At 71.9% G+C, this 57,671-nt stretch carries 47 protein-coding genes (2 of these 47 only partly in view); 30 read left to right on the forward strand and 17 right to left on the reverse strand.

Annotated features, from left to right (window positions below; translation table 11 throughout):
- The 7 genes from BLU27_RS06215 to BLU27_RS06245 all read left to right on the forward strand — a co-directional run.
- Positions 1 to 741, forward strand: partial view of an ABC transporter ATP-binding protein gene (locus BLU27_RS06215; protein ID WP_241827813.1) — the final stretch only. 1,161 nt of this gene lie to the left of the window's left edge; 741 of the gene's 1,902 nt are visible here — the last part of the coding sequence; its start codon lies beyond the left edge, outside the window; it ends in the stop codon at positions 739 to 741.
- 599 nt (positions 742 to 1,340) lie between these two features.
- A complete protein-coding gene (locus BLU27_RS06220; RefSeq protein WP_092651460.1) occupies positions 1,341 to 2,714 on the forward strand; it encodes a quaternary amine ABC transporter ATP-binding protein in 1,374 nt (457 codons plus the stop codon).
- A complete protein-coding gene (locus BLU27_RS06225) occupies positions 2,711 to 3,718 on the forward strand; it encodes an ABC transporter permease (protein ID WP_241827814.1) in 1,008 nt (335 codons plus the stop codon). Before BLU27_RS06220 ends, BLU27_RS06225 begins: the two co-directional genes overlap by 4 nt.
- A 96-nt stretch (positions 3,719 to 3,814) precedes the next feature.
- A complete protein-coding gene (locus BLU27_RS06230) occupies positions 3,815 to 4,756 on the forward strand; it encodes a glycine betaine ABC transporter substrate-binding protein (RefSeq protein ID WP_206744638.1) in 942 nt (313 codons plus the stop codon).
- A gap of 656 nt (positions 4,757 to 5,412) precedes the next feature.
- Positions 5,413 to 6,102 carry a septal ring lytic transglycosylase RlpA family protein gene (locus BLU27_RS06235; RefSeq protein WP_206744639.1) on the forward strand — a complete coding sequence of 230 codons (690 nt, stop codon included), beginning with the start codon at positions 5,413 to 5,415 and terminating at the stop codon, positions 6,100 to 6,102.
- Positions 6,103 to 6,359: 257 nt separating this feature from the next.
- Positions 6,360 to 6,902, forward strand: a complete 543-nt coding sequence (locus BLU27_RS06240; protein WP_241827815.1) for an HNH endonuclease — start codon at positions 6,360 to 6,362, stop codon at positions 6,900 to 6,902.
- A gap of 277 nt (positions 6,903 to 7,179) precedes the next feature.
- Positions 7,180 to 8,190, forward strand: coding sequence for a sucrase ferredoxin (locus BLU27_RS06245; protein WP_092657260.1), 1,011 nt, complete (start codon positions 7,180 to 7,182; stop codon positions 8,188 to 8,190).
- Positions 8,191 to 8,236: 46 nt separating this feature from the next.
- On the opposite strand, the gene BLU27_RS06250 is transcribed toward BLU27_RS06245, so the two are convergent.
- Positions 8,237 to 9,022: a trifolitoxin immunity protein gene (locus BLU27_RS06250; RefSeq protein ID WP_197681703.1), complete on the reverse strand. Its 786-nt coding sequence runs from the start codon at positions 9,020 to 9,022 to the stop codon at positions 8,237 to 8,239.
- Between the two features lie 216 nt (positions 9,023 to 9,238).
- Between BLU27_RS06250 and BLU27_RS06255 the strand changes: the two genes are divergently transcribed.
- Positions 9,239 to 10,441, forward strand: coding sequence for an acetyl-CoA C-acetyltransferase (locus BLU27_RS06255; protein WP_092651466.1), 1,203 nt, complete (start codon positions 9,239 to 9,241; stop codon positions 10,439 to 10,441).
- Between the two features lie 80 nt (positions 10,442 to 10,521).
- Here BLU27_RS06255 and BLU27_RS06260 read toward each other — a convergent pair whose 3' ends face one another.
- The 3 genes from BLU27_RS06260 to BLU27_RS06270 all read right to left on the reverse strand — a co-directional run bounded on the left by BLU27_RS06260 (position 10,522) and on the right by BLU27_RS06270 (position 14,751).
- Positions 10,522 to 11,934: a sulfatase family protein gene (locus BLU27_RS06260; RefSeq protein WP_241827816.1), complete on the reverse strand. Its 1,413-nt coding sequence runs from the start codon at positions 11,932 to 11,934 to the stop codon at positions 10,522 to 10,524.
- Between the two features lie 74 nt (positions 11,935 to 12,008).
- Positions 12,009 to 12,524 (reverse strand): GNAT family N-acetyltransferase, encoded by a 516-nt coding sequence (locus BLU27_RS06265; RefSeq protein WP_197681704.1) that lies wholly within the window; start codon positions 12,522 to 12,524, stop codon positions 12,009 to 12,011.
- An 88-nt stretch (positions 12,525 to 12,612) separates the two neighbouring features.
- A complete protein-coding gene (locus BLU27_RS06270) occupies positions 12,613 to 14,751 on the reverse strand; it encodes an amylo-alpha-1,6-glucosidase (RefSeq protein ID WP_092651469.1) in 2,139 nt (712 codons plus the stop codon).
- A gap of 351 nt (positions 14,752 to 15,102) precedes the next feature.
- On the opposite strand from BLU27_RS06270, the gene BLU27_RS06275 reads away from it, so the two are divergent.
- From BLU27_RS06275 to BLU27_RS06310, 8 genes are all read left to right on the forward strand, one after another.
- A complete protein-coding gene (locus tag BLU27_RS06275; protein WP_092651472.1) occupies positions 15,103 to 17,262 on the forward strand; it encodes a 3-hydroxyacyl-CoA dehydrogenase NAD-binding domain-containing protein in 2,160 nt (719 codons plus the stop codon).
- An 81-nt stretch (positions 17,263 to 17,343) separates the two neighbouring features.
- Positions 17,344 to 17,973 carry a hypothetical protein gene (locus tag BLU27_RS06280; protein ID WP_092651475.1) on the forward strand — a complete coding sequence of 210 codons (630 nt, stop codon included), beginning with the start codon at positions 17,344 to 17,346 and terminating at the stop codon, positions 17,971 to 17,973.
- A 113-nt stretch (positions 17,974 to 18,086) separates the two neighbouring features.
- Complete coding sequence (locus tag BLU27_RS29790; protein ID WP_197681705.1) at positions 18,087 to 18,899, forward strand: hypothetical protein; 813 nt, start codon at positions 18,087 to 18,089, stop codon at positions 18,897 to 18,899.
- Positions 18,900 to 18,980: 81 nt separating this feature from the next.
- A complete protein-coding gene (locus BLU27_RS06290; protein WP_092651478.1) occupies positions 18,981 to 20,144 on the forward strand; it encodes an acyl-CoA dehydrogenase family protein in 1,164 nt (387 codons plus the stop codon).
- A gap of 49 nt (positions 20,145 to 20,193) precedes the next feature.
- Positions 20,194 to 21,342 carry a CaiB/BaiF CoA transferase family protein gene (locus BLU27_RS06295; protein WP_092651481.1) on the forward strand — a complete coding sequence of 383 codons (1,149 nt, stop codon included), beginning with the start codon at positions 20,194 to 20,196 and terminating at the stop codon, positions 21,340 to 21,342.
- 383 nt (positions 21,343 to 21,725) lie between these two features.
- Positions 21,726 to 22,877, forward strand: coding sequence for a pyruvate dehydrogenase (acetyl-transferring) E1 component subunit alpha (gene pdhA, locus BLU27_RS06300; RefSeq protein ID WP_241827817.1), 1,152 nt, complete (start codon positions 21,726 to 21,728; stop codon positions 22,875 to 22,877).
- Positions 22,874 to 23,854 (forward strand): alpha-ketoacid dehydrogenase subunit beta, encoded by a 981-nt coding sequence (locus BLU27_RS06305; RefSeq protein ID WP_092651485.1) that lies wholly within the window; start codon positions 22,874 to 22,876, stop codon positions 23,852 to 23,854. The genes pdhA and BLU27_RS06305 overlap by 4 nt, the downstream gene beginning before the upstream one ends.
- Positions 23,855 to 23,881: 27 nt before the next feature.
- On the forward strand, positions 23,882 to 25,393 hold the full coding sequence (locus BLU27_RS06310; protein WP_092651487.1) for a dihydrolipoamide acetyltransferase family protein: 1,512 nt from the start codon (positions 23,882 to 23,884) through the stop codon (positions 25,391 to 25,393).
- 23 nt (positions 25,394 to 25,416) lie between these two features.
- On the opposite strand, the gene BLU27_RS06315 is transcribed toward BLU27_RS06310, so the two are convergent.
- Entirely contained in the window at positions 25,417 to 27,078 is a 1,662-nt protein-coding gene (locus BLU27_RS06315; RefSeq protein WP_092651489.1) for an alkaline phosphatase D family protein, read from the reverse strand.
- A gap of 210 nt (positions 27,079 to 27,288) precedes the next feature.
- Here BLU27_RS06315 and BLU27_RS06320 point away from each other — a divergent pair, with 210 nt between their 5' ends.
- Positions 27,289 to 27,897: a hypothetical protein gene (locus BLU27_RS06320; protein WP_157728267.1), complete on the forward strand. Its 609-nt coding sequence runs from the start codon at positions 27,289 to 27,291 to the stop codon at positions 27,895 to 27,897.
- A 111-nt stretch (positions 27,898 to 28,008) separates the two neighbouring features.
- On the opposite strand, the gene BLU27_RS06325 is transcribed toward BLU27_RS06320, so the two are convergent.
- The 3 genes from BLU27_RS06325 to BLU27_RS06335 all read right to left on the reverse strand — a co-directional run bounded on the left by BLU27_RS06325 (position 28,009) and on the right by BLU27_RS06335 (position 30,884).
- Complete coding sequence (locus BLU27_RS06325; RefSeq protein WP_092651493.1) at positions 28,009 to 28,551, reverse strand: hypothetical protein; 543 nt, start codon at positions 28,549 to 28,551, stop codon at positions 28,009 to 28,011.
- Positions 28,548 to 29,240, reverse strand: a complete 693-nt coding sequence (locus tag BLU27_RS06330) for an RNA polymerase sigma factor (protein ID WP_241827818.1) — start codon at positions 29,238 to 29,240, stop codon at positions 28,548 to 28,550. Before BLU27_RS06330 ends, BLU27_RS06325 begins: the two co-directional genes overlap by 4 nt.
- A gap of 78 nt (positions 29,241 to 29,318) precedes the next feature.
- Positions 29,319 to 30,884, reverse strand: a complete 1,566-nt coding sequence (locus BLU27_RS06335) for a 3-hydroxyacyl-CoA dehydrogenase (RefSeq protein ID WP_092651495.1) — start codon at positions 30,882 to 30,884, stop codon at positions 29,319 to 29,321.
- A 255-nt stretch (positions 30,885 to 31,139) separates the two neighbouring features.
- On the opposite strand from BLU27_RS06335, the gene paaN reads away from it, so the two are divergent.
- Together paaN and BLU27_RS06345 are read left to right on the forward strand one after the other, a co-directional pair.
- Complete coding sequence (gene paaN / locus BLU27_RS06340) at positions 31,140 to 32,810, forward strand: phenylacetic acid degradation protein PaaN (protein ID WP_092651497.1); 1,671 nt, start codon at positions 31,140 to 31,142, stop codon at positions 32,808 to 32,810.
- Positions 32,811 to 32,967: 157 nt separating this feature from the next.
- Complete coding sequence (locus BLU27_RS06345; RefSeq protein ID WP_092651499.1) at positions 32,968 to 33,837, forward strand: aldo/keto reductase; 870 nt, start codon at positions 32,968 to 32,970, stop codon at positions 33,835 to 33,837.
- Positions 33,838 to 33,926: 89 nt separating this feature from the next.
- Here BLU27_RS06345 and BLU27_RS06350 read toward each other — a convergent pair whose 3' ends face one another.
- The gene (locus BLU27_RS06350; RefSeq protein ID WP_157728268.1) at positions 33,927 to 34,586 is read right to left on the reverse strand and encodes a hypothetical protein; all 660 of its coding nucleotides are present in this window, start codon (positions 34,584 to 34,586) and stop codon (positions 33,927 to 33,929) included.
- Positions 34,587 to 34,823: 237 nt separating this feature from the next.
- Between BLU27_RS06350 and BLU27_RS06355 the strand changes: the two genes are divergently transcribed.
- From BLU27_RS06355 to BLU27_RS06365, 3 genes are read left to right on the forward strand one after another with little or no spacing between them, the layout of a single operon-like run.
- Positions 34,824 to 35,513 carry a DNA/RNA non-specific endonuclease gene (locus BLU27_RS06355; protein WP_092651503.1) on the forward strand — a complete coding sequence of 230 codons (690 nt, stop codon included), beginning with the start codon at positions 34,824 to 34,826 and terminating at the stop codon, positions 35,511 to 35,513.
- Between the two features lie 11 nt (positions 35,514 to 35,524).
- On the forward strand, positions 35,525 to 35,935 hold the full coding sequence (locus tag BLU27_RS06360; RefSeq protein ID WP_092651505.1) for an immunity protein YezG family protein: 411 nt from the start codon (positions 35,525 to 35,527) through the stop codon (positions 35,933 to 35,935).
- A gap of 51 nt (positions 35,936 to 35,986) precedes the next feature.
- Entirely contained in the window at positions 35,987 to 37,783 is a 1,797-nt protein-coding gene (locus BLU27_RS06365) for an NHL domain-containing thioredoxin family protein (protein WP_092651507.1), read from the forward strand.
- Positions 37,784 to 37,813: 30 nt separating this feature from the next.
- Here the strand turns inward: BLU27_RS06365 and BLU27_RS06370 are convergent, their stop codons facing one another.
- Entirely contained in the window at positions 37,814 to 38,689 is an 876-nt protein-coding gene (locus tag BLU27_RS06370) for a TetR/AcrR family transcriptional regulator (RefSeq protein ID WP_157728269.1), read from the reverse strand.
- A gap of 79 nt (positions 38,690 to 38,768) precedes the next feature.
- Between BLU27_RS06370 and BLU27_RS06375 the strand changes: the two genes are divergently transcribed.
- Genes BLU27_RS06375 through BLU27_RS06390 form a run of 4 tightly spaced genes read left to right on the forward strand, consistent with a single transcriptional unit; the run spans position 38,769 to position 44,009 of the window.
- Complete coding sequence (locus BLU27_RS06375; protein WP_092651512.1) at positions 38,769 to 41,129, forward strand: MMPL family transporter; 2,361 nt, start codon at positions 38,769 to 38,771, stop codon at positions 41,127 to 41,129.
- A 53-nt stretch (positions 41,130 to 41,182) separates the two neighbouring features.
- Positions 41,183 to 41,857, forward strand: a complete 675-nt coding sequence (locus BLU27_RS28835; protein ID WP_157728270.1) for a TetR/AcrR family transcriptional regulator — start codon at positions 41,183 to 41,185, stop codon at positions 41,855 to 41,857.
- Positions 41,854 to 42,489 (forward strand): heme ABC exporter ATP-binding protein CcmA, encoded by a 636-nt coding sequence (gene ccmA, locus BLU27_RS06385; protein WP_092651514.1) that lies wholly within the window; start codon positions 41,854 to 41,856, stop codon positions 42,487 to 42,489. Before BLU27_RS28835 ends, ccmA begins: the two co-directional genes overlap by 4 nt.
- On the forward strand, positions 42,486 to 44,009 hold the full coding sequence (locus BLU27_RS06390; RefSeq protein ID WP_157728271.1) for a DUF6297 family protein: 1,524 nt from the start codon (positions 42,486 to 42,488) through the stop codon (positions 44,007 to 44,009). Before ccmA ends, BLU27_RS06390 begins: the two co-directional genes overlap by 4 nt.
- A gap of 150 nt (positions 44,010 to 44,159) precedes the next feature.
- Here the strand turns inward: BLU27_RS06390 and BLU27_RS06395 are convergent, their stop codons facing one another.
- On the reverse strand, positions 44,160 to 45,536 hold the full coding sequence (locus BLU27_RS06395) for an NADP-dependent succinic semialdehyde dehydrogenase (protein ID WP_092651519.1): 1,377 nt from the start codon (positions 45,534 to 45,536) through the stop codon (positions 44,160 to 44,162).
- Positions 45,537 to 45,786: 250 nt separating this feature from the next.
- On the opposite strand from BLU27_RS06395, the gene BLU27_RS06400 reads away from it, so the two are divergent.
- The gene (locus BLU27_RS06400) at positions 45,787 to 48,288 is read left to right on the forward strand and encodes a glycoside hydrolase family 43 protein (RefSeq protein WP_092651521.1); all 2,502 of its coding nucleotides are present in this window, start codon (positions 45,787 to 45,789) and stop codon (positions 48,286 to 48,288) included.
- Positions 48,289 to 48,321: 33 nt separating this feature from the next.
- Positions 48,322 to 49,287 carry an LLM class F420-dependent oxidoreductase gene (locus BLU27_RS06405; RefSeq protein ID WP_092651523.1) on the forward strand — a complete coding sequence of 322 codons (966 nt, stop codon included), beginning with the start codon at positions 48,322 to 48,324 and terminating at the stop codon, positions 49,285 to 49,287.
- Positions 49,288 to 49,452: 165 nt separating this feature from the next.
- Here the strand turns inward: BLU27_RS06405 and BLU27_RS06410 are convergent, their stop codons facing one another.
- On the reverse strand, positions 49,453 to 51,342 hold the full coding sequence (locus BLU27_RS06410) for an acyl-CoA dehydrogenase (protein WP_092651525.1): 1,890 nt from the start codon (positions 51,340 to 51,342) through the stop codon (positions 49,453 to 49,455).
- 497 nt (positions 51,343 to 51,839) lie between these two features.
- On the opposite strand from BLU27_RS06410, the gene BLU27_RS06415 reads away from it, so the two are divergent.
- Complete coding sequence (locus tag BLU27_RS06415) at positions 51,840 to 52,796, forward strand: ribose-phosphate diphosphokinase (RefSeq protein WP_092651527.1); 957 nt, start codon at positions 51,840 to 51,842, stop codon at positions 52,794 to 52,796.
- Entirely contained in the window at positions 52,797 to 53,471 is a 675-nt protein-coding gene (locus tag BLU27_RS06420) for a Type 1 glutamine amidotransferase-like domain-containing protein (protein WP_092651529.1), read from the forward strand.
- Between the two features lie 10 nt (positions 53,472 to 53,481).
- On the opposite strand, the gene BLU27_RS06425 is transcribed toward BLU27_RS06420, so the two are convergent.
- From BLU27_RS06425 to BLU27_RS06445, 5 genes are all read right to left on the reverse strand, one after another.
- Complete coding sequence (locus BLU27_RS06425; protein WP_092651531.1) at positions 53,482 to 54,024, reverse strand: DUF2231 domain-containing protein; 543 nt, start codon at positions 54,022 to 54,024, stop codon at positions 53,482 to 53,484.
- The gene (locus tag BLU27_RS06430; RefSeq protein ID WP_092651533.1) at positions 54,009 to 55,505 is read right to left on the reverse strand and encodes a sensor histidine kinase; all 1,497 of its coding nucleotides are present in this window, start codon (positions 55,503 to 55,505) and stop codon (positions 54,009 to 54,011) included. The genes BLU27_RS06425 and BLU27_RS06430 overlap by 16 nt, the downstream gene beginning before the upstream one ends.
- Positions 55,502 to 56,173 carry a response regulator transcription factor gene (locus BLU27_RS06435; protein ID WP_241827819.1) on the reverse strand — a complete coding sequence of 224 codons (672 nt, stop codon included), beginning with the start codon at positions 56,171 to 56,173 and terminating at the stop codon, positions 55,502 to 55,504. Before BLU27_RS06435 ends, BLU27_RS06430 begins: the two co-directional genes overlap by 4 nt.
- 157 nt (positions 56,174 to 56,330) lie before the next feature.
- Positions 56,331 to 57,236 (reverse strand): class I SAM-dependent methyltransferase, encoded by a 906-nt coding sequence (locus tag BLU27_RS06440; RefSeq protein WP_092651535.1) that lies wholly within the window; start codon positions 57,234 to 57,236, stop codon positions 56,331 to 56,333.
- Positions 57,237 to 57,300: 64 nt separating this feature from the next.
- On the reverse strand, positions 57,301 to 57,671 hold the end of the coding sequence (locus BLU27_RS06445) for an aminoglycoside phosphotransferase family protein (protein ID WP_092651537.1). It continues 439 nt past the right edge of the window; 371 of the gene's 810 nt are visible here — the last part of the coding sequence; the start codon falls outside the window, past its right edge; the stop codon is at positions 57,301 to 57,303.

A 57,671-nucleotide genomic window follows, 5' to 3' on the forward strand; every position in this document is an offset into this window, starting at 1 on the left:
AACGCCCGCGGCGAGGTGCACTTCGACCACGTGGAGTTCGGATACGTCGAGGGCCGGCCGGTGCTGCCCGAGCTGGACCTGCGGATGCCCGCGGGTCAGACGGTGGCGTTGGTGGGTGCGACCGGCGCCGGCAAGACGACGTTGGCGAAGCTGCTGGCCCGCTTCTACGACCCGGTGAAGGGGAGCGTGCGCCTGGACGGGGTCGACCTGCGCGACCTGGACGAGGCCACCCTCCGCAAGGCCGTGGTCATGGTGACGCAGGAGAACTTCCTGTTCACCGGGACGGTCGCCGACAACATCCGGTTCGGTCGGCCGGACGCCACGATGAAGGAGGTCGTGGCGGCGGCACGGGCCATCGGTGCGGACGAGTTCATCGAGGCGCTGCCGGACGCGTACGACACCCAGGTGGGCAAGCGCGGCGGCCGGCTGTCGGCCGGGCAGCGGCAGCTGATCGCGTTCGCCCGGGCGTTCCTTGCCGACCCGGCGGTGCTGATCCTCGACGAGGCGACGTCCAGCCTGGACGTGCCGAGCGAGCGACTGGTGCAGCGGGCCCTGCGGACCATCCTCGCCGACCGGACCGCGTTGATCATCGCCCACCGGCTGTCCACGGTGGAGATCGCCGACCGGGTGCTGGTGATGGAGCAGGGCCGGGTGGTCGAGGACGGGTCGCCCAGCCAGCTGATCGAGCAGACCGGGCGGTTCGCCGACCTGCACAACGCGTGGTTGGAGAGCCTGGCCTGAGCGCGGCGCCGGCCCCCGCTCGGGGTCGGCCACGTCAGACGAGAAGGAGCCGTCTCCCTGCGGGGAGGCGGCTCCTTCTCGTTGTCCGGTCACCTGCCGTCTGGGCCCCGGCCCTGGTGATCCACCGCAAACCCGACGTTGACGGTCCGAACCCTGACCAACCGGGTACCTCGAGCCGGCGACACTGTCTCCTGCTCCGGTCCGGATCCCGTCACCCTGGGTGCCCGCGTGTGACCTGTTCGGCCGCTCGTTGTGGCACAGGCGTTCCTCCCATGCACGCGACGTGACATCGGTGGGAGATTGACAACATTCCGGTCACCGGATTGGCGATCCGACGGCCGGTCCCGGTAGCGTCAAGGGCCGAACTACCCGTCAGGGGTGGACCGGCCCGCACGGGTGTCTCCGACAGACGCCGCAGGGCGAAGTTGCGCCCGTGCTGTCGATCGTCGTGATCGATTCCGGGGGTGCCGGTCGGCTGTGACCGCGTGAGCGCACGCGACCGCGTGTGCCAACCCGCGGTTGACAGACCCCGAGTGCCTCGCCGTGGCCGGCTCTACAGCCGTGTGCCACGAGGGTGCGATCGAAAAGATTGGGAGCTCGTGCACGCAGTACGTGCCGAAAAGATCTACAAGGTCTTCGGGCGTCGTGCAGACGATGCCGTACCTCTGCTGGAGCAGGGCAAGGAAGCCAAGGACGTGCGCCGGATGGGCGTCACGCCGGCCGTGATCGACGCGTCCTTCGCCGTCGACGAAGGCGAGATCTTCGTCGTCATGGGGTTGTCCGGTTCGGGAAAGTCCACGTTGATCCGGATGCTCAACGGACTCCTCACTCCTACCTCCGGCAAGGTCTATCTCGGTGACACCGAGCTGAGCGGGCTTTCCCCCAAGCGGTTGCGTGCGGTCCGGCAGGAGAAGATCAGCATGGTCTTCCAGCACTTCGCACTGCTGCCGCACCGGACCGTCCTGGAGAACGCCGCCTACGGGCTGGAGGTTCGCAAGCTCGGCAAGGCCGAGCGCAACGACCGGGCCCGCGAGGCGCTTTCCATGGTGGGACTGGAGGGCTGGGAAGACCACCTGCCGACCCAGCTTTCCGGCGGGATGCGGCAGCGGGTCGGCCTGGCGCGTGCGCTCGCCGCCGGCACGGACATCGTGTTGATGGACGAGGCGTTCAGCGCGCTCGACCCGCTGATCCGGCGGGAGATGCAGGAACAGCTGCTGGAACTCCAAGCCCGCTTGGGCAAAACCATCATCTTCATCACCCACGACCTGAACGAGGCGATGCGTCTCGGCGACCGGATCGCGATGATGCGGGATGGCCGGATCGTGCAGATCGGTACGTCGGAAGAGATTCTCCAGGACCCGGCGAACGACTACGTCGCGCAGTTCGTGCAGGACGTCGACCGCTCGCGGGTCCTCACCGCCAGCGCGGTCATGGAACCGCCGGTGGCGTTGGTGCGGGCCAAGTCCGGCCCGCGGCAGGCGCTGCGGGTGATGCGGGAGAACCAGGTCGGTGCGGCGTTCGTCGTCGACCGGGACCGCCGCCTGGTCGGCGCGGTGCGAGACAACGTGGTGGCGGAGGCGACCCGTACCGGCAGGGAGTCCCTGGACGGACTGACCAACGCCGACGACGTGGTGTCGGTCGGGCCGGACGTGATGCTCGCCGACCTGCTGACTCCCTCGGCGGAGGCACCCGTGCCGCTCGCGGTGGTCGACGAGGACCGCCGGCTGCTGGGTGTGATCCCGAGGGTGACCCTGCTCGCCGCACTGGGCAGCGGCACGCACGCCCCCGATCTCAACGGTGGGCAACCCCATTCCGCCGGCGCGCAAGCCGAACCTGACGGGCAGCAAGTCGAACCTGACGGGCAGCAAGCCGAGGTTGACGGGCAGCAAGTCGGACCTGACGGCACGCAACCCGAGGTTGACGTCAAGCTCGCCGGCAGCACCGGCACGGACACCGAGGAGGCCAGGCCGTGAGTCTGCTCGCCACGTTCTCGATTCCTCGCCTGCACGTCGGTGATCTGTTCGCCGGCGCCGTCGACTGGCTGGTGAACAACCTCAGCGCGGTGTTCGACGCGATTGGCAGCGCCGTCGGGTTCGTCGTCGACGGGCTTGCCGGGTTCTTCAACGCACCCGTGATCGTCGGCCTGGCCGTGGTCTTCGGCCTGCTCGCCCTTTCCCTGAAGGGCTGGAAGTGGGGAGCGGGCGCCTTCGTGGTGGCCATGGCACTCGGGTACGCCGCGGCGTTCGGCGGGATTCCGCCGGCGATCGTGCTGGCCGTCGCGTTCGGCATACTCGGGCTGGCCCTGCGGGGCTGGAAGTTCGGCCTGTTCGCCGTTCTCGCGTTCCTCCTCATCGACAGCATGGGGTTGTGGAAGCCGACCATGGACACGCTGGCGCTGGTCCTGGTGGCAAGTGTGGTCGCGGTGGCCTTCGCCGTCCCGATCGGTATCGCCGCGGGGCAGAGCGACACAGTGAGCCGGATCGTCAAGCCGGTGCTGGACTTCATGCAGACCATGCCCGGGTTCGTCTACCTCATCCCGGCGATCTTCCTGTTCGGCGTGGGCGTGGTGCCCGGCGTCGTCGCCACCGTCATCTTCGCGATGGCACCCGGCGTACGTCTGACCGAGCTGGGGATCCGCCAGGTCGACCGGGAGGTCGTCGAGGCCGGTGAGTCGTTCGGTGCGCCTCCGGGGCGGATCCTCGGCCGGATCCAGCTCCCGCTCGCCCTGCCGACGATCATGGCCGGCATCAACCAGGTCATCATGCTGGCCCTGTCCATGGTCGTGATCGCCGGGCTGGTAGGCGCCGGCGGTCTCGGTGGCAAGGTCTACACCTCCATCTCCACCATCGATCTGGCCGGCGGCTTCGAGGCCGGCCTGGCAGTGGTGGTGCTCGCGGTCTACCTCGACCGGCTGACGGCCTCTTTGACGAGTCGTTCGGCAGTGGTCCGTGCGCAGTCGGCCGCCGGAAACCGATGAGGTCCGGCAGCGCTGACCGACCCCCGACCAGACGGGGCAGTCGCGTGTCGTCCGGCGCGTGACATGAACTACCTGACGACGAAAGGACTGTGAACCGTGCGAACTGGAGGATTGTGGCGCCGCCTGGCGGTGGCACTGGCGGCGCTGGTCGCGACCACGCTGGTGGCCGCGGGCTGCGGCAGCATCGGCGGTGCGAACGACGCTGCCGGCGGTGGCAAGAAGGAGAAGACCTCGCAGGATGGTGGCTCCGGCAAGGGCAAGACGATCAGGATCGGCTGGATTCCCTGGGACGAGGACGTCGTCACCACCCACCTGTGGAAGCAGGAGCTGGAGAAGAAGGGCTACAAGGTCGAGATGGTCCAGCTGGACCCGGGACCGCTCTTCGCAGGCCTGGCCAAGGGTGACGTCGACGTGTTCCTGGACACCTGGCTGCCGACCACCCACAAGACGTACTGGGACCGCTACGGCAAGCAGCTCGAGGACGTCGGCGTGTGGTACGACAACGCCACGCTCGGCATCACCGTCCCCAACTATGTCAAGGACGTCAAGACGATCGGGGACCTGAAGGCCAAGTCCGGTGAGTTCGGCGGAAAGATCACCGGTATCGAGGCGGGTGCCGGGCTGACCAGCACGACCGAGAAGAAGGTCATGCCGGCGTACGGTCTGGACAACTTCCAGCTGGCCAAGTCCTCGACGCCGGCGATGCTGGCCGAGCTGCAGAAGGCCATCAAGGCCAAGAAGCCGATCGTGGTGACCCTGTGGCGTCCGCACTGGGCCTACGCCAAGCTGCCGATCCACGACCTCCAGGACCCCAAGGGCACCCTGGGCAAGGGCGAGCAGCTGCACGTGGTCGGGCGTAAGGACTTCGGCAAGGACTTCCCCGAGGTCAAGAAGTGGATGGCCGGCTTCAAGATGAACGACCAGCAGCTCGGAACCCTGGAAGACGTCGCCCTCAACAAGAACAAGGGCAACGAGGCCAAGGGCGTGGCCGACTGGTCGAAGGAGAATGCCGACTTCGTGAACGGCCTGACGAAGTAGGCCTACCGCCTCGGCGCAGGCGTACCGGCCTTCCGGTAGGAGTACGCGGCGCCCGGCCCACCGACATGGTGGGCCGGGCGCCGCTCTGCTGTCCACGCCCGTTGCCCGGGGTCGCGAGGTCGCGAAGCCGCCGGCACTTCGAGGGCTGTTTGGACATTTCTGTACATATAAAGTTAGAATTGCCCCGATAAGCGCACCGGAAAATGCTGATAATCTTTCGCCGGCCCGCAGGGCGTGCGCATATTCTTTCCGTTCTATCCGGTCTGCGCCATCACGGGGTTACTGGCCGCATTTGATGTGGTGAAGGTCACTGTTTCACGGTGCGCACCAACTTGGAATGATCTCGTCGCTCATGCGAATCTAGGCGGCGTCGTGGCGGACCCTGCACGGTTTCGCCAGTTACATTCCGGTGCTGCGCCGAGCAGTCGTGTCCAAACGCGCCGACTGCCCGCGGTTGTCCGTACATAAGTATCGAGACCTAACCACATAAAAGCGACACAACATCAGGTTTCGTGACGCCGGCGGCCCGTGAACTCGGGTCGCGCGCGGTCGGGGGAGATCATTCCGCAGCGGTGCAGAACGATTTGTCCCGATCGAAAGGTTTGCTCTTGTCTGGGCTGCAGAAATTCTCGCAGAGTGCCCGTCGAAAGATCGTCGTGGGAGTAGTGGCCGCGGCTCTCGTGGTGGCCGGAGTCGCCGCGGGTGGCCTGGTGCTGGCCAACCGGTCCGAGCCGACGCCGGCGACCGCGTCCGTCGACAAGCCGATCAAGGCCACCAAGTCCCAGGCCCCCAAGGCCGCCGCCCGTGGCGCTGACCGGAAGCCGGTGCCGACCGCGACTCCGAAGGCCACCCCGAAGGCCACCGCGACGAAGACCGCCAAGCCGAAGCCGAAGCCGACCAAGAAGGCCGTCAAGAAGGCTGAGAAGAAGGTCGTCAGGAAGGTCGAGAAGAAGGTCGTCAAGAAGACCGCCAAGCCGACGCCCAAGGCGACCAAGAAGGCGGAGAAGACCGTCAAGAAGGCTGCCGCGCCGGTGTGGAAGGTCCTGGAGACCAAGAGCGGCCCGGGCACCTTCTTCGGTGACGCCTCGGAGTACCAGCCCCTCGCCTGCGGCGGCAACAGCCGGAACATCACCAAGGGCGTGGCCCTGTGGAAGATTCCCTGCGGCACCATGGTGCGCATCACCAGCAAGCAGACCGGCAAGAGCGTGATCGCTCCGGTCGCGGACCGCGGCCCGGCCGGCTGGACCGGCGCGGTGATCGACCTGCTGCCCGACACGTGGGACGCACTGGGCGTCTCCCGTGACCAGGGGCGCCAGGAGGTCACCTACGAGGTCCTCAGCAAGTAGGCCGCAGCTCCGGCGTCCGTGTCGCGGGCCCTGGGCAGCCGAACAACAGGTGGGCGCGCAGGTCGCCTCGCCGGGCACGTTTCGACGGACCCTTCCCGTGCAGGGCAGGGTCCGTCGGCGTTTGCGGGTGCGCCGCTCAAGGCTCCGAGGGCGCGGGGTGCGGCTCGGTCCCGGCATTGAGAAGCGGGCCAACTTCATCCGTGCACAAGTTTTCGCGGCCGAGCTGGGGTGGGATACGAACGCGCGCAAAGGTGCAGTTGAACATTCCGCTGACCACGTTGATGGGGTTGTCGACCCAGCCGGGTGAGCTCGGCGGGTTCGGACCTGTCATCACCGAGGTGGCCGTCAGGATCGTGGCGAATCACCTCGACAACCCCGAGGCGAGATTCGGTGTCGGGGTCACCCACCCGGTCACCGGGCGGTTGTTGCATCTGCATCCGATACCGGCTCGGTTCCTGCGCGGGCTGCAGGCCGAACTCGTCCACGCCCGCGACCAACGCTGCGTATGGACCACCAGCCGCAGGCCCGCCGCCACCTGCCACCTCGACCACAACACCGAACACGCCCACGGCGGATCGACGTCAGTAGAGAACATCGCACCCCTGTGCCCACGCCACCACAAAACCAAAACCGACCGCGACTGGAAGCTGGAGCAGACCGGACCTGGCGAACACAGGCTCACCGACCCGTACGGCCGGCAGTACCGCAGCGGAGCGCCATCCCTCACCGACCCTTTCCCACCCGAACCGGCACCCGCCGCCGCCGCAAGGACGACCGAGGATGACCTGCCGCCGTTCTGAGGCTGATTCGCCCCGGCTCGCCCGCCGCGGCTTGCCTGGACGGGCACACCCGGACCGGGTCCGCCCCGGAGCCCGGGTCATCCGGACTGGCTGGCCGATAGTGGCGCCCCGGACCCGAGCCGCCGAGCCGGGCTGACAGAGTGGACGGAGTGCTTGGCGGCGGTGGGACATGATCCGCGGGATGCGACGGAGGAATCCGGTGACACGTGACGGTGGCGAGGCCGAAGCGAGGACGAACGCGAATCCCGACGAGCCGGCCGTCGGCCAAGGTCATCAGATGGGGCGTTCTCCTGACGCGTGCTCCATCCTGTCCGCGACGTACGACGAACCCATTGCCGGGTCGGCTGCAACCGCGACGACCTGGTTGTGCATCGAGCAGCCCGGACCATGGGGCGCGGACGCGCTGGTGGAGAGCCACCTCGACGTCGAACTCGGCGGTGAGCTCGCCGCCCGGGCCAAGGGCACCGGCGTACGCATCCAGTTGATCCGCCGGCCCGGACGGCACGCCGACGCGCATCCCCCGGCGACGTTGCCGGGCGGCCGCCGGGTGTTCGTGGCGCACACCCGTCCGGGGGCGACCTGGCTGCGGGCGGCGGTCGTGGACGATCCCCACTCGCTGCTCGACCTCGACCTCGCGGCGCTGGCCGCGGGGGAGGAGCCGCGCGAGTGGGGGGAGCGGGTGGCGGGGCCGGTCCTGCTGGTGTGCAGCAACGGCCGGCGTGACCTGTGCTGCGCGCTCGTCGGACGCCCGCTGGCCGGCGAGCTCGCCCGGCGCCACGCCGCCGACGTGACCGACCCCGCGGGCGGCGCACACACCGGTGGCACTGTCTGGGAGACCACGCATACGGGCGGCCACCGGTTCGCGCCGACCGCCGTCCTGTTGCCCACCGGCTACCTGTACGGCCGGCTGGACGTCGACTTCGCCGAGCACGTCCTCGCCGAGGCCAGGGCCGGGCGGATGGTGACCGAACGCTGCCGGGGCCGGTCCACCTGGTCAGCGCCGGGCCAGGTGGCCGAACTCGCGGTCCGCGAGCGGACGGGAGAGGCCGACCCGGACGCCGTACGAGCGGAGCCGGAGGTGCCCGAGGCCCCGGGGGCGACGGGAACCGACAACGCGAGGTGGCAGGTTCGAGTGGTCGCAGGCGACCGGGCCTGGACGGTCACCGGCCGGGAGGAGACCCTCCGGCCGGACCGCAAGACCAGTTGCGCCAAGGCGCCGTTGACACCTACCGCCCACGTGGCCAGCGAGGTCGGCGAGACCGAGCCTGCCGGCGTACGCGCCGGCTGAGTCGGCCGGGCCGCGTCGGCCGGGCCGCGTCGTACGGACCGCGAAGTCAGGCGTCGCGGGCGTGCGCGCCGGTGTTCAGTACCCGGGCAGGGGCGATCGCCGCGGCGAACTCGTCCGCGTGCTCGGCCACCCACGCGTACGACGCGCGGACGTCCTCGACCGCCGCATCCGTACCCTCGTCACCCTCGTCACCGGCTCCGGCGGCCTCGGACGCGGCCAGCCCGCGCCAGCAGCGGTCCTGCCACCACAGAATCGTCTCCACCAGCTCGGCGCGGTCCCGCGGGAGCAGGCCGTACGCGTCGGCGATCAGGGCAACCAGTCTCGCCGGGCCGGCGGCGCTCGCCCGGCGCGGACCGAGGTCGAGGAACTGCCAGCACACCAGCGCGACGTCGTGCACGCGGCGACCGGGGCCGGCGTGGTCCCAGCCGACGAACGCGTACGGCCGCAGCCCGGCCTCCTCCTCGCGGTAGACCGTGGTGCGTGGTGCCAGGTCGTTGTGGCAGGCGACCTCCTGGTCACCGGCCAGGTGGGTGCCCGCGGTCAGGTCGTGGAACTGCCGGACCAGCTTCGCCACCCTGACCAGGCTCTCCTCCGACCAGACCGGCGGCGGCTGGGCAGCCTCCCAGGCGACGTGCCCGTCGAGCCGGCCGAGAACCTCCTGGCCGTCACGGCCACGGAGGTACCGAGGCGCGCCGGGCCAGCCGTAGCGGCCGAGGTGACGGAGAAGATCGTGGACGTACGAGGGGTCGGGCGCCGGTGCCGTCGACGGGTCGGGGTCCTCGACCCGGGCGGCCTCGGCGCGGTGGCGACCAGCTGAGCTCTCGGCGACCATTCCGACAGGGTGCCCCGCCCGCGCCTTGACGCGCTACCCGGCACGTCTCCCAGGCCGCCTCGTCCCGTTCGCGCAAGGCCACGGACACTGTCCGGAAATGCCCGGAAGCCGCGAGAATCGCCCGAATCCCGCACGTAGGACGTAACCGGCACAAAGCTCGGCCGGGAAACGGGCAGTTGCGGCGCCGGCGCTCCGGTGAGGGGGCAAGCTGGGGACATGACCGATGCGTTCGTCTTCGATGCCGTCCGCACGCCCCGCGGCAGGGGGAAGCGGGGTTCGCTGCACAGCGTGAAACCGGTGACACTGGCCACGACCGTGCTCACCGCGCTGGCCAACCGTGCGGACCTGGACACCGCGCGGGTGGACGACGTGGTGTTCGGGATCGTGACGCCGGTGGGCGAGCAGGGCGCGGACCTCGCCCGGACCGCGGTGCTGGTGGCCGGTTGGGACGTCGGCGTGCCCGGCACCCAGCTCAACCGGTTCTGCGCGTCCGGACTGGAGGCGGTCAACCTCGCCGCGCAGAAGGTCGCGTCGGGCTACGACGACCTGGTGGTCGCCGGCGGTGTGGAATCGATGTCACGCGTGCCGATGGGTTCCGACGGCGGCGCGTGGTTCATCGACCCGGAGACCAACCTCAAGACGGGGTTCGTGCCGCAGGGCATCAGCGCCGACCTGCTGGCCACGCTGGAGGGCCTGGACCGCGCGGACGTCGACCGGTTCGCGGCGACGTCGCAGCAGCGGGCGACGCTGGCCCGCGACAAGGGCTACTTCGAACGCTCGCTGGTCCCCGTCGTCGACGTCAACGACGAGGTGCTGCTGGACCAGGACGAGGCGATCCGGCCGGAGACGACGCCCGCGGGACTGGCCGCGCTGCCCGCGAGCTTCGCGAAGATGGGGGCGCTGGGGTTCGACGCGGTGGCGATGGACCGCTACCCCAGTGTGGAACGCATCCGGCACGTGCACACCGCGGGCAACTCCTCCCAGATCGTCGACGGTGCCGCCGCCGTACTGATCGGCAGTGAACGCGCCGGTCGTGACCTCGGCCTGACTCCCCGTGCCCGGATCGTCAGTGCCGCCGCGGTCGGCACCGACCCCACGCTGATGCTCGTCGGGCCCGGTCCGGCGGCCCGCCGCGCTCTTGACAAGGCCGGGTTGACGCCGAGCGACATCGACCTGTACGAGGTGAACGAGGCGTTCGCCGCGGTGGTGCTGCGGTTCATGCGGGAGCTGGATCTCTCACCGGAGATCGTGAACGTCAACGGCGGCGCGATCGCGCTCGGCCACCCGCTCGGCGCGACCGGGGCGATGCTGGTCGGCACCCTGCTGGACGAGCTGGAACGCCGTGACCTGCGCCGCGGCCTGGTGACGCTCTGCGTGGGCGGTGGCATGGGCGTGGCCACGGTGATCGAACGCGTCTGAGCGGCGGCCCGGCTCAGCACACCGCGCAGGTCTCTCGAGAGCGCCGGGCAGTGACCGTGTGAGGTTGTGAGGGGCGCTCGCTACGCCGAGTCCTCACAGGGTTCGTCGGCGTACTGCGCCTGCAGGCGGGCGAGCTCGGCCCGCAGCTCCTCGCGTACGCCGGCATAGGCAGGATCCGCCCACACGTTGGTGAGCTCGGCCGGGTCGCGTTCGAGGTCGAACAGCTCCCACTCCGGCTCCATCGTCCGGTCCGACGCGCCCGGAATCCCGAACCCGCGGGCGTAGTAGTAGATCAGCTTGTACCGCTCGGTGCGCACGCCGTAGTGCGCCTCGACGTGGTGCGGGTTGTCGTCGTGTTCCCAGTAGCGGTAGTAGATCGAGTCCCGCCAGCCGTCAGGACGTTCGCCGCGCAGCAGCGGCCGCAGGCTCTCACCCTGCATGCGCGGGTGCGCCTCGATGCCCGCGTAGTCGAGGAACGTCTGCGCGAAGTCGATGTTCAGCGCCATCGCGTCGGTGGCCGACCCGGCCGGCACCTCCGGCGGGTAGCGCACCAGCAGCGGCATCCGCAGCGACTCGTCGTACATGAAGCGCTTGTCGTACCACCCGTGGTCGCCGAGGAAGAAGCCCTGGTCGGAGGAGTACGCCACGATCGTGTCGTCGCGCAGCCCCTCGTCGTCGAGCACGTCCAGCAGCCGGCCGGTGTTCTCGTCGACCGACACCACACAGCGCAGGTAGTCCTTGAGATAACGCTGGTACGCCCACCGTGTCCGCTCCGGCTCGGACAAGTCGGGTGGGAACGGCGCCTTGAGGTCGCGCTCGTTCAGGTCGCGGCCGATCCGCATCCGGGCCTCGCGGGCCGCGCGCCCGTGCCCGGCATGGTCGTCGAACAACGTGGCCGGCTCGGGCAGGTCTTCGTCGGCGAACAGCTTGGCGTGCGCGGTGTCCGGATCCCAGCTGCGGTGCGGCGCCTTGTGGTGGAGCAGCAGGCAGAACGGCCGGTCCGGGTCCCGCTGCCGGATCCGCTCGATGGCGAGATCGGTGAGGATCGTGGTGGTGTAGCCGGAGACGGTGCGCCGGCCGTGCTCGGAGATCAACTCCGGATCCCAGTACGGCCCCTGCCCGTCCAGCACTTCCCAGTAGTCGAAGCCCTGCGGGTCGTGCTCACCGCCGTGGCCGAGGTGCCACTTCCCGGCCAGCCACGTCTGGTAGCCCGCGTCGCGCAGCATCGACACGAACGTCGGCTGCGCGGCGTCGAAGTGCGTCGACAACGTGCGGACGCCGTTGACGTGGCTGTAGGTGCCGGTGAGGATCGACGCCCGGCTCGGCGCGCACAGGGCGTTGGTGCAGTACGTCGCGTCGAACCGCATACCCTCGTGCGCCAGCCGGTCGAGGTTGGGCGTCTGCAGCAGGGTGTCGTCGTACGCGGAGATCGCGTGCGCGGCGTGGTCGTCGGTGAGGACCATGACGATGTTGGGGCGCTGGCCGGTCGGCACGCGGTTCCTCCACTCGCGATCTGTCGGGCAGGCATCGCGGGTCGCCGCTGACCACGCGGGTCCGACCCTACTCGCTACGCGTCGGCGCGGAGCAGGCCGTAGATCACCCCGTCACGCCAGGCGCCGTCGCGCCAGCAGACCTCGCGAAGCACACCTTCGCGCCGGAACCCCACCTTCTCCAGGGTGCGCTCCTCGGCGAGGTTTCCCGACTCGACGCGGGCCTCGAGCCGGTGGACGGTCGTGTACCTGAACAGGTGGTCGACGAGCACCCGGTGCGCCTGTGCGCCGAGCCCGTTGCCGCGGTGCTCGGGCAGCAGCGCGACACCGACCTCGAGGCAGGTGCCTTTGGGTCCGGCGTAGTCCAGTCCGCGCCAGGACACCAGGCCGGCGACCTCCCCGTCCACTGTGACGGCCAGAGCGGTGGAGTCCTCGCCCACGTAGCTGTCCTTCTCGAAGCGACGGCGGCGAATCTTCGGATCCACGAACCCGTGCCACTCGAACGCGCCCAACGCCTCCGGGTCCGTGCACAGGCGATCCAGGACGTCCAGGTCGGCCTCGAGGAAGGCGCGCAGCGACAGTCGTTCGGCCATCGGCCGATCGTAGCCGGGCACCCGCCGCCGAGTGCCGCACGCGAGGTCGTACGGCCGTACGCGAGGTTGCGCGGCCGGACGACCCGCCCTACACGTTCCGGGTCTCGACCTTGACCGGAGCGGAGGTCTGCACCTCGACCCGGCCGGTCGCGTCCACCGCGACGGTGAGCGGATGCCCGGCAACCCGCAGCCCGCTCACCCGCAGCGGCCACCACTCGGCGAAGTCCGCCGCCGGCGCGACCCGCAGCGTCCCGCCGGGCACGTCCGGCTCCAGCCCGAGCGCGGCGGTGAGCATCACCACCGAGGCCGCCGCCGACCACGCCTGCGGCCGGCACGAGGCGGGGTAGGCGAGCACGGCGTCCCCGGCGTGTGCGTCGGTGCCGGCGAAGAGTTCCGGCAGCCGGTACGCGAAGTCCGGAGCGGTCCGCAGCAGCCCGAACGCCAGCGAGGCCGCGACCCGGTGGTGGCCCGCCCGGGACAGTCCGAGCATGCCGATCGCGGTGTCGTGCGGCCACACCGAACCCGAGTGGTAGCCGAGCGGATTGAACCCGGCCGCGTCGGCGCTCATCGTGCGCAGGCCGTAGCCGCTGTCCAGGTCGGACTCGGCCATCCGGGCCGCGACCCGGGCGGACTCCTCCGGGTTGAGCAGTCCGGTGCCGAGCAGGTGGCCGAGGTTGGAGGTGGCGGTGCCGACCGGCCGCTTCGCGCCGTCCAGTGCGATGGCGGGGAAGGAGCCGCGCCGGTCCGACACCCAGAACGTCGTACGGAAGCGCTCGCGCATCGCCTCCGCCCAGTCGCGCAGGCGGTCCGCGCCGGGTCGGCCGAACGCCTCGAGCAGTGCGGCACCGCCGATGGCCGCCTCGTGGGCGTACGCCTGCGCCTCGCTGAGCGCGATCGACGGGTCGGCGATCGTGCCGTCCGGGAACTGGATGGAGTCGTTGGAGTCCTTCCAGCCCTGGTTCGCCAGGCCGTGCCCGGACTCGTCGATGTACTCCAGGAAGCCGTCACCGTCGGCGTCGGCTTCTCCGGTCAGCCAGCCCAGCGCCGCCTCCAGCGGGTCGAGCAGCTCGGCGACCTCGGCGGCCGGCATGCCCCAGCGCCAGGCGTCGTGCAGGAGCGAGATCCACAGCGCGGTGGCGTCGATCGTCCCGAAGTACAGCGGCGGGAGCCCTCCGGGGCCGCCGACGGCCAGGGTGTCCTGGCGTACCTCGTGCAGGATCTTGCCCGGGGCCTCGGCGGTGTCCGGGTCGAACCGGGTGCCCTGGCGGCGGGCCAGGGTGTGCAGCGTGCCGCGAGCGAGGTCGGTGCCGAGCGGCAGGGTGAGCCGGGCCGCCCACAGCGAGTCCCGGCCGAACAACGTGAAGAACCACGGGCTGCCGGCGGCGAGGAACACGTCGTCCGGCGCCATCGGGTCGGCGAGCGCGAGCGCGGCCAGGTCCTCGACGCTGCGGTCGACCAGCCGGACCAGTTCGGCCGGGCCGGAGACCTCGACCTCGGACCAGCCGGGTCCGTCGGCCGCGGGCAGGAACGCACTGGTGGCGGTCACTGTGTCGGCGGAGCCGGCGGCAGACGCGACCCGCTCCACGGTGAGCCGCAGCGTGGTCGACCAGCGGGTGCGTGCGGGCAGCCGGACCCGCCAGGCGAACACCGCGTGCCCCTCGGCGTCGGTCTCGTACGTGACCGGTGTCCGCTCGCCGGCGCCGGCGCCGGGACCTGAGTCGGCCGAGTCGCCGTCCGCGGCGAGCAGCGTCACCCGGACGTCCTCGCCGGCCCAGGCGCAGGTGCCCGATCCCGCCGCGGTCAGGGGCGCCAGGCCGGGCCGGCCGCCGCGTCGTACGTCGTCCATGGCGGCGAGGTCGGAGCCGGCCCGCACCCGGACGGTGCACTCCACCGCGGTCCGGGCCGCGTTGACCAGGGTCAGGTCCTCCTCGATGCCGTCCGGCACGGCCCGGCGTTCGCGCTCGACCCGGACCGTCGAGTCGGCCCCCGGGTCGCCCAGGTCGCGCGCCACGCCCACGAACCGTGCCGTACCGGCGTCGTGGAGGGCGTGCCCGACCGGCGTCGGCTCGACGCCGTTCACGTCGACCAGCAGGGTGGACAGGGCGCGCCGGTCGTTCAGCAGAACTCCCTGGACGCCGCCGGGCCGGATCTGCCCGTCCCGGTCGGAAAGTGCGACTGCGGGGGCGTGCACGCAGCTGACCAGCTCATGCAGGAACGGTTGCGGCATCGGCGTCTCCTCACCACGGCGGCGGTCCGCGGATGCGCCGTTCCCGACCCGATCCCGATCGTTCCTCATCGTTATCGATCTGATCGTGGACGGGGACTGGCGCCCGAACCGGTTGGCGCAGGATTGTGTCCTACGTTCGGTCCGCCAGTGTGGCCGGTCCGACCGTTCGGCCCGTCGGCGGGACCGGCTCCGGCCTCGTGGGCGCGCCGGGCGTACGGACTGAACGCCGGGCCGGGCGGGTAGCGTCTCCACACAACACTGCGAGAACACACCGCGAGCTCGACACCGCGGGAACACACGCGACAACACCGCGACAACACACCGCCGTCCCCGAGCGTGGATGAGGACGTGATGACAGACGCCGTGCGGTACGACCGGGACGCCGACGGTGTCGTCACGCTGACGTTCGACCAGCCGGGCCAGTCGGCGAACGTCATGAACGCCGACTACGTGACGGCCATGGGTGTCGCGGTGGACCGGCTCGAACGCGACCGCGACGCGGGCGAGCTGCGCGGGGTGGTCCTGACCTCGGCCAAGTCGACCTTCTTCGCCGGCGGCGACCTGGAGATGCTGCGCGACGTCGACCGCGGCGATCTCGCGGAGTTCCGCGGCTTCCTCTCCCAGGCCAAGACACAGTTGCGCCGGCTCGAACGCCTCGGCCGCCCCGTGGTCGCCGCGATCAACGGGTCCGCGCTCGGTGGCGGCCTGGAGATCGCGCTGGCCTGCCACCACCGGATCGCGCTGGACGACCCGGCGGTCCGGATCGGCTTTCCCGAGGTGACGCTCGGGCTCCTGCCCGGTGGCGGCGGCATCGTCCGGTCCGTCCGGCTGATCGGCCTCACCGCCGCGTTGCCGCTGCTGGTCGAGGGCACCCAGCTCGGCGCTGGCGCGGCCGCCGGGGCGGGGCTGGTCGACGAGCTCGCCGCCACGCCCGAGGAGGTGCTCTCCCGTTCCCGCGCCTGGGTCGACGCCCGGGCCGCCGAGCCCGAAGGGCCGGTCCAGCCCTGGGACCGCAAGGGGTTCCGGGTGCCCGGCGAGCCCACCGACGCCCAGGGATACGCCGCGCTGTCCGCCGCTCCGGCGATGCTGACCAGCCGTACGCACGGCGCCTACCCCGCGCCCGAACGCATCCTGGCCGCCGCCGTCGAGGGCACGTTCGTCGACGTCGACACCGCGCTGGAGATCGAGACCAGGTACTTCCTGGAACTCGTGACCGGCCAGGTCGCGAAGAACATGATCGGCACGCTGTGGTTCGGCCGGAACGAGGTCGCTCGCGGCGCGTCCAAGCCGCCCGGCTACGAGAAGCGGCCGGTGCGCACGCTCGGCGTGCTGGGCGCGGGGATGATGGGCGCCGGGATCGCCCACGTCAGTGCGTACGCCGGCATCGACGTCGTACTCGCCGACGTGTCCGTCGACCTCGCTCGCGCGGGCCGGGACCGGATCGCCGCGCTGCTCGACGAACGCGTGGCGAAGGGCCGGCTCGCCCCCGCCCGCCGGGACGAGGTGCTGTCCCGGATCACCCTCACCGACACCGGGCCCGGGATGGCCGCGCTGGCCGACTGCGATCTCGTGGTGGAGGCGGTGTTCGAGGACCGCGGGGTGAAGAACGCCGTGCACGCCGCCGCCGAACGCGCCGCCCCCCGGGCGTTCCTCGCGTCCAACACCTCGACCCTGCCGATCACCGGCCTGGCCGCGGCGGTGCGCGCGCCGGACCGTTTCGTCGGGCTGCACTTCTTCTCGCCGGTGCACCGGATGCCGCTGGTGGAGATCATCCGCGGTGAGCAGACCTCGCCGGTGACGCTGGCCGCGGCGTTCGACTTCGTACGCCAGATCGGCAAGCTGCCGATCATCGTCAACGACGGCCGCGGCTTCTTCACCTCCCGGGTGTTCGGCACCTACGTCACCGAGGGCATCGCCATGGTGGTCGAGGGCGTACCACCCGCCGTGGTGGAGAACACCGCGAGGACGGCGGGGTTCCCGGTCGGCCCGCTGGCCGTCGCCGACGAGGTGAGCCTCACCCTGCTGGCCCGGGTCCGGGCGCAGGAGGTGGCAGACCTCGCGGCGGAGGGGCGTACGCCGGCACCGTCTCCGGCGTACGACGTGATCGACGCGATGGTGCGTGAGCTCGACCGGCCCGGCAAGGGTGGCGGCGCCGGTTTCTACGACTACGGAGGCGGCGGAGGCGACGGAGGCGACGGAGGGAAACGGCTGTGGCCCGAGCTGGCGGAGCGGTTCGCCACCGGGCCGGGCGAGGTGCCGGTCGGCGACGTCGCCGACCGGTTGCTGTACGTCCAGGCGCTGGAGGCGTTGCGCTGCCTGAACGAGGGGGTCGTCCAGACCGCCCGCGACGCCAACGTCGGGACGGTCTTCGGGATCGGTTTCCCGGCCTGGACCGGCGGTGCCGCACAGTTCGTCTCGGCCTGCGGCGGGCCCGCGGTGTTCACGGCGCGTGCCAAGGAGTTGATGGCGCGTTACGGTGACCGGTTCCAGCCGCCGCCTATCAAGTGGTGAGACTTGTTTCCCCCCAATCAAGCCTCTCGCCTGGATAATGTCGCCCCCGGACCTCGGTCCCTGTGAGTACCGGAGGGAAACATGCTGGTTCTCACGCTTGATCAGCGCGGCAGCCGCAACGGCGTCGACAAGATCGACGGTTTGCTTGCCCGGTTGCACGCCAACCCGGCCTCCAAGCGGTTCGTCCGCGACTTCGAACGCACGGCGGGGGACGAGGTGCAGGGGTTGCTCAACCATCCCGACGACGCGGTGGACGTCGTGCTCGACGTCGTTCGCGCCGGCGACTGGTGGGCAGGAGTGGGCGTGGGGCCGGTCCGCGAACCCATCCCGGCGAGTGTGCGCGCGGCCAACGGGCCGGCGTTCATCAACGCCCGGGAGGCGGTCGAACGGGCGAAGAACACCCCGTCCCGGCTGGCCGTGGTCGGGCCCGACCCCCGTACGGCCGCAGAGGCGGAGTCGCTGCTGGCCCTGCTGTCCGCGGTGGTGCAGCGCCGCACCGGTCCCGGCTGGGAGGTGGTCGACCTGATCAGGCAGGGCCTACCGCAGAAGGACATCGCCACCGACCTCAAGATCAGCCCGCAGGCGGTGAGCCAGCGCCTGCGCACCGCCTTGTGGCAGGAGGAACGCGGTGCCAGGCCGCTGGCCGCCCGGCTGCTCACCCAGGCCGACCAGGCGGCCGGTGCTCCGGCGTCCACCTCCGGTCGCGACTGAAAGGTACGCAGGGCACCCGGAGAGGGCGAGCACCTGTCAAAGTACGCAGAGCGGCTGTCAGAGTACGGAGAGCACCTGCCGACGGGGAGACGGGGAGGGACGGTGAGTTCCGGATGAACGTGTCGGGCGACCTTGCGCTGGTCGTCCTCGCCCTCCTCACCGTGGTGGCCGTGGGCTCGTGGGTGCCGACGGTCCACGACCGGGTCGAGCAGCTCCCCTGGTGGCTGGTGGCGTTCGTGCCCGCGGGCCTGCTCGGCCTGGCCGGCCTGTGTGCGAGCGGGATGACCGGCGCCCCCTCGCACGAGATCCGGGTTCTCGCCGCGGTGCTGAGTGTCGCGGTGGCCATCTCCGGCGGTGAGCCGGTGACCCACGCCATCCTGCGGGGCGCCGGCGAGTCCGGGATCCCCGACATCACCCGGCCGGTCGCGCCGGCGCCGACGCCGTTGCCGGCTGAGGGTACGGACGCGGGGACGTCCGGCGGTCCGGGTACGGCTGCGGGTGCACCCGAGCGGCCCGACGGGGGAGCGTTCGCGGGGACGGGCACCCGCCCGGCCGGCGGCGACCCCCTGTCCGGCATGGCCGCCGAGCGAGGCCTGCCCGGCACCGGCGGACTGCCCGCCGGTACGCCCGGCGCCGGGCGGAGCATCACCGGACCGGAGGCGCCGCGCCGGCCGGGGCGGGTGCGGACCGGCCGTCCCGTACTCCGCGGCGGCGCCTGGATCGGCGTCCTCGAACGCGCCGCGATCGCGAGCTGCCTGCTGGTGGGGTACGGCGAGGGCGTCGCGGTGGTCCTCGCGGTGAAGGGCCTGGGCCGCTACCCCGACCTGCGCGCCTCGGGCGCCGCCGAACGCTTCATCATCGGCACGTTCGCCAGCCTGCTGTGGGCCGGCGGCGCTGCGGGCATCGGCCTGCTGCTGCGGCCCTGACCCGCCGTCGGCCGGGGTCACGGCGTCGCGGACCGTCGCCGGCGGTTTACGGCGCCCGGCGGGCACGGCAGGATCGAGACCATGCGGGCCCACGGCTACTTCGACGCCGACCACGACGCGTTCCGGGAATCGTTTCGTACGTTCTGTGCCCGCGAGGTCGTGCCCCGCCAGCCTGGTTGGGACAAGGCCGGCCTGGTCGACCGGGACGTCTGGCTGGCCGCCGGGCGGCAGGGGTTCCTGGTGCCCGCCGCCGACGAGGCGTACGGCGGACTCGGCATCACCGACCTGCGCTACGAGCAGGTGATGATCGAGGAGCTCGCCGCGGTGCACGAGTCCGGCTTCGGGCTCGGCCTGCACAACGGTGTCGTCGCGCCGTACCTCCTGCACGCCGCCACCCGCAGCCAGAAGCGCAGGTTCCTCACTCGCGCTGTCACCGGCGAAGCCGTGCTCGCGATCGCGATCACCGAACCCGAGGCCGGTTCCGACGCCGCCGCGCTGCGCACCCGGGCGGTGGAGGACGGCGACCACTGGGTGCTGGACGGCGCGAAGACCTTCATCTCCAACGGCATCACCGCCGACCTCGTGCTCGTCGCCGCGCGTACCGAACCCGACCGGCGGCACGGCATCGGGCTGTTCGTCGTGGAGAGCGGGACGCCCGGCTTCACCCGGGGCCGCAAGCTCGACAAGCTGGGGTTGCGTACGCAGGACACCGCGGAGCTGTTCTTCGGCGGCTGCCGGGTGCCGAAGCAGAACGTGCTCGGCCACCCGGGCGAGGGGTTCGTCCAGCTGACCCGGCAGTTCGCCCAGGAACGCCTGGTGGTCGCGATGAGCGCGGTCGCCAGCGCGGAGGTCGCGCTGCAGGACACGATCGCCTACGTGCGGGAACGCCAGGCGTTCGGCCGGCCGCTGTCGGCGTTCCAGGACACGAGGTTCCGGGTCGCCTCGCTGCGGACCGAGGTGGACGTGGCGCAGGCGTACGTCGACCAGTGCGTGCTCGCCGCCAACGCCGGTGCGCTGGATGCGCCGTCGGCCGCGCAGGCGAAGCTGTTCGCGACCGAGATGCTCGGCCGGGTCGTCGACGACTGCGTGCAGATGCACGGCGGGTACGGCTACATGTGGGAGTACCCCATCTGCCGGGCGTACGCCGACGCGCGGGTGCAGCGCATCTACGCCGGCACCTCCGAGATCATGAAGGACATCATCAGCCGCGCCATGCTGGGGCCTGTCTCGAAGGGGGACGCCTGACTCGTGTCCGCCGGGGGAGTAAGGCGCGCCGCACGGGAATGATGGCCGGATGAGTGGCCCGCTGACCGGCGTACGCGTCCTGGAGTTCACCAACCTCGCCCCGGTGCCGTTCGCGGCGACGATGCTGTCCGACCTCGGCGCCGACGTGGTGCGGGTGGACCGCCACGACGCGGTGACGGGCGGCCCGGCGCGACCAGGCGACCCGCTCGCGCGCGGCCGGCGGTCGATCGCCCTCGACCTCAAGCACCCGGAGGCGGTCGCCGTCGCGCTCCGGCTGGTGGAGTCCGCGGACGTGCTGGTCGAGGGCTTCCGGCCGGGCGTGTGCGAGCGCCTCGGCATCGGACCGGACGCCTGCCTGGCCGTCAATCCGCGGCTGGTCTACGCCCGGATCAGCGGGTGGGGCCAGGACGGTCCCGGCGCGAAGGAAGCCGGGCACGACCTGGACTACCTCGCGGCGTCCGGGGCGCTGGCGCCGATCGGCCCGTCCGGCGCGCCACCCACCCCGCCGCTGAACTACGTCGCCGACTTCGCCGGCGGAGGGATGCTCGCGGTCGTCGGCATCCTCGCCGCGCTGTGCGAACGTGAGCGCTCCGGCCGCGGCCAGGTCGTGGACGCGGCGATGGTCGAGGGCGCCGCCTTGTTGTCGGCGCAACTGCGCGGGCTCCTCGCCGACGGCATGTGGACCGGGCCGCGCGGCGGCAACCTGCTCGACGGCGGCGCGCCGTTCTACCGCTGTTACACCTGTGCGGACGGCCGCTTCGTCGCGGTGGCCGCGCTGGAACCCCGCTTCTACGCAGCGCTCCTCGCCGGGCTGGGGCTGGTCGAGGAGGACCTGCCCGGACAGTACGACGAGGCGGGCTGGCCGTTGCTGCACGAGACGTTCGCGGCGGTGCTGGCCACCGGCACCAGGGACGAGTGGGCCGAACGCTTCGCCGGTACCGACGCCTGTGTGACTCCGGTGCTCGACCCGGCCGAGGCACCGCACCATCCGCAGGCGGCCGCCCGGCGGTCGTTCGTGGATGTCGGCGGACAGGTCCAGCCTGCCCCCGCGCCCCGGCTGTCGCGGACGCCGAGCGGTGTGCCGGGCCCGGCCCCGGTGCCGGGTGCCCACACCCGGGAGGTGCTGGCAGCCGCGGGGTTCGGCGAGGCCGAGGTTCGCGAGCTGGTCCGCTCCGGCGCGGTCGCCGCCGACCGGTGACAGTGCGCGACCAACCTGCGGCCAACCCTGTGACCAGCGCGGATAGTCGGGCGCCCGACCATCCGTTCGGACGTCCGACAAACTGTGGGAGCCGAACGACTTCGGTTGCGGCTAACCGTGGAATCCGACATGGTGCGGTCTGGTCAGAAGGGCAGATCCTGGACGGACAACCCAGGCGGTCACGCTTGGGACGACCTGGCGCACCGGGGTTCGGGTGCGTCGAGCGGGCGCTGTCGGTACGTTAGGTGGCACGACTGTGGGATCGGTCACAGCCGTGCGTGTCGGACGTAGGTCGCGCCCACCGGTGGCGACGAGTCCGACGCGACTTGAGCTCCGGCCCGGTGGCGGCGACCCCGCACACCGATGGACTGAAGGAGTGCACGGTGACGCAAGGCACGTTCGGGGCCCCGGCGGGTGAGCCCGACCTCGTCCAGCTGCTCACGCCCGAGGGCGAGCGGTGCGAGCATCCCGACTACGCGTTCGACCTGGACGACGAGGCCGTCAGAGGCTTCTACCGTGACATGGTGCTGACCCGGCGCATCGACGCCGAGGCGATCGCCCTCCAGCGTCAGGGCGAGCTGGGCATCTGGGCGTCGCTGCTCGGCCAGGAGGCGGCACAGATCGGCTCCGGCCGCGCGGTCCGGCAGCAGGACTTCATCTTCCCCACCTACCGCGAGCACGGCGTCGCGTGGTGCCGCGGCATCGACCCGCTGGCGCTGATCAGCCTGTTCCGTGGCGTCGACCACGGCGGGTGGGACCCGGCCGACGTCAACTTCCACCTCTACACGATCGTCATCGGCGCGCAGACCCTGCACGCGACCGGCTACGCCATGGGCATGCAGCGCGACGGCTGCGTCGGCACCGGCGACCCGGAGCGGGACGCGGCCGTGCTCGCCTACTTCGGCGACGGGGCCAGCGCCCAGGGCGACGTCAACGAGTCGTTCATCTGGTCCGCGGTGTTCAACACCCCGACCGTCTACTTCCTGCAGAACAACCAGTGGGCCATCTCCGCCCCGCAGGAGAGGCAGTCCCGGATCCCGCTCTACCGCCGGGCCGCGGGGTTCGGCTTCCCCGGCGTACGCGTCGACGGCAACGACGTCCTCGCCTGCTACGCCGTCACCAAGGCGGCGCTGCAGCAGGCCCGCGACGGCGGCGGCCCGACGCTGATCGAGGCGTTCACCTACCGCATGGGCGCGCACACCACCACCGACGACCCGACGCGTTACCGCCTGCAGGACGAGCTGGAGCACTGGAAACTCAAGGACCCGCTGGCCCGGGTCAAGGCGTACCTCACCCGCAACGCCCTGGTCGACGACGCGTTCCTCTCCGACCTGGACGCCGAGGCCGACGACCTCGCCGCCCACGTCCGGGCCGGCACCCTCTCCATGCCCGAGCCCGACTTCGCGGCGACCTTCGACCGGGTGTACGCCGAGATGACCCCCGAGCTGCGCGCCCAGCAGGAGTGGTTCCGCGAATATCACGCGTCCTTCCAGGCGGCCGACGGCGGCGCCCCCCACGCGGAGGTGACCCGATGACCGCGCTCACTCTGGCCAAGAGCCTGAACGCCGGCCTGCGCCGCGCCATGGAGGACGACCCGAAGGTCGTCATCATGGGCGAGGACATCGGCCGCCTCGGCGGCGTCTTCCGGGTCACCGACGGACTCCAGAAGGACTTCGGCGAGGACCGTGTCATCGACACGCCGCTGGCGGAGTCCGGCATCGTCGGCACCGCCATCGGCCTCGCGCTGCGCGGCTACCGGCCGATCTGCGAGATCCAGTTCGACGGCTTCGTCTACCCCGCGTACGACCAGATCGTCAGCCAGGTCGCCAAGATGCGGTTCCGCTCCCAGGGCCGGCTGGCGGTCCCGATGGTGATCCGGATCCCGTTCGGCGGCGGCATCGGCGCGGTCGAGCACCACTCGGAGTCCCCCGAGGCCTACTTCGTCCACACCGCCGGGCTGAAGGTCGTCGCCTGCGCCAGCCCCGGTGACGCGTACTGGATGATCCAGCAGTGCGTGGCCAGCGACGACCCGGTGATCTTCCTCGAACCCAAGCGCCGCTACTACGAGAAGGCCGAGGTCGACACCGAGGCCACCGAGGCGCCGTATCCGCTGTACGCGTCCAGGGTCGTCCGCGACGGCACCGACGCGGTGTTGCTGGCGTACGGGCCGATGGTGAAGACCTGCCTGGAGGCCGCGCAGGCCGCCGCCGAGGAGGGCAAGGACCTCGCCGTGGTCGACCTGCGCACGCTCTCGCCGCTCGACCTCGACCCCGTGTACGAGCTGGTACGCCGGACCGGCCGCGTCGTCACCGTGCACGAGGCGCCGATCACCGGTGGCCTGGGCGCCGAGCTCGCCACCCGGATCACCGAGGAGTGCTTCTACTCCCTGCAGGCACCGGTGCGGCGGGTGGGCGGGTTCGACACGCCGTACCCCCCGGCCCGGGCGGAGGAGAACTTCCTGCCCGACCTGGACCGCATCCTCGACGCGGTCGACCGCGTACTCGCCTACTGAGGGACCGAACGTACGAAGGGATGGTCCATGACCGAAGCGCGCGAGTTCCGGCTCCCTGACGTCGGCGAGGGGCTGGTCGAGGCCGAGATCGTGTCCTGGCGGGTCAAGCCGGGTGACGAGGTGAAGGTCAACGACGTCGTGGTCGAGATCGAGACCGCGAAGTCGCTGGTCGAGTTGCCGTGCCCGTACGCAGGGACGATCGCCGAACTGCTGGTGCCCGAGGGGCAAGTCGTCCCCGTCGGTACGCCGATCATCCGGGTGGCCGCGCCCGGCACCGCCGTGCCACCCGCCCCGGCCGCTACTGCTCCGGCGTCCGCCGCTCCGGCGTCCTCTGCTCCCCAGGCCGCCGAGGCGGCCGTCGCCGGCTCCTTCGACGTCGCCGCCGGGACCTCGTCCGCGACCACCGAGAAGGCCGCGGCTGCCGACGAGCAGAAGACCAGCATGCTCGTCGGGTACGGCCCGCGGACGACCTCCGCCCGCCGTCGCCCGCGTACCGGCGCGCCCGTGCCCGCTCCGGCGAGCGCGACTCCCGCCGCCCCCTCCGTCCCCGCAACGCCCACGACTCCCGCGCCGCCGCTACCCGTGACACCCGTGCCGGCTTCTCCCGCACCCGCAACCGCCGGCCCCGGTGTGCTAGCCAAGCCGCCGGTCCGCAAGCTGGCCAAGGACCTGGGCGTCGACCTCACCCAGGTGCCGCCGACCGGCCCGAACGGCACCGTCAGCCGGGCCGACGTGGAGGCCTTCGCCGCCGGTACGACAGCCGGTACGACAGCCGGTACGACAGCCGGTACGACGGCCGAGCCCGACCAGGCCGCGACCGCAACCGCCGTACCCACCGCCGGTGAGACCCGGATCCCGGTCCGCGGAGTACGCCGCTCCACTGCGCAGGCGGTCACCCAGAGCGCGTTCACCGCCCCGCACGTGACCGAGTGGGTCAGTGTCGACGCCACCGCGACGATGGAACTGCTGGACCGGCTCCGCGCCCGCCGCGACTTCGCCGACGTCCGGCTGTCCCCGCTGGTGGTGGTCGCCAAGGCCTGCCTGCTCGCGCTGCGGCGTACGCCCGAACTCAACGCGACCTGGGACGAGCCGGCCGGCGAGATCGTCCTCAAGCGCGACGTCAACCTCGGCATCGCGGCCGCCACGCCGCGCGGACTGATGGTGCCGCACATCAAGCGCGCCGACCGGATGCCGCTGGCCGAACTGGCCCGGTCGCTGACCGAGCTGACCCAGACCGCCCGCGCCGGCAAGACGCCGCCCGCGGACATGCTGGGTACGACGTTCACGATCACCAACGTCGGTGTGTTCGGCGTCGACGGCGGCACCCCGATCCTGAACCCCGGCGAGTCCGGCATCCTCGCCGTCGGCGCGATCCGCAAGCAACCCTGGGTGGTCGACGACGAGGTGGTCCCGCGCTGGGTGGCCACGCTGTCGTTGTCGTTCGACCACCGCATCGTCGACGGCGAACAGGGCTCGCGCTTCCTGATGGACGTCGCGAGCGTGCTGGAGGACCCCGCCTCCGCGTTGCTGCTCGCGTAGGGCGGGGTCCACCCGGGACAGGATCAGCGGCGGCCGGGGGTGAGGGTCCGCGCGTACAGCACGTTCGCCTCCTGGTCGCGCAGCCGGACGGTCAGCTCCCCGCTGTCCCCGGCGATCTCCACCTCGCCGAAGTGCTGCCAGCCCTCCATCGGCGAGGCGCCCTGACGCGGCGGGGCGTGCACGTACACCGCTTCCGGTCCGAAGGTCGCGTCCAGCCTGTTCGGCCCGAACGCGCCGGCGTTGAGCGGGCCGGACACGAACTCCCAGAACGGCGAGAAGTCGGTGAAGGTCGCCCGGTCCGGTGAGTAGTGGTGCGCGGCCGTGTAGTGGACGTCGGCGGTCAGCCAGACGACGTTGTCCACCTGTTGGCGGCGCAGGGCCGACAGCAGGGTGGCGATCTCGAGCTCGCGTCCCTTCGGTGCACCGGGGTCGCCCTGGGCGACGCCCTCGATCGCGGTCGCGCCGTCGGGGACGACCAGGCCGAGCGGCAGGTCGTTGGCCACGACCTTCCAGGTGGCGCGCGACCCGAGCAGCCCGTCGGTCAGCCAGCGCAACTGCCGCCAACCAAGTACGCCGCCGTCCGGGACGGTCTCCAGCCCGGGCGTGTTCGGGTCCTTGTAGGTCCGCATGTCCAGCACGAACACGTCCAGCAGCGGTCCGTACGACACCTTCCGGTAGACCCGGCCCTCGGGGTCGCGGTGCGACGTCCGGATCGGCATCCACTCGAAGAACGCCCGGCGCGCCCGCGCGGCCAGGACGTCCACCCGCTTCTCGGTGTAGCGGTCGTCCTCCAGGATCTGGCCGGGGTACCAGTTGTTGTGCACCTCGTGGTCGTCCCACTGGTTGACCTGCGGCACCTCCGCGGCGAAGGCACGCACGTTGCGGTCCAGCAGGTTGTACGCCCACTGGCCGCGGTACTCGTCGAGGGTCTGCGCGACCCGGCTCTTCTCCTCCGTCACGACATTGCGGTAGACCCGCCCGTCGGGCAGCGTGACGGCCTCGGTCAGCGGGCCGTCGGCGTAGACCGAGTCGCCGGAGTGCAGGAAGAAGTCCGGGGCGAGCGCGCGCATCCGGTCGAAGATGGTGATGCCGCCGAGGTCGGGGTTGGAGCCGAAGCCCTGGCCCACCATGTCGCCCGACCACAGGAACCGTATGTCCCTCCGGTCCCGGGGCGCGGTGACCAACCGGCCGGACAGCGCCTCGCCCCGGACCCCGTAGCGGTCGGGGTCCTCGAGGTGGACGCGGTAGAACAACTCCTGGCCGGACGGCAGGCCGTGCAGGTCCACCCGTCCGGTGTGGTTGGTCTGCGCGGTGAGCACCGGCCCGGGCACGGTGACCGCCCGGCGGAAGTCCGGCGTCCGGCTGACCTCGACCCACATCCGGGCGGTGCGGTCGGCGCGGGCCCACACCACCGCACCGTTCGCGGTCGGGTCACCGCTGGCGACGCCGTGGGTCAGCCGGGGCCGGCCGGAGCGGAGCGCGGCGGGTGCCGTGAGAGGCCTATCGGCGGACGCGGTGGAGGCGCCGGCGACGGGCGCGTGGACGAGGCCGGCGAGCCCGGCGGTGGCGAACCCTGCCGAGGTGAGTCCCGCGCGCAACAGGGTGCGGCGCGGCAGGGCGGACGGCTGACGGGGCGACGACTGGGACGAGAGCTGGGATGACTGGGGGACGCGGGGTGCGGACATGATCGTTTGTGTACGCCGCAGCGGTGACCGCCGGCGCAACAGCCGGTGACGTGCCGGTGATGATCAGCGAACCGCCGAACATTCCCCTCCGCCGAGGCCGCCGCCGCCGTAAGACCGCGGGTACGTTGGGTGATTACCGGACAAACGTACGTGACCGTGATCAGCCGCACATGTCATGATCGGTTGCTCGCTTCTCGGGAGGTACTCATCGTGCGTCGACATCGAAATACCTGGCTGGCCGTGCTGGCCACGTTGGTTCTCGTGTCCTGGCAGGCCCAGGCCGCCCAGGCGGCCACCGGAGTTCCCGACCGTTCCCGGCACTGTGCGGTCGGCATGCCGGCCATGCGGGCCGGGCAGCCGGGCACCGGCGCCCACTTCGCCAAGCCGAGCAGGATCTCCTGCTTCGGCTCGTTCGCGGAGTCCGTTTCCTACGCCACGGCAGGCCGGGTCCGGCTGGCTCCCGACGCCCGCTCGGTGAGCACCCGGCAGCTGCAGGCCGCGGGCGTCGTCTCCACCCCCTCCGCGCTCGCCTCCCAGCCACTGGTGGGGATCGAGTACGAAGACTCCAACTACGGCGGTGACTCGCTGGTCCTCTACGGCTCCAGCGGCTCCGGCTGTTACTCCGGGACGTGGTACGGCTTCCCCAACCTGTCCAGTCTCGGTTTCGACAACCGCATCTCCTCCGCCCGCACGTACTCCAACTGCCTCGGCCGGCACCACGACGGCACCAGCTACACCGGCAGTTACCGCTACTGCGACGGGAGTTGCTCGACGTTCGGCACGATGAACGACCGGACGTCGTCGATCAAGTTCTTCTGAGCCTCCTGGCCATCCCGACATCCCGGGGGGCCGACCGGGCCGGGCGGGTCCCGCCCGGCCCGGTCGAGGGGCTCGCCGGCCGCGCTGCCGCCCGGGGGCAGCGCGGCCGGCTCATCTTGTGGCGCTTGGCAGGCCGAGGCGTTCACAGGTGGAGGGAGGTCCTGGAAACACCCCCGCCACGCCTTTGTCGAGGGTGCACGCCACAAGAGGGGGGACGCGGGCCGTACGGCCCTGCGCTGCGGTGGGGCTTCGGTGGCCGGCGGAGACGAGACCGGTGCGCCACGCCTGCCCGCACGCGGCGACCGGATCGTGGATGGCAACGGTGCCGCTGGCCGAGGCGGAACTTCCCGCGGGCATCTCCCGGGCGACCGCGACCCGGGCGACGTCGACGTGTGCCGACTCGACCCTCGGCGCGGAGTAGCACAGGACGCTGCTGGTGTCGCTCGGTGGTTTGAACGCGACGTAGGCGGTGGCGGCACCACCGGCCAGCACCATCGCGAAGGCACTTCCTCCGACGGCCGCGCCCTTCCAGGTGCGCCGCCACCAGGGGCGGCTGGTGCCGCTCACCTCGGCGACGAGCGCGGTGCGGAGCGCGTCCCGGCGTTCCCGCGGCATCGTTCGTGGGGGTGGAAGGTGGAAGTCGTCGTCGGTCATGGCAGGAGTTCCCCGTTCACGTTGTTCGAGCGGCGCGCCGAGAAGGCCCTTCCCGGGGCCCTTTCCTGGGTACTTCCCGGGCTCGAGGTGGGCGCGGGACCCCCCGTTCGTCCCGCGCCCGCCTCGAGCCCGGCAAGCCGGCGTAGGTGTTCGCGGGCGCGGGAGAGCCGGGAGCGGACCGTGCCGACGGGAATCCCGAGGGCCACGGCGGCGTCGGTGTAGCTGAGTCCGGCCCAGACGCACAACGCGAGCACGTCCTGCTCGTCTGGTAAGAGACGGGTGAAGACCTCGAGCACCCGTTGCATGGCGCGCTCGTCGTCGACTCGGGAGACCGCGTCGTCGGCGGGGTCGGGGGCGACCACCGCCGGTGGCAGTTTCGCGAGCAGGCGCCGATGACGCCGCAGGCTGCGGTCGCGGTTGCGGACGACGTTGTTGGCCACCGCGAGCAGCCAGGGGAGGATCGACTCTCCGCTGAGCGAGACGTCGTGCCGACGCCGCCATGCCTCCAGGAACACCACCGAGGCGAGGTCCTCCGCTGCTTCCCACGATCCGGTACGGCGGAAGCAGTGGTTGTAGACGGCGTCGATGTGGCGCTCGAAGAGCCCACCGAACGCCGACGGGTCGTCGCCCTTGGCGGCCTTACGCCAGAGCTCCCCGTCGGAGTCGCCGGTGGGCCGGAGTTGATCCACATCCCCTCTATGTCCGCACCGCGAGGAGGGTTCGCGACTTTCTCGGGGAAAGTTCCCGGACACGGGCTTACCCGGGAGCTAGAGGCTGCGCAGCGAGCGCCCGGTCCGGGCGGCCCGGACCAGCAGAGGGCTCGGGCGATACCTACCGCCGGGGTAGGCGCGGGCGAGCGTGCCGAGGACGTCCGCGACGACCTCCGGGCCCACCTGGTCACCCCAGGCCAGCGGACCGCGCGGATAGCCGGTGCCCAGCCGCATCGCCACGTCGACGTCGGGGGCGCTCGCCTCCCGGCGGGCCACCAGGTCGACGGCCTCGTTGACCAGCATGCAGACGGTGCGGGCGACGATCAGACCGGGCACGTCGTCGATGACGCTGACCGCGAGGCCGGCAGCCTGGAACAAGCCGATCGCGTGGTCGAGGGTGCCCGGCTCGCAGGCGTCGCCGGGGGCCAGGCACACGCGCGTGGCCGTCGCCGCGTCACCCACCCAGTCGAGGGTCACCGCGTCGCCGTCGAAGGTGGCGGGTTCGCCGGTCGTCTCCAGGACCAGGCCGCCGCCGGGGAGTTCGATGCCGTACGCCGACTCACCCGGCTCGAACTCGCCCGGTCCGGAACGCTGGGCAGCCGGCCCGGTGTCGTACCGCTCCATGCTCACCCCGGCCGCGGCGATCCGGTCGAGCAGGCCGAAGCAGGCGGTGAACCCGCCGTGGTAGGTCACCTGGTCCGGAGGCGTTCGCGGCTGCGCCGTCCGCGGCCGGGGCGGCCCCGAACTCCCGGCGTCCCCGCCGTATTCGTACCACCCGCGGCCGGTCTTCCGCCCCAGCCAGCCGGCGTCGACGACCTGCTGCTGGGCGACGAACGGCGCATAGCGGGGGTCGCCGAACGTCTGCTCCCACACCGACCGGCCGACGGCGAGGTTGACGTCGTTGCCCACCAGGTCGGCGAGGGTGAACGGGCCCATCGGGAACCCGGCCGCCTCGGTGAGTACGGCGTCGATGGTGGCGCAGTCGGCGCCGCCCTCCTCCAGCACCTGCATCGCCTCGCCGTAGAACGGCCGGGCCACGCGGTTGGCGACGAAGCCGGGTGTCGACGCGCACCGCACCGGCGTCTTGCCCCAGGCGGTGGCGGTGTCGGCGACTGTCTGTGCCACCTGCGGGTCGGTCGCCGCGCCCGCGGGCACCTCCACCAGAGCCATCAGCGGGGCGGGATTGAAGAAGTGCATGCCGCTGACCCGGTCCGGACGCCGCAGGCCGGCGGCGATGGCTGTCACCGACAGGGTGGACGTGTTGGTGGCCAGGATCGCGTCGTCGGCGCAGACCTTCTCCAGGGTGCCGAACACCTCCCGCTTGACCGGCAGCTGCTCGACCACGGCCTCGATCACCAGGCCGCTCGGCGCGAGGTCGGCCAGCGAGGCGGCGGCGGTCAGCCGGCCCCGCGCCGCATCGGCGGCGGACCTCTCGAGCCGGCCCTTCTCGACCAGCCGGTCCAGCCGGGCCAGGATCTGGGCGACGCCGCGGTCGGCAGCGCCGTCCTGCGCGTCGTACAACCGCACCTCGTGGCCTGCGACCAGGGCGACCTGGGCGATGCCGGCGCCCATCGTCCCGGCGCCCACGACACCGACCGGAGTGGAAACAGGAAGTACCGCCATGGCCCCATCCTGGCGTACGTGCGAGCGCGCGTGCACTCGTACTGTGGACCACCCGTGGCGCCACGTGCGTGGCCTGCCCTCCGCCCGGTTGTCGTCCACAGACCGTGCGGTGGGGACGTCCTGGCACTGCTCGGCCCCAAGATCCGCTCGGTGCGGCAGCGCATACACGAGGGACAGCGGTCGGGTCCCAGCCGGCGCCGGAACGCGTCCGTGCAATGCACGCCGGGGAGGCCGCCGAACGCCTACGCTGACGCCGTGGATGCCGACACTCTCGACCAGGCCGTCGCCGCAATCCGTTCCCGCGGCTACTACTCCGCGTTCCCCGAGTCCCCGAGCCCACGTGTCTACGGACCCGACGCGGCCGCGGAGGGGCAGCGGGCGTTCGAGGCGTGGGAGGGACGGGCCTTTCCGGTCAGCGTCCCGGGCGCGGACGGCGCCGTGGCCACCGAGAAGTCGCCGTTCGGCATCCCGCTCGGCGTGCGCTATCCACAGGTCGGCGCCGGGGGCCTGGACGACCTGCTCACCGCCGCCCGGGCCGGCATGGCCCGGTGGCGGGACGCCGGACCCGACACCCGGGTCGAGGTGACGCTGGAGATCCTGCAGCGGCTGCACGGACGCGTCTTCGAGCTCGCGAACGCGGTGATGGCGACCACCGGCCAGGCGTTCGTGATGGCCTTCCAGGCCGGTGGGACGCACGCGCTGGACCGGGCGCTGGAGGCGGTGGCGTTCGCCCACACCGAGATGACCCGGCACCCGGCGACGATGGTGTGGGAGCGCCCGGCCAAGGGCGACCCCGTGCGGGTGGAGAAGACGTTCACCGTCGTCCCCCGCGGGGTCGCGGTGGTGATCGGGTGTACGACGTTCCCCACCTGGAACTCCTACCCCGGCCTGTTCGCGTCCCTGGTCACCGGCAACCCGGTCGTGGTGAAGCCGCACCCGCGGGCGGTGCTCCCCCTGGCCATCACCGTCCAGACCTGCCAGGAGGTCCTGGCCGAGCGCGGCTTCGACCCGCACCTCGTCACCCTCGCCGCCGAGGCCGAAGACGCCGGCCTGGCGAAGGACCTCGCCACCCGTCCGGAGGTGCGGATCGTCGACTTCACCGGGTCGGGGGAGTTCGGCGGCTGGCTGGAGTCACACGCCACCCAGGCACTCGTCCACACCGAGAAGTCCGGCGTCAACCCGGTCGTGATCGACTCCACCGGCTCCTTCCGCGGCCTCACGGCCAACCTCGCGTTCACGCTGTCGCTGTACTCCGGGCAGATGTGCACGACCTCGCAGAACATCTACGTGCCGGCCGGCGGGATCGAGACCGACGAGGGTCACAAGAGCTTCGCCGACGTCGGCGCGGGACTCGCCGCGGCAGTCGACAAGCTGCTCGCCGACGAGGCCCGGGCGGTCGAGTTGCTCGGCGCGATCGTGAACGACGACGTGCTCGGCCGGGTGGAGCGAGCCGCGGACCTCGGTGAGATGGTGCTGGAGTCGCGCTCGCTGGACCACCCCACGCACCCGGACGCGGTGGTCCGCACCCCCGCGATCGTGGCGGTCGACGCGGGTGGTCCGGGCGACCCCGGGGACCGGCCGTACGCCCGGGAGTGCTTCGGCCCGGTGACGTTCCTCGTCCGGACGGCCGACACCAGCGAGTCGCTGGACCTGGTGCGCCGGCTCGGCCACGAGCGCGGCGCGATGACCGCGGCGGTGTACTCCACCTCCGAGCCGGTCCTGGACGCCGCCCGGGAGGTCGCGCTGGACGTGGGCGTCGCCTTGTCGGAGAACCTCACCGGCGGGGTGTACGTCAACCAGTCGGCGGCGTTCAGCGACTACCACGGCACGGGCGCCAACCCGGCCGCCAACGCCGCCTACGTCGACGCGGCCTACGTGACCGGCCGGTTCCGGATCGTGCAGAGCCGCCGGCCGGCCCCGGCCTGACGCCGGATTCGCCGGAATGGTCCGGCCGCTCGGCGTTCGATTGGCCAGGCGTGGCCACACCGTATGGCGCCCCGTCGCCGTAGAGTGAACGCCGTGCCCGGGCACGCAGGTCGCGCGGGCGCACGATCGTGTCCAGACTCGTGGAGCGGAGTTCACCATGGAAAAGCGGCGGCTAGGACGGCTCGAGCACCAGAGCAGCGTCCTCATCTACGGCGCGGCAGCGCTCGCCGAGGTGACCCAGGACGTCGCCGACGCGTCGATCCAGGAGGCGCTGGACGCGGGCATCAACCACTTCGACACGGCCGCGAGCTACGGCGACGCCGAACTGCGGCTGGGCCCGTGGATGCCGCGCATCCGTGACCAGATCTTCCTCGCCACCAAGACCGGTGAGCGGGAGCGTGAGGCGGCCTGGGCGCAGATCAACGCCTCCCTGGAACGCCTGCAGACCGACCGGCTCGACCTGATCCAGCTGCACGCGGTCGGTGACCGTGAGGAGCTGGACAAGGCGACCGGCACCGGTGGCGCGCTGGAGGCGGCGATCCGGGCGCGCGACGAGGGCCTGGTGTCCCACATCGGGATCACCGGCCACGGCCACGAGGCGCCGGCCACCCACCGCGAGGCGCTGCGCAGGTTCCCGTTCGACACCGTGCTCACCCCGCTCAACTACGCCCTCGGCCGCGACGAGACCTACTACAACGCGTGGCAGGAGCTGGCGGCCGAGACGCAGCGGGTGGACGCCGGTCTGATGATCATCAAGACGGTTGCCCGGCGCACCTGGACCGAGGACGACCACCGTTACACGACGTGGTACGAGCCGCTGGACGACCAGGACAACATCACCGCCGCGCTGGCGTGGGTGCTCTCCCACCCGCAGATCACCGGCATCGCCACCGCCGGCGAGGTGCGGTTGCTGTCCAAGCTCATCCAGGGTGAAAAGGACCGTGCCTCGCTGAGCGCCGAGCAGATCGCCGGGCGACTGGACAAGGTCGACGCGTACGCCTCGCCGTTCGTGTCGATGCCCATCTGAGGACCGAGCCGGATCCAAGCGCGTGACTGCGGGGCGGACTCTTCGGGTCCGCCCCGTGGCCGCCGCGGCCGGACCCTGCAGGACAGGCTCTAACCGGCCTGGTCACAGGTGCCGGGGTCGGTGATCTCCAGCTTCCCGACGGCGTTCTGCACCAGGTCGGTCGTCTCGCTGACTGCCGAGTCGGAGGCGTCGTCCGCCGGGGTGTAGGTGATCTTGACGACCTCGCTCCGGTCGTCGGGGAAGGCCTGCGCAAAACGCCATTCGGTGCCGCGCTGCACGCTCAGCTTCCCGACGACCTGGTTGTCGGTGTCGCGCTGCAGCGTCACCCCGTCGGTTCCGCGTACGACCGCGCGCAGATCCGCCTGTGACCGCTGTGCCCGCTCCCCCGTGTAGTACCGCCCGGACACGCTCACCTGACCGCCGCCGTCGTCGCCGGACACGGTGTAGGTCGCGCCGTCCGTCGTCTCCTTCGCCGTCCACGACGACGGCATGGCGAACTCGAGCGTCGCGCAGGTCACCCGCACGGTGCCGGCAGTGGGTGACTCCTGCTTCACCGTGGCCGTGGGCTTCGGCGTGGGGCCGGAGGTCGAGGTGTCGCCGGGTTGGGGCGAGCGGCTCGGCGGGGCCTTCGGCGGGCGTTCGGCGAGACTCACCGGCTGCACCGCGGGTACTCCGCATCCGGCGACCAGCGCTCCGGCGGCGACCAGCACGAACCATCCGGCTTTACCGGCTCGCCCTGCTCGCGACATCGGCGCACACCTCTTCCCACTCGTTCCCGCTCTGACCGGCACCCGAAGACCGAGCCGGTGTCGTACCCGACCGGCTCGGCAGGACCACCCGGCACTGTAGTCCGCCGCGCCTTCTGGCCGAGGACGCGCGGGCGCCGAACTGTGGACAACGACCCCCTGTGGAAAACGGTCGCCTACCCGAACGGTCCGCCCTCTATCGTGAGAGCTCGCTGACGAGGTGGCCGGGGAGAACGCGACATGGCACGACGTGGTGTGGCGGGGGAGTCGAGCACGCGCGTGGCGCGCGCGATCGTCAGGCGGCTGGAGAAGATGTCCGGCCGGCGGGTCCGCGTTCATCACGTCGACCCCTCCGACGCCCGGGTCAACCGCCACCACCTGCCTGGCCACACGCCGTCGGGGCACACAACCGCCCGGGACGCGCCCAACTCCAGGCGCGGGTGGGAACCGGACACGATCTACCGCGTCCACGACCGGGACACCGGGCTCAGCGCGGTCTACCAGACCGACAGGCACGGCCGGGTCTCCCGGGTGGAGGGCCGGCTGGTGCGGAACAAGAACGTCCGCGACCCCGACCAGCAGGTCCTGTCCGGAGGCGCCGACCGCCGCCAGTCCGGAAACCCGCAGGGCTACGACACCGACGCCGGCGGCCACATCATCGCCCGCGAGCTGGGCGGATCGGGAGCGGGGATCAACACGCTGCCGCAGAGCTGGCGGGAGAACAGCTACGGGCAGTGGCGCAACATGGAGCGGCGGCTGAAGGACCTGGTCGACGCCGACAACGACGTCGACCTGAAGGTCGTACCGAAGTACCGCGGTGAAGGAGAACGGCCGGACTGGTTCAAGGTGGAATACACCGTGACGCCGAGGGACGGCAGCCCGCCCTATACGGTCACGGAAGTAATCTCCAACCGCAGCAAGCCGAAGTAGGGACGCAGGCGATGGTGGACCAGGCACGCCAACAGGAGCTCCTGCAGGCGATCGGGCAGGCGCTCGTCGACGAGTTGCCGGACGACTTCACCTCCGCCCGGGTGGTCTGCTCGATGGTCGGGGACCAGGCGCGGTTCGACGTCGTCCACACCGACCGGACCGGGCGGCAGACCTCGACCGGGATGCCCGACGATCTCTATGAGCTGTTCTCGGACCTGCGGGACGCGACGTACGAGACGGGCAAGGGCGCGTGGTACACCGCCCGGTTCGAGCTCGCCTCCGACGGGCGGTTCAGCATCGACTTCGACTACGACGGCGAGCCCAGCGTGGCGTCGGCGACCGAGGACGACTTCCGCGAGGACCTCGAGCGCTACCCCCGGGAGCCGGACCTCGTTCCGGGCTGGTACGCCCGCCGCACCTGACGCGACCTCCCGGGACGGGCACGTCGCGGGCTTACAAGATAAGTTCCGCTCATGCGGATACGTGCCCCTGAGCTGGTCGGACGTGGTGGCTGGCTGAACACCGGCGGCCGGCAGTACGAGCTGGCCGACTTCCGGGGCCGCTTCCTGCTGCTGGATTTCTGGACCTTCTGCTGTGTCAACTGTCTGCACGTCCTGGACGAGCTGCGGCCTCTGGAGGAGAAGTACTCCGACGTCCTGGTCGTGGTGGGCGTGCACTCGCCGAAGTTCGCCCACGAGGCGGAGGAGGCGGCCGTCCGGTCCGCGATCGAGCGGTACGCCGTCCGCCATCCCGTTCTCGACGATCCTGACCTGACCACCTGGCAGGCCTACACCGCGCGGGCCTGGCCGACGCTCACCCTGGTCGACCCGGAGGGGTACGTCGTCGCGCAGTACTCCGGCGAGGGCCACGCGCACGCGCTGGACGCCCTGCTGGCCGAACTCGTGCCGGCCCACGACGCCCGGGCGACCCTGCGCCGGGACTCCTCGCCGTACGTCCCGCCGCCCCCGCCCGACACCGCCCTGCGTTTCCCCGCCAAGGCGGCGCCCCTGCCCGACGGCAACCTGCTGGTCGCCGACGCGGGAGCGCACAGCCTGGCCGTGCTGGCGCCCGACCTGGAGACCGTCGTCCGCCGGATCGGCACCGGCGAGCGCGGCTTCCTCGACGGCGGCCCGCACGAGGCGGCGTTCCGCGAGCCGAACGGCCTGTGTCTCCTCCCGCCCGACGTCGCCGCGTCCGCCGGCTACGACGTGGTGGTCGCCGACACCGCCAACCACGCCCTGCGCGGCGTACGCCTGTCGACCGGTCAGGTGCACACCCTCGCCGGCAACGGCCTGCAGTGGATGCGTGGTGACGGGGTCGGCGCGCTGTCCAGCCCCTGGGACGTGGCGTGGTACGCCGGCCAGGTCTGGGTGGCGATGGCGGGGATCCACCAGCTGTGGACGTTCGACCCGGCGAGCCGGGAGGCGCGTCCGGTGGCGGGTACGACCAACGAGGGCCTGGCAGACGGCCCGCTGCCGCAGGCGTGGTTCGCCCAGACGTCCGGGCTCGCGGTGTCCGCGGACGGGCGGCGGTTGTGGCTGGCCGACGCCGAGACCTCCGCACTGCGCTACGTCGAGGACGGCGAGGTGCACACGGTCGTGGGCACCGGCCTGTTCGACTTCGGCCTGCGGGACGGCCCGGCCGGCCAGGCGTTGCTGCAGCACCCGCTCGGGGTGACCGTGCTGCCCGACGACTCGGTCGCGGTCCTCGACACCTACAACGGCGCCGTCCGCCGGTACGACCCCGCGGCGGACACGGTGACGACCCTCCTCGCCGGCCTGGTCGAGCCGAGCGGCGCCGTGGTCGACGGGGACACGCTGATCGTGGTGGAGTCGGCCGCGCACCGGGTGGCGAGGTTCCCGCTCGGCGGCCAGGTACGGTCCGTCCGCGAGTTCGCCCACCAGACCCAGCGCCCGGTGACGACGGTCGCGCCCGGTGTGGTGGAGCTGGTGGTGGAGTTCGAGCCGCCGCCGGGGCAGAAGCTGGACGACTCCGCCGGTCCGGCGACCAGGTTGTTCGTGTCCGCGACCCCGCCGGCGTTGCTGCGCGAGGGTGAGGGCAGCGGCACCCACCTCACCCGGCGGCTGGTCCTGGACGCCGCCGTCGGCGATGGTGTCCTGCACGTGGCGGCCACCGCGGCGAGCTGCGACGAGGACGCCGAGCACCCGATGTGCCACATCCACCAGCAGGACTGGGGCGTGCCGGTGCGGCTGGTGGAGGGTGCCGGGGCGACCCTGTCACTCGTCCTCGGGGGCAGCGTCGAGGAGTGACTGCGGCAGGGCCAGGCCCCGGCTCCGGCCTCAGCCCCGGCCGGGAGCCGCGCCGGCGAAGCGGGTCAGCTCGTCGAGGACGGACTCGAACAACGGCTCGGGATCGCCGCCGATGTGGGTCAGGTGCCCGAACGTCTCCAACGAGATCAGGCCGTACACCCGTACCCAGCACTGCAGCAGGGTGGAGATCGCGGCCACCGGAAGCGAGTCGACTGCCACGCCTGCCGCCCGGGCGCGGGTGAGCACCTCGTCGCGGTATCCGGTGAGGCTGGTCCGCAGCGCCGCGGGCAGCGTCTCGTCGGCTGGTACGTCGAAGGACCGGGCGGCCCACAGCCGGAGCATCGTCTCCTCGAAGACCCAGGCGAGATCGTGGACGGCCTCGATCACCTCGGCCTCGACACCCTTGTCGGCGCCGGCGTCGTCGTCGGGGTCGGCGCCGGCCGGTGCTCCGGTGCGGAACGCGAGCTGGTTGAGGTGTTCCGCCGGGTGCGCGAAGAGCAGGGCGAACTCCGCGCGGTGATCCAACGACCAACGGCGGAACGCCCGGCAGATGCCGACCGCCTGGTCGAGCGGGTCAGGGCCCAGCGAGGCCCGGTAGTCGCGCAGGGCCGCGCTGACCTCGTGCGCGACGGAGGCGCAGCCCAGGTCCAGCAGGCCGGTGCGTCCCTGGGGTGCGTAGCGGTAGAGCGCGGGCGCGGTGACGCCCAGCCGGGCGGCGACCGCGGCCATGGTCACCGCGGGCTGCCCCTCGGCCACGACCAGCTCCCGGACGGCGTCGCCGATGTCGGCGAGGAACTCCCGCCGGCGCAACTCCCGGCGGCTCGGCCGGGCGTCCGAGGCAGCTGCGCTCGCAGGGTGAACGGCCGAGGACACACCGGGACCACGCGTCGATGTGGCCTCTCTCATGTCGCTGCCCACCTCGCCATTCGTTACGATCCATTAGCAAGTTTAGGATCGTCACATTTTCCGCATTCCGGAGGTCTCCATGCTCGCACGCTGGGCAGGGCTGGTCGTGCGACGTCGCTGGTGGATTCTTTCGGTGGCGGCCGCTCTCGCGGTGCTCGCCGGGGTGGCGTCGACGACACTCACCGGCCGGCTCGACCAGGGCGGGTACGAGGTGCCCGGCAGCGAGTCCGTGCGCGCGAGCGCAGCCGTGGACAAGGCGCTCGGTGACCACGGCGTGGACGCCCTGGCCGTCTACACGGTGCCCGCGGGGCAGTCGTTGCGCGACCCGGCGACCGTTCGTGCCGTCCAGCGGAAGGTCGCCGACCTGCCCGGCGCGAAGGTGGCCGGTGCGACCGGCTGGTGGCAGCAGCCGGCGCAGCTGTCCCGCGACGGGCGTACCGGCGCGGTGGGCATCCGGTTGCAGGTGACCGGCAAGGGCGACCAACTGGCCGACTGGAAGACCGTGCAGCGGGCGCTGGACGGCGAGGCCGGCGCGACGTACGGCGTACCGGGCCTGACCGTGCGGTTCAGCGGCTGGGCGGCGATGGGGGTGGCGGTCAACGCGCAGACCGAGAGCGACCTGAAGCGGGCCGAACTCGTGTCGTTCCCCGTCCTGATGGTCCTGCTCGTGGTGGTCTTCGGCGGCCTGGTCGCGGCCGGGCTGCCCCTGGTCGTGGGTGGGATCGGCATCGTCGGCGCGCTCGGCGTGCTGTGGGTGCTCTCGGCGTTCACCGACGTGTCGGTGTTCGCGATGAACATCGTGACCCTGCTGGGCCTCGGCCTGGCCATCGACTACGGGTTGTTCCTCGTCAGCCGGTTCCGGGAGGAGTTGCACACCGGAGCGGGTGCGGCTGCCGGTGGACGGAGCACCGGAAAGGATGCCGACCGGGAACGCGTCCGGGCCGCCCTGGCGGTGGCGATGCGCACCTCCGGTCGCACCGTGCTGGTCTCCGGACTCACGGTGGCTGCGGCGCTCTCCGGGCTGCTGGTGTTCCCGCAGGGCATGCTGCGCTCGATCGGCCTGGGCGGGATCGCCGCGGTCATCGTGGCCGCGCTGTCCGCCGTCACCGTGCTGCCCGCGCTGCTCGCCGTCCTGGGCCCCCGGGTCGATGCGTTCGCGGTCCCGTGGGTGCGGAGCCGACGCGCCGGTCGCCCCGGGAACACCGGCCGGCACGCTCGGCCCGCGGTCCGGGCCGAGCGCGGCTGGGGCCGGGTCGGCCGGGCGGTGATGCGGCAACCCGCGCTGGTCGCGGTGATCGTGATCGGCGCGCTGCTGCTCGCAGGTACGCCGTTCCTGCGGGCGGAGTACGCCGAGGTGGACGCCTCGGTGCTGCCCAAGGGCAACCCGGTGCGCACCGCCACCGAGCAGGTGCGCGACCGGCTGCCGGCCGCGTCCACCGACGCGGCCCAGGTAATCCTCGTCGGCGCGGACGGCCGGGCCCCGGGGCAGCGGGCGGTGCGGGAGTTCGCCGCGGACGTCTCGGCGGTGCCCGGCATGGGACAGGTCGCCCCGCTCGGCGGGAAGGGTGACCGGGTGGTACTCGCCGCGCAGGTGGACGGCGACCCGCAGGGCGATGCCGCGCAGGAGGCGATCGGAAAGGTGCGCGACCTGGCTCCACCCGCGGGGGTCGACGAGGTCCTGGTCGGCGGACCCACCGCGTCGCTGGTCGACTCGCTGCACGCCATCGGCGACCGGATCCCGTGGATGCTCGCCGTGCTCGCGGGCGCGGTCCTGGTGTTGTTGTTCCTGGCATTCGGGTCGGTCGTCGTACCGGTGAAGGCGGTGGTGCTCTCGGGATTGTCGCTCACCGCGTCGTTCGGTGCTGTGGTGTGGATCTTCCAGGAGGGGCACCTGATCGGCCTGCTCAACACCGAGGCCGGGCCGATCGACGCGTCCATCCCGGTGCTGATGCTGGCCGTGCTGTTCGGGCTGTCCACCGACTACGAACTGTTCCTGCTGTCCCGGATCGCCGAGGCCTACCGGTCGGGTGCGTCGGCGAAGGAGGCCGTGGTCATCGGCCTGGGGCGTACCGGCGGGCTGATCAGCGCCGCCGCCCTGCTGCTGGCCGTGGTGGTGGGTGCGTTCGCGCTGAGCGGGCTGAAGTTCATGAAGCTGATCGGCCTCGGCATGTTGATCGCGATCGCCGTGGACGCCACGATCGTACGAGGACTGCTGGTGCCGGCGGTGCTCGCGCTGCTCGGCGGCGCCGCCTGGTGGGCACCCCGGCCGCTGGCCCGGCTGGCTCACAAGCTGGCGCTGGAAGGTCCGTCGGAGACGGGGCCGGGTGCGGTGGAACGCGGGCCCGCACCGGCTTCGGCCGAGGCCGACCCCGGAACAGGTCCGGATTCCGGCCCGGCGACCGGCCCCGAAGCCGGTCGGGAAAGGGCTGCTACCTTCTGACCGGATAGGTTCAATCGGTCAGCCGGCGCCTCGGCCGGGTAGCAGGGAGTGGGATGGATCGGACCGAGCGGGTGCTGGCCGCTGCCGCCGAACTGTTCGTACGGTTCGGGGTGGCCAAGACCACCGTGGACGAGATCGCCCGGGCCGCCGGCATCTCCAAGGGCGCGATCTACCTGGAGTTCCAGAGCAAGGACGCCCTGGTCGAGGCCCTGGTCAGGCACGAGTTGCGGGCGTACCTCCGGGCCGCCGCCGCCCGCGTCCTGGCCGATGAGCAGGGCGGCCGGCTGTCCCGGATCTACCACCACTGCACCGCCGAACTCCTCGACCGGCCCTTCCTGCGCGCGCTCTACACCCGTGACGTCGAGGTGCTGGGCACGCGGCTGCGCCGCAACCCGCCCAGCGCGAGCGGCCCGCGGCTGGCGCTCAGCGAGGGGTTCGTGGATCGCCTGCGGTCGGCCGGCCTGGTCCGCGCCGAGGTCGACCCGGCGGTACTCGGCCACCTGATGGGCGTGGTCTCGCTGGGCATGATCATGATCGGCCCTGTCCGAGCCGGGGACGAGACCGGTCCCGCGCTCCTCGGCCAGACCCTCGACCTGGTCGCCGACATGTTCGCCGCGACCGTCGACACCCCGACCGGTGAGGGCGACGTGGCGGCGGGCAAGCAGGCGTTCCTCGATCTGCTCGGCCAGATCGACGGCAGCCTGGACATGCAGGCGGTGACCGCATGAGCGCGCCGCTGCTCGCCGTCGACGGCCTCCGTCACGCGTACGGCGCCCACGTCGTCCTGGACGCGGTGTCGTTCCAGGTGAACGCCGGCACCGCGCTGGCCGTGGTGGGCCGCAACGGCACCGGCAAGAGCACCCTGCTGCGCTGTCTCACCGGGGCGGAGAAGCCCACCGGCGGCACGGTGACCTTCGACGGCAGGACGTACGAGGAGACCTCGGCCGACATCCGCCGCGACGTGGCCACCGTCTTCGACGACATCGACTTCTTCCCCGACCTCACCGTCGCCGAGCACCTCGACCTGCTGGCCCGCGCACATGGCGTACCCGATCCCGAGGTCGCGGTCGACGACACGCTGCGCGAACTCGGGATCGACGGCACCACCCGCCAGTTCCCCAGCACGCTGTCGTCGGGGCAGCGGCACCGGCTCGCGCTGGCCACTGCGTTCGTCCGGCCGCGCCGGCTCCTGGTGCTCGACGAGCCCGAGCAGCGCCTGGACGTCGAGGGTCGGCAGTGGCTCGCCGAGAAGCTGCGCGCCGACCTGGCCGACGGGGTGGCGGTGGTGTTCGCGAGCCACTCGCCGGACCTGATCGAGGCGGTCGCCACCGACACCCTGCGCGTCGGCGGCGACGCATGACCGCCCGAGTGGGCGCACCGTCGACTCCGGGCCGGCCGGCCGCCGTACCGACACCGCGGAGCCTGCGGCGGGAGCTGCGGCAACGCCGCCGCGACCACTCCAACCGCACGTTGGGGCAGGCGCTGGACGACCTCTACCTGTGGCTGTTCGCGGTGCTCATGGTGGGCTCGATGGCCGGTACGACACTGTCGCGGGCCTGGCTGGAGATTGCCCGCTGCTCCGGGCCGGGCTGTGTGGACGCCCGGCTGGTGCTGCCGCTGCCGCTCGGGGCGGCGGTGCTGGCCCTCGCGGTGCGGACGCTGGTCGCGCTGGGGCCGCTGGTGGCCAGCCGGGCGTCCGGAACCTTCCTGCTCGGTACGCCGGTCGACCGGCGCGGGCTGCTGCTCCGGCCGGCGGCCGCGTTGCTGGCAGGCGCGACCGTCCTCGGCGCCGCGCTGGTGTCCGTTCTCGTGCTGCTCACCTCCAGCCACCCGGTCGCGGTGGGTGCGGGGGCGCTGGCCGGTGCGGGTGTCGGCGTGGTGGCGGTCGCGGCGTCGATCCTCGCCCAGGGCGCGCCGAAGGTACGCCGGGCGCTGGGCATCGCATGTGACGTGGTGGTGGTCGCCACCCTCGCCGCCGTACCCCTGCTTCTGCTCGACCGGGCGGTGTGGTCGACGGCGTGGGCACAGCCGGCTCCGCTGGTCGCGTGCGCGGTGGTGGCGGCGGTCGCGGCCGTCGCCCTGGTGGTCACCGTCGTCCACCGGGTCGGCCGGCTGCCGCGCCGCGAACTCGTCGCCGGGGGCGAACTCCTGTCCGGGCTGGCCGGCGCGGCGGCCTCCCTGGACACCTCGATGGTCTCCGACCTGCTGGTCGCCCGGAGGTTCCGGCAGCGGGGCGCCGGGCGCACCCTGCGCGGGCACGGGAGCGGCCTGGTCGGGGTCGCCGTACGGGAGGCGCAGCGGTCGCTGCGGTCGCCCCAGCGGCTGGCGCTCGCCGTCGGCCTGCTGGCGGTGCCGTACGCCGTCGACCGGGTCGGCGTACCCACACTGACCCCGCTCCTCGCCGTGGTGGTCGGCTATCTCGCGCTACGTCCACTGGGCGGCGGCCTGCACGTCGTCGCGCGTTCGGCCGGGCTGCGGCGCGCCTTCCCGGTCGCCGACCGGCCGCTGCGGCTCGCGTTCGCGGCGCCCCTGCTGGCGGCCGCCGTCCTGTGGGCGCTGGCCGCACTGCCCGCCGTCGCCGGAAACTCGATGCTCGTCTTCGGATTCTCCGCACCCGAACCCGCCGCTGTCACCTGGCTCGCGCTCGCCGCGACGATCGCCGCCGGCGGGATCCGTTCGGTGACCCGGCAGCGGGTCAGCTACGACGGTCCGCTCATCTCCACCCCGGCCGGTGCGCTACCGGCGGGCTTCGTGGCGCAGATCTTCCGTGGGCCGGACTTCGCCCTCGTCGGCGTCGTGCCGCTCGTCTTCGGACTGCCGTGGGTTCTGGCCCTCGGCCTGCCGCTTGCCCTGCTGGCGTTCGCGGCGTACCGCGGCTGACCGGCGTACCACGCCGACCCACCCGCTCGAGCGGCCACCCAGCCGTGACCGCGGCCTGGTGGCGGGCGGGAGCCCCTCCCAGCCCTTTCGTGTCGGGCTCAGCCGGCGTCAGGAACCGCAGTGCCCCACACGGGGCTGAGGGTCGGCTCCTCAGGAAATCCAGACTGTCTTGGCGTTGCAGAACTCCTTCGGCCCCGGGGCGCCCAGCTCCCGGCCGTAGCCGGAGTTCTTCACCCCGCCGAACGGCAGCTCGGGGTAGGAGGTGACCATGCCGTTGATCGTCACCATCCCGGCCTCCAGATCGCGGACGAACGCCGCCTGCTCGTCGCCGTCGCGGGTCCAGGCGTTCGCGCCGAGACCGAACGTCGTGACGTTCGCCAGCTCGACCGCCTCGGCGAGCGACCCGACGCGGTAGAGCTGGGCGACCGGCCCGAACACCTCCTCGGCGTACATCCGCATCGACGGGGTGATGTCGGCGAGCACCGTCGGCGGGTACCACCAGCCCGGGCGGTCGGGGGTGTCGCCGCCGCAGAGCACCTTCGCGCCCTTGCCCACGGCGTCCGCGACGAGTTGCTCGACGTCGTCGCGGCCGGACTCGGTGGCCAGCGGGCCCACGTCGGTCTCCTCGTCCATCGGGTCGCCGACCTTCAGGGCGGTCATCGCGGCGACGAAGCGTTCCGCGAACTCGTCGTAGCAGTCCTCGTGCACGATGAACCGCTTCGCCGCGATGCAGCTCTGCCCGTTGTTCTGGCAGCGTGCGGTGGTGGCGACCTTCGCCGCCTTGTCCAGATCGGCCGAGGGCATCACCACGAACGGGTCGGAGCCGCCCAGCTCCAGCACGGTCTTCTTGATGTGCCGGCCGGCGATCTCGGCGACCGAGCGACCGGCCGGCTCGCTGCCGGTGAGTGTCGCCGCCCGGATCCGCGGGTCGGTCAGCACCTGCTCGACGTCGGACGAGCCGATCAGCAGGGTGGCGAAGCTGCCCTCGGGGAAGCCGCCGCGGGTGAACAGCGTGTCGAGGTACAACGCGGTGCGCGGGACGTTCGACGCGTGCTTGAGCAGCCCGGTGTTTCCCACCATCAGCGCCGGCGCGGCGAACCGCACCACCTGCCACAGCGGGAAGTTCCACGGCATCACGGCGAGGATCGGCCCCAGCGGCTGGTACGTGACGTACGCGCTGGAGGCGCCGACCTTGTCCGGGTGGGCGTACGGCTCGTCGGCCAGCAGGCGCTCGGCGTTGTCGGCGTAGTAGCGCATGCCGCGTACGCACTTGGTCGCCTCGGCCTTCGCCGCGCCGATCGTCTTGCCCATCTCGATGGTCATGGTGGCGGCGATCCGGTCGGTCTCGTGTTCGAGGATGTCGGCGGTCGCCCGCATCCACTCCGCGCGGGTCTCGAACGTCGTCCGCCGCAACGCCCGGAACGCCTCCGCAGCGCCCGCGATCCGGCGGTCGACCTCGTCCGGTGACTGGGCGGTGAACTCCTCCAGGGTCTCGCCGGTGGCGGGATTGACGGTGGCGATCGGCATGGGGACTCCTTCGCAGAACGCTTGACGTCGCGCTGGGTCGCGCAGGCTTCGCGCCGGCCGGGCGGCCGACCACGTCTCCATCCTGGCGCGGTCGGCGACCGGTGCCGAGCGGCCGGACCCGGCCAGCCGGGGTTTACAACGTTGGTCGGCGCGCCTAGACACGTCGGAACGGACACATCGGGCATGTCGTACCCCGATGTGGCCCACGCAGCCGTGGTGTTTGCGATCCCGCGGAACCCGAAGGAGCCCGATGAAGCCGTTCCGTCAGTTCCGCCAGTCCCGTCAGTTCTGTCAGGTCCGACTCGCCCGCCCGGCCCGACTCGCCCGCCCGGCCCGACTCGCCCGTCCCGGCCGTGCTCCGCGTGCTGCCGTGGCCGGTGTGCTCGGCGGGGCCCTCGCGGCACTGGCCCTCGCCGCCGCGCCGATGCCGGCGAACGCCGACCGACCCGCGGACGCCGAGCGGTCCACGTACACCAACTACGTGACCCGCGGGTACTCCATCGACTTTCCCGACCCGGCGGTGATGCGGGGCAAGGACGGCCAGTGGTACGCCTACGCCACCGGCGGTCCGTACGACGAGACCGGCCAAACGGGGTCGTCGTACAAGATCGCCACCTCGCCGGACCTCGTGCACTGGCGCAAGGTCGGCGACGTGTTCCCCGAGGGCCGGCGGCCGACCTGGGCCACGGCGACCACCGGCTTCTGGGCACCCGACATCCGCTACCTCAACGGGAAGTACCTGCTCTACTTCACCGTCCCCGACACCACGACGAGCACGCAGGGGTTCGACCCGGCGATCGGCGTGGCGACCGCGCCCACCCCAGCCGGGCCGTGGACGCCGTCCGACCAGCCACTGATCCCGGCCAGGCCGGTGGGCGGCGGGTACGACACGGTGATCGACCCGGCGATGTTCACCGACAGCACGGGTACCCACTACCTCTACTACGGCGGGTTCGGCACCGGGATCTGGGTGGTGCAGCTGTCCGCGGACGGGCGGCGCGCGGTGAGCGAACCGGTGCACGTCGCGGCGTCCCGCTACGAGGGACCGAACGTCCTGGAACGCGACGGGTGGTACTACCTGTTCGGCTCGTCCGCCAACTGCTGCGCCGGTCCCACCACCGGCTACTCGGTGTTCGCCGGCCGCTCCCGCAGCCCGCTGGGTCCGTTCGTCGACAGGCTGGGCAAGCCGCTGCTGGCGAGCAGGGCGGGCGGCACCCCCGTCATCGCACCCAACGGCAACAAGTGGATCGGCACCGGGCACCACTCCGCCGCGCTGGACGTGAGCGGGCAGACGTACATGGCCTACCATGCGATCGACCGCAACGACCCGTGGCTGGACGTCTCACCCGGCTTCACCATGCGGCCGATGAACCTCGACCGGATGGACTGGATCGACGGCTGGCCGATCGTCCGCGCCGGGCTGGGCGCGTCGCAGGAGCCGCAGCCCGCGCCGGTGGTGCTCGGTGAGGTGGACGACCGGTTCGAGGACCCGGCGGCGACCGGCTCGGCGTTCACCGTGCCCGACGGCGCGATGAACGTCGCCGGCCCCGACCAGGCCTCCGACTCGGGCCGGTTCGCCCGGCTCTCCGGCACTACGACAGCGCTGACCCGGCGGTCGATCTCCCGCGCCGACGTACGCGTCGAGGCAGATCTGAGGGTGCCCGGTGACGGTGCAGACGGCCCCGACGGCTCGGTCGGTGTGGTCGCCCGGGCGGCCCCCGACGGTTCCGGGGTGCGCGCGGTGCTGGACGCGGGTGCTCGGCAGGTACGGATCGAGGCGCGGCTCGGCGGTCAGGTGCAGCGCGCGTCCGTCTCCCTGCCGCCCGGGTTCGACACCTCCGCGTGGCACGTCCTCGCTCTGGAGGTACGCGGGACCACCGCGACCGCCGACCTCACCGACGCCCGCCTCGGCGACCCGTGGGCGACCGTGCGGCTGACCCTTCCGCCCGGCCTGGACCGGCCCGGACGCGCCGGCCTGGTGTCCGAGGGCTCGGGCAAGGGCTCTGGCAAGGGCTCGGGTGAGAGCACGGGTGAGAGCACGGGTGAGAGCACGGGTGAGGCGGACAACTTCGCGGCCAACCAGCTGTACACGCCGGTGACCCGCGCCGTCCCCACGCCGAAGCCGGGCCCGGTCGACCCGGCGTACTCCGACGAGTTCGACGGCGCGCTCGGTGACGGCTGGACGTGGGTACGGCCGGACCCGAAGGCGCAGGTGAGCGACGGCGCGCTGCGCTGGCCGACGCAGACCGGCGACCTGGTGGGCGACGGCACGCCCGGCCTGTTGCTGCGCACGATGCCCGACGGCGACTACACCGTGCAGACGAAGCTGAACATCGACCTGGGCGAGGACGTCGAACGCAACTTCCAGCAGGGCGGCCTGATCGTGTACGCCGGGGACGACGAGTTCCTGCGGCTGGACGTGGTGGCCGTCGGCCCGACCCGGATCGTGGAGTTCGGCAAGGAGACGGTGTTCCAGGGCCGACGGTCCTGGGGCGGCGGGCTGATCGGCGCGCCGGCCGACACGACGTGGCTGCGGCTGGTCCACACCCGTGACCCGCGTACCGGCGAACACCGCTACCGCGCGGCGTCCAGCACCGACGGCAGCCACTGGACGTGGGGACTGACGTGGACGCTGCCGGCCGACGCCAGTCCGCGGGTCGGCCTGGTGTCGCAGGCGTCGACGCCTGCGACGACCCAGAAGTACGGCCCGGCCACGTCGGTGTTCGACTACTTCCGGGTGTCGCGTCCGTAGGCTGGACCGAAGGCACAGGAAGGAGACCAGCCGGTGGCTGTCACCCGTTTCGGTTTGCAGATCCCACGTTTCACCTATCCCGGCGTACCCGACGCGGAGTTGTTCGAGCGGGTCGCCGACATCGCCACCACCGCGGAGGAGTCCGGCGGCTTCGACTCGGTGTGGGTGATGGACCACTTCTACCAACTGCCCGGACTCGGCACCGAGGACGAGCCGATGTTCGAGGCGTACAGCCTGCTGTCGGCACTCGCCGCGCGGACGTCCCGGGTCAGGCTCGGCACCATGGTCACCGGCGTGACCTACCGCAACCCCGCCCTGCTCGCCAAGACGGTCACCACGCTGGACGTCATCTCCGCGGGGCGGGCGATCCTCGGCATCGGTGCCGCCTGGAACGAGAGCGAGCACCGAGGCTACGGCTTCGAGTTCCCGTCCACTCGCGAGCGGATGGACCGGCTGGAGGAGGCGCTGCAGATCTGCCGGGCGATGTTCACCGAGGACACGCCGAGCTTCTCCGGGAAGTACTACCAGATCAACGAGGCGCTGAACGTTCCCCGGCCGGTGACGCCGGGCGGCCCGCCGGTGATGATCGGCGGCAGCGGGGAGAAGCGCACGTTGCGACTGGTCGCGGAGTACGGCGACGCGTCCAACATCTTCGGTGACCTGGCCACCGTCCGGCACAAGCTCGACGTGCTGGAGCGCCACTGCGCCGACGTCGGCCGCGACCCGGCCGAGATCACCAAGACCAAGCTGTGCTCGATGGTGATCGCGCCGACCGCAGAGGAGGCGAACCACAAGGTCGAGCAGATCCGCGCCGCCACCGGCTTCCCCGAGGAGCAGGTGCGGGCGATGCTCGTGGCCGGCAGTCCCGACCAGGTGCTGGAGCAGGTGCAGGCGCACGTCGACGCCGGGCTGGACGGGTTGTTGTTCAACATGCTGGACGCACACGAGGTGGACAACGTCCGCCTCGCCGGTGAGACGCTGGCCCGCTTCAGCTTCTGACCGCGGTTCGCCCTGCGGATCAGGGCCGGAACGCGACACCGGGGGAACGCCAACTCGGGCCGGGTCGACGGTTGGGGGGTAGCCGTCGAACCCGGCCCGAGGCATCTGCGGCGGACACCTCGCGGTGTGCGTCGGTCTGGCCAGAGTAGGGCGACAGAGGCCGGTCTAGAAGGCCGACTCGGACAGCTCCATCAGATCGTTGTCTGTGGCCTCGGCGATCGCCCGCTCGGCGGTCAGCTTCGGCAGCACCTGTGCGCAGAACCACCGGGCGGCCGCGACCTTGCCCTCGTAGAACGCCCGGTCCTCCGGACGGACCTCGCCGCCGTGCGCACCGGCCTCACCGCCCAGCCGGGTCAGGGCGACCTCGGCCTTGCGCAGCAGGAGCCATCCGCACACCAGGTCACCGACGGCCAGCAACAGCCGGGTGGTGTTCTGGCCGATCTTGTAGAGGTTGGCCGGGTCGCCTCCGGGCACCTGCGGCTGGGAGCTGTGGAGGTAGCCCACCATCGCGGTGAGGATGCCCTGCACGTCCTCGAGTGCCCTGCCGAGCAGGGCCCGCTCGGCGTCGAGTGCGCCGTTGCCCGCACCAGACTTCACGAATGCCTGGATCTCCCCGGCGAGCCGGCCCCACGCCTGGCCCTGGTCGCGGACGATCTTGCGGAAGAACAGGTCCTGGCCCTGGATCGCGGTCGTGCCCTCGTACAACGTGTCGATCTTGGCGTCGCGGACGTACTGCTCGATCGGGTAGTCCTGCAGGAAGCCGGAGCCGCCGTACGTCTGCAGCGACTCAGAGCCGAGCAGCGTCCACGCGCGTTCGGAGCCGTAGCCCTTGACCACCGGCAGCAACAGGTCGTTCAGCCCGGCCGCGGCCCGCTCCTCGTCCCCGTGCCGCCCGGCGAACTCGCCCGCCTCCACGACGTCCTGCACCGAGGCGGTGTAGAGCAGCAGCGCACGCATCCCCTCGGCGTACGCCTTCTGGGTGAGCAGCGACCTGCGTACGTCCGGGTGGTGGGTGATGGTCACCCGGGGCGCGGTCTTGTCGGCCATCCGGGTGAGGTCGGCGCCCTGGACGCGTTCCTTGGCGTACTCCAGCGCGTTCAGGTAACCCGTCGACAGGGTGGCGATCGCCTTGGTGCCGACCAGCATCCGGGCGTACTCGATCACCTGGAACATCTGCCGGATTCCGTCGTGCACGTCGCCGAGCAGGTAGCCGACCGCCGGCTCGCCCTCGCCGAAGGTGAGCTCGCAGGTGGTGGACACCTTCAGGCCCATCTTGTGCTCGACGTTGGTGGCGTGTACGCCGTTGCGGCCGCGGAGCTCGCCGGTCTCCAGGTCGACGTGGAACTTGGGTACGAGGAACAGCGACAGGCCCTTGGTACCCGGGCCGCCGGCGCCCTCGACGCCCACCGGGCGGGCGAGCACGAAGTGGACGATGTTCTCGGTCAGGTCGTGTTCGCCGCTGGTGATGAACCGCTTCACGCCCTCCAGGTGCCAGGTCCCGTCGGGCTGCGGGAGCGCGCGGGTGCGGCCGGCGCCGACGTCGGACCCCGCGTCCGGCTCGGTGAGCACCATGGTGGCCGCCCACCGGCGTTCGATCATCAGCTCGGCCAGCCGCTGCTGGGACGGTGTGCCGTTACGGGTGATGACGCCGGCGAAGCGGGGGCCGCTGCAGTACATGAACAGTGCGGGGTTGGCGCCGAGGACCAGCTCTGACACCGCCCAGCGCAGGGAGGGCGGGCAGGGCTGCCCGCCGAGCTCCGGGGGAATCTCCAGCCGCCACCACTCCGCGTCCATCCAGGCACGGAAGCTGTCCTTGAGCGGCTCGCCCACCCGCACGGTGCGCGCGTCGCGGTCGTAGACCGGCGGGTTGCGGTCGCCGTCGACGAACGAAGCGGCCACCTCCTCGCGGGCCAGCCGGTCGACCTCGCCGAGGATGCTGTGCGCTGTGTCGACGTCGATCTCGGCGTACGGGCCGGAGCCGAGCGCCTCGTCGCGGCCGAGCACGTCGAAGAGACTGAACTCGAGGTCGCGGAGGTTGCTCCTGTAGTGGCTCATCGGGCGCGCTCCTTCGGGCGGGGGCCGGGTGCTACCGGACGCGGGTGAGGCCAGGGACGGCCGCGGACGGGGTCGGCCACGGCCGCCAGAGCTGATGCTACCTACCGGTAACTTCGGTGGCTACCTGCCAGTAACTTCAGTTCGACCATGGTGCGCCGAGGCGTGTGCGATCCACAAGCCGGACGAAGACGTGACGCGGGTCACTTCCGCGCCGCCGCCGGCGGCGTGCTACGCAGACCCGCTCGTGAACTGTGGAGACTTACGGGGGTTGTAGCCCCCGTAAGACTCCACGCTTCGCCGCGACTCCGGCGGTTGTACTGGACCCTGGCGTCTGCCACCGACACTCGTCGCCGTGGTTTTCGCGGCGTCGTCCGCGAAGCGCGTGACGAACTCCCGTACGACCCGGCGCGTGGGCGTACGTCGACATCCGCGGGCTACCCTGAGGTCCGTCGTCACCGCCCGCCCCCTGCCCACCGGTCACGATTGGCTCACCGACCATGCCCCAGATCGGCGTCTTCAGCGGAAGCGCGCACCCCAGGCTCGCCGAGGAGATCTGCGCCGAACTCGGCGTCGAGCTGTCCGAGGCCCACATCCAGCGGTTCAGCAACGACTGCCTGCAGGTCCAGCTGCGGGCCAACTGCCGGCAGCGCGACATCTACCTCGTGCAGCCTCTGGTTCCTCCCGTGCAGGAGAACCTCATGGAGCTGCTGCTCATGCTGGACGCGGCGCGTGGCGCGTCGGCCGCGCAGATCACCGCCGTTATCCCGCACTACGCCTACGCGCGTTCGGACAAGAAGGACCAGCCGCGGATCTCCATCGGCGGCCGGTTGGTGGCCGACCTGCTGGCCACCGCGGGTGCGAGCCGGGTGCTGACGATGGCGCTGCACGCACCGCAGGTGCACGGCTTCTTCAACATCCCGGTCGACCATCTCAACGCCATCGCCGAACTCGCCCGGCACTTCTCCGGGCGGGACCTGAGCAACACCGTGGTTGTCTCGCCCGACCTCGGAAACGCCAAGCCCGCCACGCAGTTCGCGCGACTGCTCAACCTTCCGGTCGCCGCCGGCAGCAAGCAGCGGCTCAGCGACGACCGCGTGGTCATCGACGCGATCGTCGGCGACGTCGAGGGCAGGAACGTCATCGTGCTGGACGACGAGATCGCCACCGCCGGGTCCATCGTCGAACTCCTCGACCGCCTGCGCGAACACCGCGTACGCCGGATCGTGCTCGCCTGCACGCACGGGTTGTTCACCGGCAAGGCCGTGCAGCGGCTCGCGGTGCAGGACGACGTCGACGAAATCGTCACCACCAACACCGTCCCGCTCGCGCCGGACAACAACCTTCCCCACCTGGCCGTGCGCTCGATCGCACCGTTGTTCGCCGAGGCGATCCGCCGGATCCACCTCGGCGAGTCGGTGAGTAGTCTCTTCGACAGTCAGGCGATGGAGGTATAGGTGACCGGGCGGGTGTTCCTCGCAGGGGGTGGCGGTGCCGAGGCGTCCAAGCCGCTGGACGAGCAGTTCGCGCACGCGGTCGGTGCGGGCCCGTTGGCGTACTGGCCGGTCGCGATGGAGCCGGACCGGTACGCCGACGCCGAGGCGTGGCTGCGTGACGTGTACGAGCCCCTCGGCGTACGCGACATCTCGACCTGGGACGGCGAGGCATCGCCGACGTTCACCGGCGTACGCGGCATCTACATCGGCGGCGGCAACACCTACCGCCTGCTCGCGCTCGCGCAGCGATTCGGCGTGCTGCACCGGTTGCGTGAGTACGTCGCGGCCGGCGGCATGGTCTTCGGTGGCAGCGCGGGTGCGGCGTTGCTCGGTGCCGACATCAGCACGGTCGCGCACCTGGACCGCAACGACGCCAAGGTGGTCGACACCGCGGGTGCCGACCTGGCCGCGGGCCATGCGGTGTTCGTCCATCACGCCGACGGTGATCTGCCGCGCGAGTCGGTGTGGACGGCCACGTACCGCCGGCCCGTCCTCGCGCTGAGCGAGCACGCCAACGCGATCGTGGCGGGGAACGCCGTCACCGCGGTGGGACCGGACCCGGTTCTGCTGGTGTCACCCACGGGGCGCCGCAAGCTCGCCCCTGGCAGCACCAGCTACGCCGGCAGCCCGGCGTAGCCGGTCCTGATCAGTCGCCGCCGCCGTGCGGGGCGGTGTACTGCTCGTCGCCCCAGGCGGCCCGCGAGCCCGCGTCGCCGACCCGGACGATCTGCACCGTGGAGGCCACCGCGAACCCCACGGTGACCACGATGAGCGCGAGGCTCACGAAGCGGGTCCATGCCGGCGCGCCGACCGTACGGCGTTCGGCGGTCATCGTGCCCGGCCCCTCCGCGCGGGCGTTGCGCAGCCGGTAGGTGTCCAGGGCCACCAGCGCGGCGAGTGCGATGAGCAGCGGAAGGACCAGCCAGATCATCGCGTCGGCGAGTTGGGCGTGCCGTTCGATGGCAGCGCTGTGCTCCATCCGCGCTTCCAGGCCCTCGCCGGCCGACGTGGTCATCGGTACGAGAACAGTGGCGACGGCGGCCACGGCGACCGCGGCCCAGCCGTACCGGCGGCGCAGGCGCGGCACGAGCGCGACGATCACCGCAGCCAGCGCGGCAAGCGGCACCGCCACGACGGTGGCGTGGACGATCAGAACGTGGACAGGCAGTCCGTTCAGGAAGGTGGGCACTGGCGAACCTCCTGGCAGTTACCTCTCGCGCACCTGTGGTGCACCGGGTGGCCCCGATGGCCGCTTACCAGCATGTCCGGGCTGATTGGGAGATTTCTTGGAACCAGCGTGGCCGGCCCCTGTGGGTTTCCTGGGAAACGCCGGGTTTGTGGAGGCGCTCGGCTGTCCGGGCAGGGCCAGGGCAGGGGGCAGGGCTGGTCGGACCCGCTGGGATTCGTGGGAGTCGCGGAGGTCCCGGTGATATGCCGGGGAAAGGTGAGCCGGAACGCCGCGCCGCCGCCAGGAGCCGCCAGCGCCTCGACCTCACCGTGGTGCCGGGCGACGATCTCCCCGACCAGCGCCAGCCCGATGCCGAACCTCCGCTGCCGCCCGTCCGGCGACCTGCCACCGGCCGAGGAGAACCGGTCGAACATCCGGGGCTCCAGCGCCGGGTCCAGTCCGGGGCCGTCGTCGGCGACCTCCACCACGGCCTGCCGGTCGGCCGCGTGGACCGTCACGGTGACGCTCTGCTCCGCGTGCCGGACGGCGTTGTCGAGCAAGGCGGTCAGCGCCCGGCGCAGCGCAACCGGTGCGCCCCGTACCACCACCGGCTCCTCTCCGCCCTCCGCCCGCACGGTGACGCCACGTGCACCGGCCACCGCGGCGCCGGCCGCCGCCACCCCGCTGGCCAGCACCCGCAGGTCGATCTCCTCCGTGGCCCCCTCGGCGTGCGGGTCGGCGGCGAGCAGGAGGTCCTCGAGCACGGCGGCGAGGTTGTCGCTGTCGTGCACCAGGCTCTCGGCGTCGGCGAGCGCGGCCTGGTGGTCGTGCCCTCGCTGCAGGTGCCGGCGCAGCAGTTGGGCGCGGGTGGTGAGCAGCGTGAGCGGCGTACGGAGTTCGTGACTGGCATCGGCGACGAACCTGCGCTGCAGGCTGAGGGCGTTGGCCAGCGGCTGGACCGCCCGTACGCCGAGCACGGCGCCCGCCCCGGCGGCCAGCACCAGCCCGAGCCCGCCGACCAGGAGCAGGGAGAACAGCAGGTGCCCGCGGTCGGCGCGCACCGGGCCGAGGTCGAGGACGCCCTGGACCGTGGTGTCGCCGCGCCGCATGGTGAAGATCTGGTACTCCGCGCCGTTCACGTCGCGTTCGTGGGTCTCCGCGACGCCGGTGCGGGCGGTCCGGGCGAGCGCCTCCGGGTCCGCGGCGCCCGCCGGCAGGCCCTCGGTGCTGCGACGTCCGTCCGGCCCGTCTATCACCAGCCAGGTGTTGGCGGGGGCGTCGGCGACGTCGCCGTCGGCCCGGCCGACCGCGGCGGCCAGCATCGACCTCGTACCTTCCGCCTCGGCGTGCAGCACCACGGCGAGGGTCACGCCCACCAGGACGGTGACGATGGCGGCGACGATCAGGCCCGCCTGGATGCCGAGGCGTACCGCCGTACGCCGCAGCATCGCCGACTCGGCACCGGTCAGGCGCGCGTCGCGGAGCCGGCCACGGCTGGTCACGAGGACACCTCACCCATCCGGTATCCCCGGCCGCGGACCGTGGTGACGACCGCCCGGCCGAGTTTGCGGCGCAGGTAGTGGACGTAGGTGTCCACGACCACCTCGCCCTCGGCGCCGGGGAAGACCCGGGCGAGGAGTTCGGTACGACTGAACACGTGGCTCGGCCGGGACGCCAGGGCGGCCAGCAGGTCGCACTCCCGCTCCGAGAGCTGGGCTCGGCCGACCTCGCGGGTGTCCAGGTTGAGCACTTCGTCCCCGATCGGCAGCAGCCGGGCCTGGTCCAGATGGCGCCGCCGCAACGCCCGGAGGCGGGCGAGGAGTTCGGCCACGTCGAACGGTTTGGGCAGGTAGTCCTCGGCACCCGCGTCCAGTCCCTCGACCCGGTTCGCGGGCGTGCCCAGCGCGGACAGGACCAGTGCGGGGGTGGCGACGCCGCTGCTGCGGAGCCGGACCAGCAGGTCCAGCCCGTCGATCCCGGGCAGGCCGCGGTCCACGACGATCACGTCGTACTCCCGGCTTAGGGCGCGGTGCAGCCCCCGCTGGCCGTCCGGCGCGAGGTCGACGGCGTACCCCTCCTCGGTGAGGAGGTCGGCCAGCATCGCGGCCAGCGTCTGGTCGTCCTCGACCAGCAGCAGCCGCGTGCGCGGGAAGGTGTCGGTGGGGCACACGCGCCCATCTTCGCCCCTCACCCTGTGCACGTGCTTGGACGCCGCTACGGAACGGTCCGGGAGGCGTCCCTCACGTGGCGTGACCGGCGGCGTGCCGCGGCCGTCTGAAGCGGACCACCGGCGCCGCCTGGGGCGACTGTCCGGAATGACCGCCCGGTCAGTGACCGTCGCCGGGCTGCTCGGCGGTCCTGGGCCCGCCGACGGTGGCCACGAGCTGCAGATAGTCGAACGGCACGACCACGGCGTCCGGCTCGCCGCGGTTGAACCGGTCCCACAGCTCGGTGAACTCCTCCTCGAACGACTGCGCGTCCTCCTCGCTCATCCCGTCGACCGCCAGCTTGACCGGGCCGTACCACTGCCGGTACCTCCGGAACTGTTCGGCGACCGAGCGCGCGACCACGTCGACGCACCGAAGCTCCAGCCGCTGCTCGACGAGCTCCGCGTACGGGGCGAGGAGCTGGGCCAGCCCCTCGCGGGTGCCCCAGCGCAGCGGTGACGGACTGTCGACGGGCGGAGGCGCGTACTTCGCCACCAGGTGCAGCAGGCCGCCGAGCGCGCTGTCCGGAGTCCAGTTCGCCAGGCCGATCCGCCCGCCCGGCCGCAGCACCCGCAGCGCCTCGGCCGCGGCCCGCCCCTGGTCGGCGACGAACATCAGCCCGAACGTCGACGTCACCACGTCGAACTCCCCGTCGGCGAACGGCAGCACCGCGGCGTCGACCTCGACCGTCTCCAGCGGCAGCAGCTCGACGTCGGCGCGGAGCCGGGCGTGGTCGAGGAGTTCGGGTACGACGTCCACGCAGGTCACCCGGGCGTCCCGGCGGGCGGCGGCCAGGGCGGTGTTGCCGGTGCCGCCCGCGATGTCGAGCACGCGTTCACCGGGGCGGATGTCCAGCGCCAGCACCAGCTCCTCGCTGACCGGGACGATCCGGTTGGCGATGCGCTGGAACTCACCGGCCGCCCAGGTCGACCGGGCGATCCCGGCCGGGGACGGCGGCGCGAACCCGGTGCCGCCGGTGCCGCCGGTGCCGCCGGTGCCGGTGGTCCCGCTGACAGCCTTGGTCACCCTGCCAGCGTCGCAGACCGGCCGCCGGCGAGCCGGCGGATAAGCCGAATCTCAGGCCCGGGACTCAGTCGAACAGGTGGCGATGGTCCTCGCTCCACCGGATCCGGTTCGCGAGTTCGGTCAGGTAGCCGGACGCGACCAGCTCGACCTGGCGCTCGTGCCCCTCCTCGGCCAGCCGGCGGACGAAATCCAGGCCGGCCCGCTGGATCGCGATCACCTCCTCCGCCAGTCCCGTGGTGTCGGACAGGCCGTACTCGGTGGCGAAGATCTCCAGTCGCCGGCGACGGTCCGGCGGGCCGGGGTAACGGAGCCAGCGCACACACTCCTCGTCGTCGCGAAACGGTGCGACGTATTCCAGCGCGTACGCCACGTCCTGCATGACCGGCCCGGGTCCGGCGTACTCCCAGTCCAGCAGGCCGACTGGCGAGACGCCGT

This window comes from Actinopolymorpha singaporensis (assembly GCF_900104745.1).
In the GTDB taxonomy this organism is placed as follows: Bacteria; Actinomycetota; Actinomycetes; order Propionibacteriales; family Actinopolymorphaceae; genus Actinopolymorpha; species Actinopolymorpha singaporensis.

Coding starts and splice junctions, on each gene's coding strand:
- BLU27_RS06400 (WP_092651521.1), top strand. CDS start 45,787: ATGAAGCCGTTCCGTCAGTTCCGCCAGTCCCGTCAGTTCTGTCAGGTC.
- BLU27_RS06280 (WP_092651475.1), top strand. CDS start 17,344: ATGCTGGTTCTCACGCTTGATCAGCGCGGCAGCCGCAACGGCGTCGAC.
- BLU27_RS06390 (WP_157728271.1), top strand. CDS start 42,486: ATGACCGCCCGAGTGGGCGCACCGTCGACTCCGGGCCGGCCGGCCGCC.
- BLU27_RS06270 (WP_092651469.1), bottom strand. CDS start 14,751: ATGCCGCAACCGTTCCTGCATGAGCTGGTCAGCTGCGTGCACGCCCCC.
- BLU27_RS06255 (WP_092651466.1), top strand. CDS start 9,239: ATGACCGATGCGTTCGTCTTCGATGCCGTCCGCACGCCCCGCGGCAGG.
- BLU27_RS06350 (WP_157728268.1), bottom strand. CDS start 34,586: ATGTCGCGAGCAGGGCGAGCCGGTAAAGCCGGATGGTTCGTGCTGGTC.
- BLU27_RS06395 (WP_092651519.1), bottom strand. CDS start 45,536: ATGCCGATCGCCACCGTCAATCCCGCCACCGGCGAGACCCTGGAGGAG.
- BLU27_RS06290 (WP_092651478.1), top strand. CDS start 18,981: ATGCGGGCCCACGGCTACTTCGACGCCGACCACGACGCGTTCCGGGAA.
- BLU27_RS06295 (WP_092651481.1), top strand. CDS start 20,194: ATGAGTGGCCCGCTGACCGGCGTACGCGTCCTGGAGTTCACCAACCTC.
- BLU27_RS06305 (WP_092651485.1), top strand. CDS start 22,874: ATGACCGCGCTCACTCTGGCCAAGAGCCTGAACGCCGGCCTGCGCCGC.
- BLU27_RS06315 (WP_092651489.1), bottom strand. CDS start 27,078: ATGTCCGCACCCCGCGTCCCCCAGTCATCCCAGCTCTCGTCCCAGTCG.
- BLU27_RS06265 (WP_197681704.1), bottom strand. CDS start 12,524: ATGGCCGAACGACTGTCGCTGCGCGCCTTCCTCGAGGCCGACCTGGAC.
- BLU27_RS06250 (WP_197681703.1), bottom strand. CDS start 9,022: ATGGTCGCCGAGAGCTCAGCTGGTCGCCACCGCGCCGAGGCCGCCCGG.
- BLU27_RS06375 (WP_092651512.1), top strand. CDS start 38,769: ATGCTCGCACGCTGGGCAGGGCTGGTCGTGCGACGTCGCTGGTGGATT.
- BLU27_RS06275 (WP_092651472.1), top strand. CDS start 15,103: ATGACAGACGCCGTGCGGTACGACCGGGACGCCGACGGTGTCGTCACG.
- BLU27_RS06360 (WP_092651505.1), top strand. CDS start 35,525: ATGGTGGACCAGGCACGCCAACAGGAGCTCCTGCAGGCGATCGGGCAG.
- BLU27_RS06355 (WP_092651503.1), top strand. CDS start 34,824: ATGGCACGACGTGGTGTGGCGGGGGAGTCGAGCACGCGCGTGGCGCGC.
- BLU27_RS06410 (WP_092651525.1), bottom strand. CDS start 51,342: ATGAGCCACTACAGGAGCAACCTCCGCGACCTCGAGTTCAGTCTCTTC.
- ccmA (WP_092651514.1), top strand. CDS start 41,854: ATGAGCGCGCCGCTGCTCGCCGTCGACGGCCTCCGTCACGCGTACGGC.
- BLU27_RS29790 (WP_197681705.1), top strand. CDS start 18,087: ATGAACGTGTCGGGCGACCTTGCGCTGGTCGTCCTCGCCCTCCTCACC.
- BLU27_RS06325 (WP_092651493.1), bottom strand. CDS start 28,551: ATGACCGACGACGACTTCCACCTTCCACCCCCACGAACGATGCCGCGG.
- BLU27_RS28835 (WP_157728270.1), top strand. CDS start 41,183: ATGGATCGGACCGAGCGGGTGCTGGCCGCTGCCGCCGAACTGTTCGTA.
- BLU27_RS06370 (WP_157728269.1), bottom strand. CDS start 38,689: ATGAGAGAGGCCACATCGACGCGTGGTCCCGGTGTGTCCTCGGCCGTT.
- BLU27_RS06345 (WP_092651499.1), top strand. CDS start 32,968: ATGGAAAAGCGGCGGCTAGGACGGCTCGAGCACCAGAGCAGCGTCCTC.
- BLU27_RS06415 (WP_092651527.1), top strand. CDS start 51,840: ATGCCCCAGATCGGCGTCTTCAGCGGAAGCGCGCACCCCAGGCTCGCC.
- BLU27_RS06335 (WP_092651495.1), bottom strand. CDS start 30,884: ATGGCGGTACTTCCTGTTTCCACTCCGGTCGGTGTCGTGGGCGCCGGG.
- BLU27_RS06310 (WP_092651487.1), top strand. CDS start 23,882: ATGACCGAAGCGCGCGAGTTCCGGCTCCCTGACGTCGGCGAGGGGCTG.
- BLU27_RS06365 (WP_092651507.1), top strand. CDS start 35,987: ATGCGGATACGTGCCCCTGAGCTGGTCGGACGTGGTGGCTGGCTGAAC.
- BLU27_RS06245 (WP_092657260.1), top strand. CDS start 7,180: ATGGGGCGTTCTCCTGACGCGTGCTCCATCCTGTCCGCGACGTACGAC.